Genomic DNA, 56,764 nt, shown 5'->3' on the forward strand with positions numbered 1-56,764 from the left:
AAGGACATCAAGGAACAAGACGTATTCATGGGCGACATGCCCCTGATGACCCAGAACGGTACGTTCATCGTGAACGGCACCGAGCGTGTGATCGTTTCCCAGATGCACCGCTCGCCGGGCGTTTTCTTTGACCACGACAAGGGCAAGACCCACAGCTCGGGCAAGCTGTTGTTCGCCTGCCGCATTATCCCCTACCGCGGGTCGTGGCTCGACTTTGAATTCGACGCCAAGGACCTCGTGTTCTGCCGGATCGACCGTCGCCGCAAGCTGCCGGTCACGACGCTGCTGTATTCGCTGGGCCTTGATCAAGAAGCGATCATGGACGCCTATTACAACACCGTCGATTTCCACCTCGACAAGAAGGCAAATGCCTGGACGACCAAGTTCTTTCCAGAGCGTGTGCGTGGCACGCGCCCGACCTATGACCTGATCGATGCCAAGACCGGCGAAGTCATTGCCAAGGCCGGTGAAAAAGTCACGCCCCGCACCGTCAAGAAACTGATCGAAGACGGCAGCGTCAAGGATCTGCTGGTCCCCTATCAGCACATCGTCGGCAAATTTGTCGCACGTGACATCATCGACGAAGATACCGGTGCCATCTTTGTCGAGGCCGGTGACGAGCTGACACTGGAAATGGACAAGTCGGGCGACGTGATCGGTGGTACGCTCAAGGAATTGGTCGACGCTGGCGTTGATACGATCCCGGTGCTGGACATCGATAACATCAACGTGGGCGCATACATGCGCAACACGATGGCCGCCGACAAGAACATGAACCGCGAAACCGCGCTGATGGATATCTACCGCGTCATGCGCCCCGGCGAGCCGCCGACCGTCGATGCAGCAAGCGCGCTGTTCGACACGTTGTTCTTCGACTCCGAGCGTTATGACCTGTCCGCCGTGGGCCGGGTCAAGATGAACATGCGTCTGGACCTGGATGCCGAAGATACGCAGCGCACCCTGCGCCGCGAAGACATCGTCGCCTGCATCAAGGCGCTGGTCGAACTGCGCGACGGCAAGGGCGACATCGACGACATCGACCACCTAGGCAACCGCCGCGTCCGTTCCGTCGGCGAACTGATGGAAAACCAGTATCGCGTCGGTCTGCTGCGCATGGAGCGCGCGATCAAGGAACGTATGTCCAGCGTCGAGATCGACACGGTCATGCCGCAGGACCTGATCAACGCCAAGCCCGCCGCTGCGGCTGTGCGTGAATTCTTTGGCTCATCCCAGCTGTCGCAGTTCATGGACCAGACCAACCCGCTGTCGGAAGTCACGCACAAGCGTCGTCTGTCAGCACTGGGGCCGGGCGGTCTGACCCGCGAACGTGCCGGTTTCGAGGTGCGCGACGTGCACCCGACGCACTACGGCCGCATGTGCCCGATCGAGACGCCGGAAGGTCCGAACATCGGTCTGATCAACTCGCTGGCCACCTTCGCCCGCGTGAACAAATACGGTTTCATCGAAACACCCTACCGCAAGGTGACGGACGGCAAGGTGACGGACGAAGTTTCATACATGTCCGCGACCGAAGAAATGCGTCACACCGTGGCGCAGGCCAACGCGAACCTGACCGAGGCCGGTGGCTTTGCCAACGAACTGGTTTCGACGCGCAAGAATGGCGATTATACACTGTCGCCGCGAGAAAACGTCGATCTGATCGACGTGTCGCCAAAGCAGCTGGTTTCGGTTGCGGCCTCGCTCATTCCGTTCCTGGAAAACGACGACGCCAACCGCGCGCTGATGGGCTCGAACATGCAACGTCAGGCTGTGCCGCTGTTGCAGGCCGAGGCACCGCTGGTCGGCACCGGCATCGAAGAAGTCGTGGCCCGTGATTCCGGCGCTGCGATCATGGCGAAACGTGCCGGCATCATCGACCAGGTCGATGCGACCCGTATCGTTGTGCGTGCCACCTCCGATCTGGAGCTGGGCGACGCTGGCGTCGACATCTACCGGATGCGCAAGTTCCAGCGTTCGAACCAGAACACCTGCATCAACCAGCGTCCGCTGGTAAAGGTCGGCGACGAGGTCCAGAAGGGTGAGGTCATCGCCGATGGTCCCAGCACCGACATGGGCGAACTGGCACTGGGCAAGAACGTGGTCGTCGCGTTCATGCCGTGGAATGGCTACAACTACGAAGACTCGATCCTGATCTCCGAGCGGATCACCCGCGACGACGTGTTCACCTCGATCCACATCGAGGAATTCGAAGTCGCCGCCCGTGACACGAAGCTTGGGCCAGAGGAAATCACCCGCGACATTCCCAACGTCGGTGAAGAAGCACTGCGCAACCTCGACGAGGCCGGTGTTGTCTACATCGGTGCAGAGGTCGGGCCGGCAGACATTCTGGTCGGCAAGATCACACCCAAGGGTGAAAGCCCGATGACGCCAGAGGAAAAACTGCTGCGCGCCATCTTTGGTGAAAAGGCATCCGACGTGCGTGACACGTCGCTGCGCCTGCCGCCGGGTGATTTCGGCACGGTCGTCGAGGTCCGCGTGTTCAACCGCCACGGTGTGGAAAAGGACGAGCGCGCGCTTCAGATCGAGCGGGAAGAAGTCGAGCGCCTGAGCCGTGACCGTGACGACGAGCTGGCGATCCTTGATCGCAACATCTACGCCCGTCTGCACGACATGATCATCAGCAAGGAAGTCGTCAAAGGTCCCAAGGGCATCAAGTCCGGCACCATTGTCACCGAAGAAACACTGGACGGTCTGTCCCGTGGTCAGTGGTGGCAGCTGGCGCTCAAGGACGAGGGCGATGCCCAGATCGTCGAGGCGCTGAACGAGCAGTACGAGGTGCAAAAGCGCACTCTGGACGCGCGTTTCGAAGACAAGGTCGAAAAGGTCCGTCGTGGTGACGACCTGCCGCCGGGCGTCATGAAGATGGTCAAGGTGTTCGTCGCGGTGAAGCGCAAGCTGCAGCCCGGCGACAAGATGGCCGGTCGTCACGGCAACAAGGGTGTCATTTCCAAGGTGGTGCCGATGGAAGACATGCCGTTCCTTGCGGACGGTACACCTGTCGATTTCTGTCTGAACCCGCTGGGCGTGCCGTCGCGGATGAACGTTGGTCAGATCCTCGAGACGCACATGGGCTGGGCCGCACGCGGTCTGGGTATTCAGGTGGACGAGGCGCTGGACGAATATCGCCGCAACGGTGACATGACCCCAGTCAAGGAAGCCTTGCGGATCGCCTATGGTGACGACGTCTATGACGAAGGTTTCGAGGGCATGGGCGACGACCAGATGCTCGAAGCTGCTGGCAACGTCACGCGCGGCGTTCCGATCGCGACGCCTGTCTTTGACGGTGCAAAAGAGGCCGATGTGAACGACAGCCTCAAGCGGGCCGGGTTCGATACATCCGGTCAGTCGGTGCTGTTCGATGGCCGCACGGGTGAGCAGTTCAGCCGCAAGGTGACGGTGGGTGTGAAATACCTGCTGAAACTGCACCACCTGGTCGACGACAAGATTCACGCCCGTTCCACGGGGCCGTACTCGCTCGTCACGCAGCAGCCGCTGGGTGGTAAGGCGCAGTTCGGTGGTCAGCGCTTTGGTGAGATGGAGGTCTGGGCACTGGAAGCCTACGGCGCTGCATACACCCTGCAAGAGATGTTGACGGTGAAGTCGGATGACGTCGCGGGCCGGACCAAGGTCTACGAGAGCATCGTCAAGGGCGAGGACAACTTCGAGGCCGGCGTGCCCGAGTCGTTCAACGTGCTTGTAAAAGAAGTCCGGGGCCTCGGCCTCAACATGGAACTCCTGGATGCGGAGGACGGGGAATAGGGCTCAGCCCTAGGGGCGGCAACACGCCGCCCTCACCCACCTTACTGCACCCCAATTCAAGGAATTGAAGATGAACCAGGAACTGACAAACAACCCGTTCAACCCGGTTGCCCCGGTCAAGACGTTTGACGAAATCAAGGTGTCGCTGGCATCGCCCGAACGGATCCTGTCGTGGTCCTTTGGCGAGATCAAAAAGCCCGAGACCATCAACTACCGCACGTTCAAGCCAGAACGTGACGGTCTGTTCTGCGCGCGTATCTTTGGCCCGATCAAGGACTACGAATGCCTGTGCGGCAAATACAAGCGCATGAAATATCGCGGCGTCGTCTGCGAGAAGTGCGGCGTGGAAGTCACGCTGCAAAAGGTCCGTCGCGAGCGGATGGGCCATATCGAACTGGCCGCACCCGTTGCCCACATCTGGTTCCTGAAATCGCTGCCATCCCGCATCGGCCTGATGTTGGACATGACGCTGCGCGATCTGGAACGCATCCTGTATTTCGAAAACTACGTCGTGATCGAACCGGGTCTGACCGACCTCACCTACGGTCAGCTGATGACCGAAGAAGAGTTCAACGATGCGCAGGACGCTTATGGTGTTGACGCGTTTCAGGCGAACATCGGTGCAGAAGCGATCCGTGAAATGCTGGCCCAGATCGATCTGGACGCCGAGGCAGAGCAGTTGCGCGCTGATCTGAAAGAGGCAACCGGTGAGTTGAAGCCCAAGAAAATCATCAAGCGTCTGAAGATCGTCGAGAACTTCATCGATTCCGGCAACCGCCCCGAATGGATGGTCATGACCGTCATTCCGGTCATCCCGCCAGAGCTTCGCCCGCTGGTGCCGCTGGACGGTGGTCGTTTCGCAACGTCCGACCTGAACGACCTGTATCGTCGGGTCATCAACCGGAACAACCGTCTGAAGCGTCTGATCGAACTGCGCGCGCCTGACATCATCGTCCGCAACGAAAAGCGGATGCTGCAGGAATCCGTTGACGCATTGTTCGACAACGGTCGTCGTGGCCGCGTCATCACGGGTGCCAACAAGCGTCCGTTGAAATCGCTGTCTGACATGCTCAAGGGCAAGCAGGGTCGCTTCCGTCAGAACCTCTTGGGCAAGCGCGTCGACTTTTCCGGTCGTTCGGTCATCGTGACCGGTCCGGAACTAAAACTGCACCAGTGCGGTCTGCCGAAAAAGATGGCGCTCGAACTGTTCAAGCCGTTCATCTACTCGCGGCTGGAGGCCAAGGGTCTGTCATCCACGGTCAAGCAGGCCAAGAAGTTGGTCGAAAAGGAACGTCCCGAGGTATGGGACATTCTGGACGAGGTCATCCGCGAACACCCCGTCATGCTGAACCGTGCACCCACGCTGCACCGTCTGGGCATTCAGGCGTTCGAACCCGTTCTGATCGAAGGCAAAGCGATCCAGCTTCACCCGCTGGTCTGTTCCGCCTTTAACGCCGACTTTGACGGCGACCAGATGGCCGTTCACGTGCCGCTGAGCCTCGAGGCCCAGCTGGAAGCCCGCGTTCTGATGATGTCCACGAACAACGTGCTGTCACCTGCCAACGGCGCACCGATCATCGTGCCGTCGCAGGATATGATCCTTGGCCTGTATTACACCACGATCATGCGCGAAGGCATGAAGGGTGAAGGCATGTCGTTCAGCGACATCGACGAGGTCGAGCATGCGCTGACCTCTGGCGAGGTGCACCTGCACGCCAAGATCGAAGCCCGCATGGCCCAGATCGACGACGAAGGTAACGAGGTTATCAAGCGGTTTGAAACCACGCCGGGCCGTCTGCGCCTGGGTGCGCTCTTGCCGCTGAACACCAAGGCACCTTTCAGCCTGGTGAACCGTTTGCTGCGCAAGAAAGAAGTGCAGCAGGTCATCGACACGGTCTATCGTTACTGCGGTCAAAAGGAATCCGTCATTTTCTGTGACCAGATCATGACTATGGGTTTCCGCGAGGCGTTCAAGGCCGGTATCTCGTTCGGTAAGGACGACATGGTCGTGCCCGACACCAAGTGGGCGCTGGTCGATGAAACCCGTGACTTGGTCAAGGATTTCGAACAGCAGTACATGGATGGTTTGATCACCCAGGGTGAGAAGTACAACAAGGTTGTCGATGCCTGGTCGAAAGCCAACGACAAGGTTACCGACGCCATGATGACCACGATTTCGACCACCGGTCGGAACGAGGCCGGCGCCGAAAACGAACCGAACTCGGTTTACATGATGGCGCACTCCGGTGCCCGTGGTTCTGTGACCCAGATGAAACAGCTGGGCGGCATGCGCGGCCTGATGGCAAAGCCCTCGGGCGAAATCATCGAGACGCCGATCATCTCGAACTTCAAGGAAGGTCTGACCGTTCTTGAATACTTCAACTCGACCCACGGTGCCCGCAAGGGCCTGTCGGATACCGCGTTGAAAACGGCGAACTCGGGTTACCTGACACGTCGTCTGGTGGACGTTGCTCAGGACTGCATCATCCGCGAGATCGACTGCGGAACAGAGCGTGCAATCACGGCAGAAGCCGCCGTGAACGACGGTGAGGTCGTGTCCTCTCTGGCCGAGCGTGTTCTGGGTCGCGTCAGCGCCGATGACGTTCTGCGTCCCGGCACCGACGAGGTTCTGGTCGAAGCCGGCGAGCTGATCGACGAGCGCAAGGCCGACATGATCGACATGGCCGCCATCGCCAAGATGCGGATCCGGTCGCCATTGACCTGCGAGGCCGAAGACGGCGTTTGCGCAACCTGCTACGGGCGTGACCTTGCCCGTGGTACGCGCGTCAACATCGGCGAGGCTGTCGGCATCATTGCGGCACAGTCCATCGGTGAGCCCGGCACACAGCTAACGATGCGGACCTTCCACATCGGCGGCGTGGCCCAAGGTGGTCAGCAGTCGTTCCTCGAGGCCAGCCAGCCCGGCAAGATCGAGTTCCGCAACGCGGCCTTGCTTGACAACACGGCGGGCGACTCCGTCGTGATGGGCCGAAACATGGTCATCGCGATCGTGGACGAAAACGGCGTGGAACGGGCGACCCACAAGGTCGGCTATGGTTCCAAGGTGTTCGTGACCGAAGGTCAGGACATCCACCGCGGCGACAAGCTGTTCGAATGGGACCCGTTCACACTGCCGATCATCGCCGAAAAGGCCGGTCGCGTGAAATATGTCGACCTGGTCAACGGTATCGCTGTCCGCGAGGACACCGATGACGCAACCGGCATGACGCAGCGCATCGTGTCCGACTGGCGCGCGGCCCCCAAGGGCAACGAGCTGGCACCGAAAATCATCATCGCGGACGCCAACGGCGAACCGGTGATGAAGGATGACGGCAACCCCGTGTCCTATGCCATGTCGGTTGACGCAGTTCTGTCTGTCGAGGACGGTGAGGACATCCAGGCGGGTGACGTGGTTGCACGTATTCCGCGCGAGGGTGCCAAGACCAAGGACATCACCGGTGGTCTGCCGCGTGTGGCCGAACTCTTTGAGGCACGCCGCCCCAAGGATCACGCCATCATTGCGGAAATCGACGGCTATGTCCGGTTCGGCAAGGATTACAAGAACAAGCGCCGCATCGCGATTGAATCCTCCGATGATCCGGATGTGAAGGTCGAGTACATGGTGCCCAAGGGCAAGCACATCCCGGTGGTCGAAGGCGACTTCGTCCAGAAGGGTGACTACATCATGGACGGCAACCCGGCCCCGCACGACATTCTTGCGGTTATGGGTGTCGAGGCGCTAGCCGACTACATGATCGACGAGGTGCAGGACGTCTATCGTCTTCAGGGTGTGAAGATTAACGACAAGCACATTGAAGTCATCGTCCGTCAGATGCTGCAAAAGTGGGAAATTCAGGACAGCGGTGATACCGTTCTTCTGAGAGGCGAGACCGTGGACAAGGCCGAGTTCGACGAAGCCAACGCCAAGGCAATTTCGCGCAACGGCCGTCCGGCAACGGGCGAACCGATCCTGCTGGGCATCACCAAGGCGTCGCTGCAAACCCGCAGCTTCATCTCTGCCGCGTCGTTCCAAGAAACCACGCGCGTGCTGACCGAGGCTTCGGTCATGGGCAAGCGTGACAAGCTGGTCGGTCTGAAAGAGAACGTCATCGTGGGTCGCCTGATCCCGGCCGGCACCGGCGGTGCGACAAGCCGGATGCGCAAGATCGCATCCGACCGTGACAACGTCGTCATCGAGGCGCGCAGGGAAGAGGCCGAACAGGCCGCAGCCCTGGCAGCCCCGGTCCAAGAGCCAATGGCTGACGATGTGGTTGGTGGGGACGAATTCGACACAATCGTGGTCGACACCCCCGAAAGCCGCGACGAATAAAAAACCGTCCTGACGGTGACAAAGGCCCCCGGTGCAAGCCGGGGGCCTTTTGCGTTTGCGGTGATGCCGTTTCATCCTAGGCTGTCCCAAAGCCAAAGGAGGAAGCCGTGACAGATACGCCCCATCACCAACTGGATTACGTGGAATTCACATCACCCGAACCGCAGGCAACGCGGGAATTCATGGCCAATGTCTTTGGCTGGTCGTTTGTGGATTATGGACCTGACTATGCTGACATTCAGGGTGCAGGCATCGGCGGTGGCGTTGAACGCGGCACGCTGCGCGCACCGCTGCCGGTAATCAATTCGAACGATCTCGACGCCAGCCTGGCAGCCGTCAAGGCGGCAGGAGCCCGGATCACGGTCGATACCTTCAGCTTTCCGGGCGGGCGCCGGTTTCAGTTTCTGGCACCCGGTGGCACAGAGATGGCCGTCTGGACCAAGGAGCCTGAATAGCACGGCCAGTCTGGCGGTCCTCAGGCTTGCCTGCTACGGCTTGACCTATGGTTTTGACTGACAACATGCGCGGTGCTGCGCTGATGACGGGTGCGATGTTCGCATTCACCGTGAACGACACCTTTCTTAAGGCGCTTTCGGATCAGTTGCCGTTGTTCCAGACGATTTTCCTTCGGGGAATCGGCGTCATTGCATGCCTGACGATCATGGCCGCACTGATGCGGCAATTGAATTTCAGACAAAGCCGGCGCGATTGGTTCCTGATCGTAATCCGCGGCCTGTCAGAGCTGGCCGCTGCGTATTTCTTTTTGACGGCGTTGTTCAACATGCCCATCGCGGCAGCCAGCGCGATCTTGCAGGCACTCCCGCTGACGGTGAGCCTGGCGGGCGCACTCTTTCTGGGCGAGGCGCTTGGCTGGCGCCGACTGGTTGCGATCCTGATCGGATTTGTCGGTGTGTTGCTGATCGTCAGGCCGGGTGGTGCGGATTTCAATTTCTATTCTGTCTATGCGGTTCTTTCGGTCGCTTGCGTCACGCTGCGTGACCTCGTCGTGCGGCGGATGAACAAGTCGGTGCCATCGCTGCTTGTGTCGCTTGTCGCGGCAATCTGCGTCACCGTGGGTGCGGGTGTCGCCTGCCTCTTTGCCACATGGGTTCCGTTGCAGGGGATGGCGATGGCACAGATTGGCGGTGCCACCATTTTCGTCGTTTTTGGCTACATCTTTTCCGTGGCGGCGATGCGGGTCGGCGATATCAGTTTTGTCGCGCCATTCCGCTATGTCAGCCTGTTGGTCGCATTGATCCTTGGATTTGCCGTCTTCGGAGAGGTGCCGCGCGTCCTGACGCTGGTGGGCGCGGGAATCGTTGTCGCAACCGGTCTGTTCACATTGTTCCGGGAACGGCGGTTGAACCTGCGCCGCCGCACGATTCCCGACCGTATCCGCTAGGATTTGCAGGGCTTCGCGCAGCGGGGGCGCCACTGTTGACACCCCATGCCACGGGCCCTATACGGCGCGCATCCGGGTAGGGGGTAATCCCCCCAAATCCGATATCAAATGTCGTAGTGGTCAAGAACCGGACTAATGCTGTCTTGTTCCTCTGAATACTCACCGCACCGAACCTCCGGTAAGGGTTCGACTGCGGAATTTTTGTGCTTTGCAGACGTGCGGGGCATGCCAAGTCAATCTGCGGGGTCAGACCCCGCTCACATGTGAGAGAATAGGGAAAACCGCCCCATGCCAACGATCCAACAGCTGATCCGCAAACCGCGCCAGCCCAAAATCACCCGCTCCAAGTCCATGCACCTCGAGGGATGCCCGCAAAAGCGTGGCGTCTGCACTCGCGTGTACACCACCACGCCGAAAAAGCCGAACTCCGCCATGCGGAAAGTCGCCAAGGTCCGTCTGACCAACGGCTACGAAGTGATCTCCTACATTCCCGGTGAGAGCCACAACCTGCAAGAGCACTCTGTGGTTCTGATCCGCGGCGGTCGTGTAAAAGACCTTCCCGGTGTGCGTTACCACATCCTGCGCGGTGTTTTGGATACCCAGGGCGTCAAGGATCGTAAGCAGCGTCGTTCCAAGTACGGCGCGAAGCGTCCCAAGTAAGCATTTGGGCCGCCGGGACCGCCCGGCGCTTCGCCCGTCAACGAACAAGAGGAAACACACATGTCACGTCGCCACGCCGCTGAAAAACGCGAAGTTCTGCCCGACGCCAAGTTCGGCGATACCGTTCTGACCAAGTTCATGAACAACCTCATGGTCGACGGCAAGAAAGCCGTCGCAGAGCGCATCGTCTACAACGCTTTCGATCGCGTCGAAGCCAAGTTGAAGAAATCCCCCGTCGAGGTCTTTCACGAGTCCCTCGAACTGATCAAACCCTCTGTCGAGGTGCGTTCGCGCCGCGTCGGCGGTGCCACCTACCAGGTGCCCGTCGAGGTCCGCCCCGAGCGCCGCGAGGCACTGGCCATCCGTTGGTTGATCGCCGCTGCGAAAAAGCGCAACGAGAACACCATGGAAGAGCGCCTTGCAGGCGAGCTGATGGACGCCGTCAACGGTCGTGGTACGGCCGTGAAAAAGCGTGAAGACACCCACAAGATGGCCGACGCGAACAAAGCGTTCAGCCACTACCGCTGGTAATTCAGGAGCACCACTAGAATGGCACGCGACTATAAACTCGAGCGCTACCGCAACTTTGGTATCATGGCGCACATCGACGCAGGCAAGACGACCTGTTCCGAACGCATCCTGTACTACACCGGCAAGTCCCACAACATCGGCGAAGTCCACGACGGCGCCGCGACGATGGACTGGATGGAGCAGGAGCAGGAGCGCGGAATCACGATCACCTCTGCTGCGACCACGACCTTCTGGCAGCGTCAGGAAGACCCGACCGCCGACGGCACGTCCGACACGAAGTATCGGATGAACATCATCGACACACCCGGCCACGTCGACTTCACCATCGAAGTCGAGCGTTCGCTGGCTGTTCTCGACGGCGCGATCTGCGTGCTTGACGCCAACGCCGGTGTCGAACCCCAGACCGAAACCGTGTGGCGTCAGGCTGACCGCTACAAGGTGCCGCGCATCGTGTTCGTGAACAAAATGGACAAGATCGGTGCCGATTTCTACAACTGCGTCGCCATGATCGAAGACAGGACCGGCGCGAAAACCGCACCGATTCAGCTGCCGATCGGCGCAGAGAACGAACTCGAAGGCATCATCGACCTCGTGACCATGGAAGAATGGGTCTACGCAGGCGAAGATCTGGGCGCATCCTGGGTGCGTCAGCCGATCCGCGATAGCTACAAGGAGCGCGCTGATGAGTATCACGCCGCTCTGGTCGAGCAGGCCGTGGAAATGGACGACGAGGTCATGATGGCCTACCTCGACGGCGTCGAGCCCGACGTGGACACGCTGCGCAAGCTGATCCGCAAGGGTACGCTGGCGATGAAGTTCGTGCCCGTGCTGGCCGGTTCCGCGTTCAAGAACAAAGGCGTGCAGCCGCTGCTGAACGCTGTCGTCGACTATCTCCCCAGCCCGCTGGACGTGGTCGATTACATGGGCTTCAAGCCCGGTGACGAAACGGAAACACGTAACATTCCGCGTCGCGCCGATGATGACATGCCTTTCTCGGCACTGGCATTCAAAATCATGAACGACCCCTTCGTCGGTTCCTTGACGTTTACCCGGATCTATTCGGGTCAGCTGAAAAAGGGCGACGCCATGCTCAACTCCACCAAGGGGAACAAAGAGCGTGTCGGTCGTATGATGATGATGCACTCGATCCAGCGTGAAGAGATCGACGAAGCTTTTGCAGGTGACATCATCGCACTGGGTGGCCTGAAGAACACCACCACCGGTGACACGCTGTGTTCGGAAAAGGACCCCGTCGTTCTGGAAACGATGACCTTCCCCGAGCCCGTCATCGAGATCGCGGTGGAGCCCAAGACGAAGGCCGACCAGGAAAAGATGGGCATCGCACTGGCACGTCTGGCTGCCGAGGATCCGTCCTTCCGCGTCGAGACCGATTTCGAATCCGGTCAGACCATCATGCGTGGCATGGGCGAACTTCACCTCGACATTCTGGTCGACCGCATGAAGCGCGAGTTCAAGGTCGAGGCGAACATCGGTGCGCCGCAGGTGGCCTATCGTGAAACCATCGGTCACGCCGTCGAACACACCTACACCCACAAGAAACAGTCGGGTGGTTCGGGTCAGTTCGGTGAGGTCAAGCTGGCCATCATGCCGACAGAGCCGGGCGAAGGTTATTCGTTCGAATCCAAGATCGTCGGCGGTGCCGTGCCCAAGGAATACATTCCGGGCGTCGAAAAGGGTATCCGTTCGGTCATGGACTCCGGTCCGCTGGCAGGCTTCCCGGTCATCGACTTCAAGGTCGAGTTGCTGGACGGCAAGTTCCACGACGTGGACTCCTCGGTCCTGGCATTCGAAATCGCGGCACGGATGTGCATGCGTGAAGGGATGCGCAAGGCAGGGGCCAAGCTGCTCGAGCCGATCATGAAGGTCGAGGTGGTGACGCCCGAGGAATATACCGGTGGCATCATCGGCGACCTCACGTCCCGTCGTGGCATGGTTCAGGGTCAGGACAGCCGCGGCAACGCGAACGTCATCGACGCAATGGTGCCGCTGGCCAACATGTTCGGCTACATCAACACACTGCGCTCCATGTCTTCGGGCCGTGCCCAGTTCACGATGCAGTTTGATCACTACGATCCGGTTCCGCAGAACCTGTCCGAAGAGATCCAGGCGAAATACGCATAACGGCGCGGCGGGTGCCTGCACCCGCCCCCCACACCCCCAAATCCGTTTTTCAAGGAGGCCATCATGGCTAAGGCAAAGTTCGAACGTAACAAACCGCACGTTAACATCGGCACGATTGGTCACGTTGACCACGGCAAGACGACGCTGACGGCAGCGATCACCAAGTACTTTGGTGACTTCCGCGCCTACGACCAGATCGACGGCGCGCCCGAAGAGAAGGCCCGCGGCATCACCATCTCGACCGCGCACGTCGAGTACGAGACCGAAGGCCGTCACTACGCCCACGTCGACTGCCCCGGCCACGCCGACTACGTCAAGAACATGATCACCGGTGCCGCCCAGATGGACGGCGCGATCCTGGTCGTGAACGCAGCCGACGGCCCCATGCCGCAAACGCGCGAGCACATCCTGCTGGGTCGCCAGGTGGGCATCCCCTACATGGTCGTCTACATGAACAAGGTCGACCAGGTTGACGACGAAGAGCTGCTGGAACTGGTCGAAATGGAGATCCGCGAGCTGCTGTCCTCCTACGACTACCCCGGCGACGACATTCCGATCATCCGTGGTTCGGCCCTGCACGCCATGAACGGCACGCAGCCCGAAATCGGCGAAGAGTCGATCAAGGCGCTGATGGCAGCCGTTGACGAGTACATCCCGACACCGGCACGTGCGGTTGACCTGCCGTTCCTGATGCCAATCGAGGACGTGTTCTCGATTTCCGGCCGTGGTACGGTTGTGACCGGCCGTGTGGAACGTGGCGTGATCAACGTCGGCGACAGCATCGAGATCGTGGGTATCCGTGACACCAAGACGACGACCTGCACGGGCGTCGAGATGTTCCGCAAGCTGCTGGACTCCGGCCAGGCTGGCGACAACGTGGGTGTTCTGCTGCGCGGTATCGACCGTGAAGGCGTGGAGCGCGGCCAGGTGCTGTGCAAGCCCAAGTCGGTTGCACCGCACACCAAGTTCGAGGCCGAGGCCTACATCCTGACCAAGGAAGAGGGTGGCCGTCACACGCCGTTCTTTGCGAACTACCGTCCGCAGTTCTACTTCCGCACGACGGACGTGACCGGCACGGTTGTGCTGCCCGAGGGCACCGAAATGGTGATGCCGGGCGACAACCTGAAGTTCAACGTCGAGCTGATCGCACCGATCGCAATGGAAGACGGCCTGCGTTTCGCCATCCGTGAAGGCGGCCGCACCGTCGGCGCTGGCGTGGTGTCCAAGATCGTCGAATAAGCCGCACCGCGGGCATCGCCCGCAGCGACACACATCCGAAAGGCCGCCCCCGAAAGGAGGCGGCCTTTTGCTTGGCGGTGGGTTGCGTCGGAATCGGCATATCACCGCCACGTCATTGCCGTCAGATTGTCAGCACAGCCGCGATACCTTATGCGATGGACATGCGTCCTAGATTGTTTGCCACTGCTGTTGCCTGTTGTTTCCCCACGGTTTCCGCCGTGGCGCATCCGCATGTTTTCGTCACGGCCTCTGTGACTGTCGTCTATGCCGATGGTGTGCCGACGGCTGTCGAACTCAGCTGGCTGTATGATGATTATTTCTCGCTCTTGCTGACGTCCGATCTGGGAATCGATCTGGACGGTGATCTGGTCCTGACCCCAGAAGAAGAAGCGATCTTGGCGCAGGCCGTGACGGAATGGCCCGCCGATTTCAACGGGGACCTCGAGGTCATGCAAAATGACGATGTTGTCACGCTTCTGCCCAAGCAGGATCACCGCATGGTCTTTGAAAACGGTCTTGTACGAGAGGTACATACCCGCCCGCTTGATCCCGGTCTGACGGGTGATCCGCTGACGGTGCGGGTCTATGACCCATATTATTATGTCGCCTACGACTTGTTAGAACCCGTCAACATCACCGGCACGGACCAGTGTTCCAGCGCGGTGACACCGCCCGATCTGCATAACGCCTACGCATTGGTCGAAGAACTGCTTTACGGTCGGCCCGCCAGCGATGTCGGTCCTGACGAGGAATTCCCCGCTGTCGGTGTGGAATTTGCCGCAACCATCACGATCACATGCGAAACGTAGTCTGGATTGCCATCGCGATCGGCGTCCTCGCTGTGGGCTGGGCCGTTTGGGGGCCGCTGGCGGGTGCGATCGGGCAGTGGGCCAGTGCGACACAACGGGATGTCCAGAATGCGATGGCCGCCAGTCTGCGCGCCCTCAGGGGCGGGCAGCCCGGTGCGCTGGCCGGTTTGTGGACGCTGTGTTTCACCTATGGTTTCGTGCATGCTGCAGGCCCTGGACATGGCAAGCTGGTGATCGGTGGTTATGGCCTGGGTGCGCGCGTTCCAGTGGGACGATTGATGGGCCTCGCAGTTGTGTCCTCACTTGCGCAGGCCCTGTCGGCAGTCGTTCTGGTCTACCTCGCAATCTGGGTTTTTGGATGGGGGCGCGAACAGGTCGGCGGCGTCGCGGATGGTGTCATGGCACCGATGAGCTATGCAATGATCGCGGGTGTTGGCCTGTGGCTGTTCCTGCGCGGGGGCCGCAAGGCGCTGGCTTTCCGCAAGCCTGTCGCCGGACACGTCGATCACCACGCCCACCATCATCATGACGGCGTCTGTGCAAGTTGCGGCCATGCGCATGCAGCCGGGATCCGCTCCGTCAGGGATGCGGTCGTGATCGTCGGTGCGATTGCAATCCGTCCGTGCACGGGTGCGCTGTTCTTGTTGATCCTGACCTATGCGCTTGGGCTGGTCTGGGCTGGAATCGTCGGCGTTTTCATCATGGGGATCGGTACCGCCAGCCTGACGGGACTGGTTGCACTGACGGCCGTGGGCCTGCGCGAAAGCGTGTTGTCCCAGGTCGCATCGGGCGCGGCCACCGCCCGGATTCTGGTGGCAGTCGAGATCCTGGTCGGTGGCGTCATTGCACTGCTGGCGATGCAACTTTTGCTCGGCAGTCTGTAGGCGGTCGATAATCCGCCGAAAATACCGTGTTCGCCGGAAAACGGGGTAGACTCCCCCCAAGCGACGCCCTATAGCGACCAAATCCAAACGGGGTGCGCTGTGCGCGCCCCTTTCCGTTGGATCATAAGACGCGACGAGGGTGCCGGATGAGCCTGCATCTTCCTCTCCGTTAGAGCCCTGCAAATAGGGGTGATGTCACATGGCAGCCAGCCAGAACATCCGCATTCGCCTGAAGGCGTTTGACTACCGCGTCCTCGACGCCTCCACCGCAGAGATCGTTTCCACTGCAAAGCGCACCGGCGCGTCCGTGCGTGGCCCGATCCCGCTGCCGAACAAGATTGAAAAATTCACCGTTCTGCGCGGTCCGCACATCGACAAGAAGTCGCGCGACCAGTTCGAGATCCGCACGCACAAGCGCTTGCTGGACATCGTCGATCCGACGCCGCAGACCGTTGACGCCCTGATGAAGCTCGACCTCGCCGCTGGCGTCGACGTGCAGATCAGCGTGTAAGGGGGAGTGATCAATATGCTCCGCACAGGACTTATCGCAAAAAAGATGGGCATGACCCGTCTGTTCATGGAAGACGGCCGCCAGATTCCGGTGACCGTTCTGCAACTTGACAAGCTTCAGGTCGTGTCTCAGCGCACCGCCGACAAGCATGGCTACACTGCTGTCCAGCTGGGCGCAGGCACAGCCAAGGTCAAGCGCGTTTCCCAAGCCATGCGTGGCCACTTTGCCGCTGCAAACGTCGAGCCCAAGCGCAAGGTCGCCGAATTCCGCGTTGCCGAAGAAAACATGATCAACGTCGGCGAAGAGCTGACCGCGAACCATTATTTCGAAGGCCAGTACGTCGACGTCTGTGGCACATCCATCGGTAAAGGTTTTGCCGGCGCGATGAAGCGTCACAACTTTGGCGGTCTGCGTGCCTCGCACGGTGTGTCCGTGTCGCACCGTTCACATGGTTCGGTCGGTCAGTGTCAGGACCCGGGCAAGATCTTCAAGGGCAAGAAAATGGCCGGTCACATGGGCTCTGCCCGCGTGACGACCCAGAACCTGCAGGTCATCCGTACCGACGCCGACCGTGGCCTGATCATGGTCAAGGGTGCCGTTCCCGGTTCCAAGGGCGGTTGGGTCACGATCAAGGATGCGGTGAAAAAGCCGACACCCGAGAACGTCATCTATCCCGCCGGTCTGAAGTCGCTGGACGACGAAGCCAAGCGTCTGGCCGAAGAAGCAGCAGCAGAAGCCGCAGCCGCTGAAGCCGCCGCAGCAGAAGCAGCAGCAAAAGCCGAACAGGAAGCTCTGGAAGCTGCCGAGGCCGAACTTGCTGCAGATGCGCCGACGACGGACGAAACCAACGCTGCTGAAGGTGGTGACAACAATGAAAGCTGATGCAATCAAACTTGACGGCGCATCCGCAGGGTCCGTGGACCTGGACGACGCCATCTTTGGTCTGGAGCCCCGCAAGGACATCCTGCACCGTGTCGTGCGCTGGCAGCGTAACAAGGCGCAGGCTGGTACGCACTCCACTCTGGGTCGGTCCGAAGTGTCCTACTCGACCAAGAAGATCTATCGCCAAAAAGGCACCGGTGGCGCACGTCACGGGTCCAAGGGCGCGCCGATCTTCCGTCACGGTGGTGTCTACAAGGGCCCGGTGCCCCGTAGCCACGGTCACGAGCTGACCAAGAAGTTCCGCAAGCTGGGTCTGCGCCACGCGCTGTCCGCCAAGCAGGCGGCCGGTGAGCTGGTCATCATCGACGCTCTGGCAATCGAGAACGCCAAAACGTCCACTCTGTCCAAGCACGTCTCCGAGCGTGGCTGGAAGCGTGCGCTGATCATCGACGGTGCCGAGGTCAACGCCGACTTCAGCCGTGCGGCACAGAACCTCGCCAACATTGACGTGCTGCCCAGCCAGGGTGCTAACGTCTATGACATCCTGAAAAGCGATACGCTGGTCATCACCAAGGCCGGTATCGAAGCACTGGAGGCCCGTTTGAAATGAGCGCCAAGGCAGAACACTACGACGTGATCCGCAAGCCGATCATCACGGAAAAGGCCACGCTGGCATCCGAAAACAACGGTGTTGTTTTCGAGGTCGCCATTGACGCCAACAAGCCGCAGATCAAACAGGCCGTCGAAGCCCTGTTCGGTGTAAAGGTCAAGGCCGTCAACACGACGATCACCAAGGGCAAAGTGAAACGCTTCCGCGGTTCGCTGGGCACCCGAAAGGACGTCAAGAAGGCCTACGTGACGCTCGAAGAAGGCAACACGATCGACGTCAGCACCGGTCTGTGATCAGACCCTCGCTACAAAACGAAAGCCCCCGCAGCGATGCGGGGGCTTTTTGCATTTCAGGGCGTTCTCGCTGACCTTTTCGGTCAGTCTTTGCCTCAGCCTTCGGGCTGTGACACCAGCGTGATCATCGTGACGCCGTCCTCGACCGTGCTGACGTTCACGAGGGTCGCACCAACTGCGCTCACGCCCATGAACTGTGTGCCGCTGCCGGGGATTTCGGTTGCGGTAACATCGATGCCGCGCCCGGAAATGACGTCCTGCACCAGCGGCGTGACCTGCGCGACCGGCAATTCGACAAAGATGAACGGGTTGGACATGCTGAATCCGGGCAGATCATCGTCCAGCGCGCCAGTGTCGCGCATCGCGGATTCCAGCGCATCGCCCAGCGTGCCGGGCGCCGTCGCCGGGGCTGCGGGTTCGGTCACGTCATCAACGCGGTCAAGAAAGAGCACGGTCACCTCGTAGCGGTCTGCATAGAGGTTGATCGTTTCCATGCGGACGCCATCCTGAAATTCGGTCAGATCTTCTGCACCGATATCGGGAAAGAGCTGGGCGAGAAACACAAGCGCCTGTGGATCATCGGGTGCCCCCTCGAGGTGGACGACCTCGACCCCGTCAACGCTGGATGTGTAGGTTTCAGGCAGATCAGGCGCGCCCAGAATATTTTCAGGCGACAGCGGAATCTCGACCAGATCATTCGGCCCCCACAGCGACAGGACGCGGTCGCGTACCTCGGGCCAGTCCGGGATTTCCAGAACGGTCTCGCTCTCGATCGTGCGCCATTCACCGTTTTCAGAGGTATCGACAATCTGACCCACGGCAGGCCCAGCCCCCATGATCGCGGCGCAAAGTGTGACTGTTTTCAAATTCTGCATCAGGGCATGTCCTCGAGTGCGGTTGTTGCATCAATATAAAGCTTGTGTGCCGCCAGCCAAAGCGGCGCGTTATCGATATAGGACGGGGTGACCAGCGATACGGTCGTCCCGTTTTCGCCGACCGTCATATAGGCGATGTATCGGCTTTCATCGGGGCGGGTCATGATCATGGACAGGCGGTTGAATTCGCGGGTCGTGTCCTGCGGAGTGTATCCCTCTGCGACCAGTTGATCGACAAAGTCCTGCCGCGGGTCGTCCTGTCCGGCAGTGTCGGCGACACGCAGCACGACGCTGCTGTCATCCAGCGATCCGGCGTTGCGCACGATCAGGTCGCCGTCGGAGCCATTGTCGACGGTCAAGGCGCGATCGACCATCACGCTGAAATCGCCGAATGTCGCTGGCTGTGTCGGCGTCAATTGCCCCCATGGCGCATCATTGCCCAAGTAAGTCATGCTGCCCGCGATCAGATCGGAAAACGCGTTGGCACTGCTATCTGCGGGGCTGACCAGATAGCCATTGTTCCCTACGATGGCAAAGTAACGGGTCAGGCGTTGGCCCGGTGCCATTGGGTCCGAAATGACCTGACGGCCAACCTCGAGGCCCTGCTGATTGGCGAACATCTGGTTTTCGAACATATCGACGCGGTCAAACTTGCTCTGCACCAGCAGCCAGTCGATGTGGAACAGGTCAAAGGTAATGTCGACACGGTCGATGTAGACCCGCCGCCCTTGCCATTCCAGCGTCAGCACATGGGTAGGTTCTGTCAGCAATCCTTGCGGATTGGCGGGGGGGCCGTCGGCACCCACCACGACCAGACCATCCATCGGGAACAGAAAGACGAAGTTGGGTTCGAGCTGGACCAGATCGTATTCGAGCGAATCGAGGTCGACGGTTTGCGCAACAGCTGCGGTGGCCCCGGCCAGCGCAACCAGTGCGGCACCCCCCCAACCCAGAATACGCCGTCTGTTCGTCAGCATCTTCATCTTGCGTCGCTCACCTCCTTGAATGGCGCGGTGCAACCCCAGCGCGCATCACGAACCTTGCCCCGGACTTGGTATCATGTCGACTACCCTCGTGGCGATTTCTTGTGTGTTCGGCTGGAAACGGCAATGCTGTCGGTGCAGAACGATGACGGCATGGTGGCTGTCTGGACGGCAGTGATCATTGCCCTGCGATGTGCCCGAGAGAGGATCCCCAGGTGTCACAGCTGACAAAAGCCCCGCAGATGGACCTGCACCCGATGGGACAGGACGGAATTCTGGTGCGGTTCGGCGATGGGTTCGAGGTCGCCACGCAACCCGCGCTGACCGCTGCCAGGGTGATTGAGCACGCCAGGATCGAAGGCGTGGTCGAGATTGCGACCGCGCTTGCCTCTGTGCTGGTGCGTTTCGCGCCGGACCGGATTTCGCGGGCACAACTGGCAGACCGTCTGCGTGAGATGCTGTTGCAGCCATCCGTTGACGCGGATGATGGGCCGGGGCGCCTTTGGACGATTCCGGCCGTTTTCGACGGCCCGCAATTGGCTGATGTGGCGCGCCACGCCGGTCTGACGGAAACGGCAGCGATAACCGCATTGACCGATGCGCGGCTCTCGGTGCTGGCCATCGGCTTTGCCCCTGGGCAGCCCTATCTGGGGCATCTGCCGGATGCATGGGACATGCCGCGCCAGACCGACCTCACGCCGGAGGTGCCGGCGGGTGCGCTGGTGACGGCCTTGCGTCAGCTTGTGCTGTTTGCCAATCCCAGTCCGACCGGGTGGCGCTGGATTGGTCGCTGTGCCTTTGTCCCGTTCCAGCCTGACCGCCCCGATCCCTTTGCATTGCAGGCGGGCGACTGCGTGCAGTTTGCTGCGACCGATGCCGGAACCATCGACCAATTACGTCGGAACCAGCCCGATGGGCTGGGCGGTGCCACATGCGCGACGCTGACATGACGATCCTGCACATCGACCAGGCTGGCCCGCTGATGACGGTGCAGGACATGGGCCGGCCGGGGCGCATCGGTGTCGGGTTGTCGCCGGGTGGCGCAATGGACCGCGCTGCCTTGATCGAGGGGGCCGCGCTGCTGGGGCTGAGCGAGGTTGTTGCCGGCATCGAGATGGCCGGGTTGGGTGGCACATTCCGCACCGATGCGCCCATGCGCTTTGCACTGACAGGGGCGCGGATGGATGCGCAGATCGATGGCCAGCCGCTGCGCTGGAATGCATCGCACCTGCTGCATCCCGGACAGGACCTGCGGATCGGCGGTGTGCAGGCCGGGGCCTACGGCTATCTGGTTCCGGCGGGTGGCGTCAGGGGCGAGGGCGTGCTGGACAGCCGGTCAGCGCATCTGTCGGTCGGTCTGGGCGCACCTCTTGCGGCAGGTGATACGCTGGTGATCGGGCAGGACCCGAAGCGCGACCGCCCGCTGCAGATCATTGTGCCCGACGATCGCCTGTCGGGCGGATTGCTGCGGATCATGCCCGGCCCGCAAACGCAGATGTTCGATCCGGCCACGCGCCAGCGTCTGACGCAGATCACCTTTGGGCGCGGTGCCCGCAGCAGTCGCACGGGATCCCCTCTTGACTACGACGGACACCGCCTTGGGCCATCAGGGTCGCGGGGGCCGGTGTCGGATTTTATCCGGGTGGGTGATGTGCAGATCACCGGTGACGGGACGCCGTTTGTGATGCTGGCCGAATGCCAGACCGTCGGCGGCTATCCCCGCATCGGCACGGTGATCGCAGACGACCTCTCGCGTGTCGCACAGGCAGCCAGCGGCGCGCCCCTGCGGTTTGAATGGATGACCATCGCACAGGCCGATGCGGCCTATCGCAGCGTCGGACAACACCTGCGCGAGGCCGCGGCGCAGGTCAGGCCGCTGGTGCGTGACCCCGCTGACATTCCCGACCTGCTGTCATATCAACTGATCGACGGCGTGACCGCCGGTGACCCATAGGAGCTAACGACATGACCCGTTCCGTCGATCTGAACGCCGATATGGGCGAAGGTTTCGGCCCCTGGCCGATGGGCAATGACGCGGCCCTGCTGGACATCGTCAGTTCCGCCAACATTGCCTGCGGATTTCACGCGGGCGATCCGGTCACCATGGGGCGGACGATGGATCTTGCACTGGCGGCAGGTGTCGCCATCGGCGCACACCCCGGCTTTGCCGACCTGCAAGGGTTCGGCCGTCGCCGCATCCCGCTGTCGGGACCGGAATTGACCCATATGATCCAATATCAGCTGGGGGCGGCGATGGCACTTGCACAGGTGCGCGGTGCGCGTCTGGCGCATTTCAAACTGCATGGCGCGCTGTCCAACATGGCGTCAGAGGATTTCGAAATGGCCATGACTTGCTACCGTGCAGCGCTGGCCGTGCAGCCTGATCTGACCCTCGTGGTCATGCCGCAAACGGCGCTGGAACAGGCCGCCCGCGATCTGGGAGCTGCGACGGCGTCCGAAGTCTTTGCCGATCGCAGTTATAACGATGACGGCACGCTGACCGACCGCAGCCAGCGGGGGGCCATGATCCACGACCCGCAGGTGGCCGCCGACCGGATCGTGGCGATGTTGCGCGACGGCGGTATCACCACGACGGGAGGCAAGCTGTTGCGTGTGCCCATCGATACGATCTGCGTGCACGGCGACGGTGACGCAGCGCTGGCAATTGCACGGCGGCTGGCGGAGTCACTGGATGCCGCAGGTTACAAGATCGCAGCCCCATGACTGCGTTGTCGGACGTTACATTTTATCCGTTCTGGCTGGATGACGGACAGGCGCCTGACAGCTGTCGGAACCTGATCGGATCGGCGGAAACCGATCTGCTGATCGTCGGCGGAGGATTCACCGGTCTGTGGGCTGCGATTATCGCCAAACAGCGTGACCCCCAACGCGACGTGATGGTGATCGAGGCAGGCAAGGTCGCGCATGGGGCGTCCGGGCGACCCGGTGGGATTGTGTCCACATCCGTCATTCACGGGCTGGGCAATGCCAAACGGGTTTTTCCGAATGACATGAATGTGCTGGAACGTCTGGGCATCGAAAACCTGGACGCCTGGCGCGATACCATCGAAGCCTATGGCATTGACGCTGACCTTGAATGGGGTGGCGAAATGACGGTGGCTGTCGATCCTGCGCATCTGCCGGACCTGAAAGAGGAATACGCCCTGCATCAGCAGCACGGCCACGACGCGGTGATGCTGGACCGTGCTGCGACACAGGTGCAGGTCGCGTCACCATTGTTCGAGGGTGCGATCTGGTCGCGGCAGCGGACCGGAACGGTGCAGCCTGCCAAACTGGCCTGGGGACTCAAGGCGATTGCACTGACGCTGGGTGTGCGGTTTCATGAACATACGCCGATGCTGTCGGTTACGGATCTGGGGGCGCAACTGCGCATTACCACCCATGACGGACGCATCGACGCGCGGCGGGTGCTGTTTGCCACCAATGCCTGGGGCGCGGGGCACAAGAACATCAAACGCTATGTCGTGGCCATGCGTGACCGGGTTTTGGCAACGGAACCGCTGACGCCGGAACAGATGGATCGCATCGGCTGGTCCAACCGGCAGGGGATCTACGACACCCGCACACAGCTGAACTACATGCGGCTGACCCGCGATAACCGGATCGTCTATGGCGGGCGGATCGGATACTATTTCAACGACGCGACCGACCCGGCTGGCGACCGCCAACCGCAGGTCTACGAACGCCTGGCGGGCTATTTCGCGCAGACCTTTCCGCAACTGGGCGACGTGAAATTTTCGCACGCGTGGTCCGGCCCGATTGACCTGACCACCCGCATGGCCGTGCATCTGCAACCCTACTACGGCGGCAAGGGCATCTATGCGGGCGGCTATTCGGGGTTCGGTGTCACCGGGTCACGTTTCGGCGCGCGGCTGGGGCTAGAGGCGCTGGACCGGACCGGATCGCCCGATCTGGACCTTGCGCTGGCCAGCACCCTTCCGGGGCGCATCCCGCGCGAACCGTTCCGCTGGCTGGGGGCCGCGCTGACGATGCACGCGCTGAACGAGGTCGACACCAAGGGCGGTTGGCGCAAGGCCTGGCTCAACCTTGTCCATCGCCTTGGTTTTCCGCTTTAGATCAGCTCGACCGCGATGGCGGTGCCTTCGCCGCCGCCAATGCAGATGGATGCCACCCCGCGCGACAGACCCCGCGCGCGCAAGGCCCCCAGCAGGGTTACGATGATCCGCGCGCCCGATGCGCCGATGGGATGCCCCAGCGCGCAGGCCCCGCCGTGGACATTGACCCTGTCGTGGGGGATGTCGCGGTCCTTCATGGCGGCCATGGGTACCACGGCAAAAGCCTCGTTGATCTCGAACAGATCGACGTTCGCGTAGGTCCAGCCGATGCGGTCGAACAACCGGTCCATCGCGTGAATGGGTGCTGTGGTGAACCAGCCCGGTGCCGCAGCAAAGGCTGCCTGACCCACGATCCGCGCGATCGGTTGATGCGCCTTGGCCGCGGTCGCACCGCCGATGATCAGTGCTGCCGCACCATCGTTGATGGACGATGACGACGCCGCCGTGATGGTGCCGTCCTTTTTGAACGCTGTGCGCAGGCCGGGGATTTTCGCGGGGTCGATCCGGCGCGGACCTTCGTCACTGTCGATGACCTGATCGCCCTTGCGGGTCTTGACCGTCACAGGGGACACCTCCCAGTCGAATGCGCCTGTTGCCGCCGCCTGCTGCGCGCGCGAGACGCTGGCGATGGCAAAATCGTCCTGCTGCTTGCGGGAAAAATCGTAATGCGCGGCGCAATCCTCGCCAAATGTGCCCATCGCCCGGCGGGTGCCGTCCGGGGCGATGTCATAGGCGTCCTCCAGCCCGTCCAGCATCATGTGATCCAGCGTCTGTCCATGGCCAATGCGGTAGCCGCCCCGCGCCTTGGGTAGCAGGTATGGGGCGTTGGACATGCTTTCCATGCCGCCCGCGACGACCAGTTCCGCATGGCCCAAGACAACGGCGTCCTGCGCAAACATCGCGGCGCGCATGCCTGAACCACAGACCTTTGACACGGTGGTGCAGGGTGTGCGCTGCGGGATGCCTGCATGGATCGCGGCCTGCCGCGCGGGGGCCTGTCCCAGTCCAGCTGGCAGGACATTGCCCATGAAAACCTCGTCGATCTGATCGGCAGCAATGCCCGACTGCGACAGTGCTGCAGTGATCGCCGTGGCACCCAGTTGCGTGGCCTCGACCCCGGCCAATTCGCCCATGAATGCGCCCATCGGCGTGCGTGCGGCACCAAAGATATAGGTCTCGGTCATGCTGTTCCCCCCTTGCAGATGGTGCGATCGTGCCGCGCTGCGCTACGCGTTGCAACCGTCAGCATTCGGGCAGGTTGACCGCGATGCCGCCGGTCGAGGTTTCCTTGTACTTGGCGTCCATTTCGCGCCCGGTTTCCAGCATCACCTGCACGCAGTTATCCAGCGGCATGAAATGCGCGCCGTCGCCGCGCAGGGCGAGGCTGGCCGCACTGACGGCCTTGATCGCGCCCAGCGCGTTGCGTTCGATGCAAGGCACCTGCACCAACCCCGCGGCCGGGTCGCAGGTCATCCCAAGGTGGTGTTCCAGCGCAATCTCGGCCGCGTTTTCGATCTGCGCGTTGGTCCCGCCAAGGGCCGCGCATAACCCGGCGGCAGCCATGGCGGCGGCTGACCCCACCTCGCCCTGACAGCCGACCTCTGCGCCTGAAATGCTGGCGTTATGCTTGATCAACCCGCCAATGGCGGCCGCCGTCAGCAGCAGATCGCGCAGGCCCTGTGACGTGGCCCCGACGCAATGGTCGCGGTAATATCGCCCCACCGCAGGTACTACACCGGCGGCCCCGTTCGTGGGGGATGTCACGACCTTGCCACCGGCGGCGTTTTCCTCGTTCACGGCCATGGCGTAGACGCTCATCCAGTCGTTGGCGACATGCGGCTGGGCTTGGTTCGTGCCACGTTCTGCCAGCAGTTTGTCATGGATCGCGCGGGCCCTGCGGCGCACGTTCAACCCGCCGGGCAAAATGCCGTCGGTGGCCAGCCCACGGTCGATGCAGTCGTCCATCGCGGCCCAGATTGCGTCGATTTTTGCGTCGACGGCGCCCCCGTGGATCAGCGCCTCGTTGGCGCGTTTCATCTGGGCGATGCTCTTGCCCGAAACCTCGCCCATCGCCAGCATCTCGCGCGCGGTGGCAAAGGCATAGGGGTAGGCGTGTTCAGGTGTGCGGGCTGTCGTGCCGCCGTCGCGTTCGGCCCGCAGTTCGGCCTCTGTCATCACGAAACCGCCGCCGACGGAATAATAGGTCTGGGTGTAATAGGGGCGTCCGCCGGTATCGAACGCGCGGAACACCAGCGCATTGGCGTGCAGATCCAGCGCAGGGCCATAGTCGAAAATTACGTCCTTGTCGGGGTCGAACCGGAGCGGCGGCAGGCCGTCGGCCAGAATCGTTTTTGTCGCATGCAGATCTGCATCCAGTGCTTCGGCAATGTCCGCATCGAATGTTGCCGGTTCCATCCCCAGCAGTCCCAGTCGTACGGCGCGGTCGGTCGCGTGGCCCTTGCCGGTAAACGCCAGGCTGCCGTGCAGCGTGACGGTGACAGTGCCCAGATCGCCCGCGCCGGGGATGCGTTCCGCACCACCACGCAGGTCCGCCAGGAACAGCGCTGCTGCGGTCATCGGCCCCATCGTGTGGGACGACGACGGGCCGACCCCGATTTTGAATACGTCGGTGATGGACAGGAACATATGCAGCCCTTTCGCGGCGAATTACCCCCTTATCGCGTGCTCTGATCTGCCACGATAGGCCAAGATCGCCGCTCGGCCCGCCGGATGCGTCACGGCGCGTTATGGGTGGCGCAGGCGGCGGGCGCTGCTAGGGTGGCGGCAATTCAATCGTGGGAGGATGTGATGGATATTCAGGGAATCGGAGTCATCGTGGCTGGGGGTGCCTCGGGGCTGGGGGCTGCGACTGCGCGGCGGCTGGCGACAGCAGGCGCGCAGGTCACGATCATCGACATGAATGCCGCCCTTGGTCAGACGCTGGCGGCCGAGATTGGCGGAACCTTTGCCCAGGCTGACGTAACAGATGATGCAGCCGTGACGCAGGCAATTGACGCGGCCTTTGCCGGGCCGACACCGCCGCGCCTGTGCGTGAACTGCGCGGGCATCGGCCCACCGGCCAAGATCGTGAACCGCGATGGCACGCCCCTGCCGCTGGCAGAATTCACCCGGATCGTGACCATCAACCTGATCGGCACCTTCAACGTGATGTCCAAATTCGCGGCCCAACTGCAAAAACTGGATCCCTTGGGCGAGGAGCGTGGCGCGATCATCAACACGGCATCCGTCGCGGCATTCGACGGTCAGATCGGCCAGCCTGCCTATGCCGCGTCCAAGGGCGGGGTCGCGGCCCTGACCCTGCCTGCCGCGCGCGAAATGGCGCGGTTCGGCATCCGGGTCATGACCATCGCACCGGGTCTGTTCCTGACCCCCCTGATGGAAAGCCTGCCACAAGAGGCGCAGGACAGTCTGGGCGCGCAGGTCCCGTTCCCGAACCGTCTGGGTGATCCGGACGAATACGCGCGGCTGGTGCAGTCGATTGCTGAAAACCCGATGCTGAACGGCGAGGTGATCCGTCTGGACGGCGCGATCCGCATGGCCCCGAAATGACCGAATCCGCCACAGAAATCGCCGCCCGCGTCGAGGCATTCGTCCGCAAAACCGTCGCACCCTTTGAAAAAGACCCACGCCGCGACGACCACAATTGCCCGACCGAGGACGTGATCGCGGATCTGCGTGTTCTGGCCCGCAAGGCAGACGTCATGACGCCGCATATCCGCGCGGATGGCAGCCACCTGACGCACCGCGAAACGGCGCAGGTGTTGATCGCATCGGGTCTGTCACCGCTGGGGCCTCTGGCCTGCAACACAGCCGCCCCGGACGAGGGCAATATCTATCTGCTGGGCAAGGTCGGGTCAGAGGACCTCAAACGCCGCTTTCTCGACCCGCTGGTGGCTGGCACGGCGCGGTCCGCATTCTTCATGTCAGAGCCGTGGGAGGACGGCGGGTCCGGATCAGACCCGTCGATGATGCAGACGACCTGCAAACCCGACGGCAACCATTGGGTCGTGAACGGGCGCAAATGCTGGATCACGGGTGCGGCACAGGCGCAAATCGGGATCGTCATGGCCAAGGCCGAACAGGGGGCCTGCATGTTCCTCGTGGACTTGCCGAACCCCGCGATCCGCATCGTGCACCAGCCCAAAACGATCGACAACAGCCTGCCGGGCGGGCACTGCACCGTCGAAATCGAAAACCTGCGCATCCCCGCAGATCAGATGTTGGGCGAGCCGGGCGAGGGGTTCAAATACGCACAGGTGCGTCTGGCACCCGCGCGCCTGACCCATTGCATGCGCTGGCTGGGGGCCTGCATCCGCTGCAACGAGATTGCGACGGACTACGCAAATCGCAGGCAGGCCTTTGGCAAACATCTGATCGACCACGAGGGCGTGGGGTTCATGCTGGCCGACAATCTGATCGATCTGCAACAGGCGCGCCTGATGATCGACTGGACCGCCGATGCGCTGGACCGTGGCGAACGGGCCGGCCGCGAAAGTTCGATGACCAAGGTCGCCGTCAGCGAGGCGCTGATGCGCGTGGCCGACCGCTGTGTGCAGGTCATGGGTGGCACGGGTGTCAGTGATGCGACCATCGTGGAACAGGTGTTCCGCGAAATCCGGGCGTTCCGCATCTACGACGGCCCGTCAGAGGTGCACCGTTGGTCGCTGGCCAAGGGGATCAAGCGGCACTGGGAAAAGTCGCAGGGCGCCTGACGCCGCAAGCCTTGCCCACAGCCTGCGTTTCGGTATCGTCTACCCTCAGGGAGGACGACCATGGATTTTGCACTGACCGATGAACAATCGGCCATTTACGATATGGCCCATGCCTTTGGGCAGGACCGCATCGCACCGCATGCCCGCGACTGGGAGGCCGCGGGCACCATCCCCAAGGATCTCTGGCCAGAGGTCGGCGAACTTGGGTTTGGCGGGCTGTATGCGCGCGAGGAATCGGGCGGTGCGGGCCTGTCGCGGCTGGACGCGACACTGGTGTTCGAGGCGCTGTCGATGGCCTGCCCGTCGGTTGCCAGTTTCCTGTCGATCCACAACATGTGCGCTGCGATGATCGACAGCTTTGCGGACGATGCGACACGGGCGGCGCTGCTGCCTGACCTGATCGCGATGAAACGCTTTGCCAGCTATTGTCTGACCGAACCCGGGTCCGGATCGGATGCCGCTGCGATGAAAACCAAGGCTGTCCAGACCGGCAACGGCTGGGCGCTGACGGGGACCAAGGCGTTCATTTCCGGCGGTGGCTATTCCGATCTGTATATCGTGATGGCCCGCAGCGGCGACGCAGGTCCGCGCGGTATCAGCGCCTATCTGGTCGACGACGGCGCGCAGGGTTTGTCCTTTGGCGGTCTCGAGGATAAGATGGGCTGGCGGTCGCAACCGACCCGCCAAGTGCAACTGGACGATTGCCCCGCCACCTTGCTGGGCGAGGAAGGGCGCGGTTTCGCATATGCGATGAAGGGACTGGACGGTGGCCGCCTGAATATCGCCGCCAGCGCGCTGGGCGGCGCACAGGCCGCGATGGATGCCACGATCGCCTATATGCGCGAACGCAAGGCATTCGGTCAGGCGCTGACGGATTTTCAGGCGCTTCAGTTTCGGCTGGCCGAGATGGAAATCGAATTGCAGGCCGCGCGCACCTTTCTGCGGCAGGCTGCGTGGAAACTGGATACCGGCGCGCCCGATGCCACGATGTTCTGCGCGATGGCGAAAAAACACGTGACCGAGGCCGCATCACGCGTCGCGGACCAGTGCCTGCAATTGCATGGCGGTTATGGATACCTTGCTGACTACGGGATCGAAAAGATCGTGCGTGACTTGCGCGTGCATCAGATCCTCGAAGGTACGAACGAAATCATGCGCCTGATCGTGGCACGGCAACTCTTGGCCCAGACATGAGCGAGATCGACATTCGCCATACCGGCACAGCCGGACGGATCACGCTGAACCGACCCGATGCGCTGAACGCGTTGACCGCGGGCATGAGCGTGGCAATCGAGGACGCGCTGAACCGCTGGGCCAGCGACCCGGCGATCAAGCTGGTCGTGATCGATGCCACCGGAGACAAGGCATTCTGTGCAGGCGGCGATATTGCCGACCTCTACGCGCAAGGCACGGCTGGGCAATTCGGCTTTGGTCAGGATTTCTGGCGGCAGGAATACCGGATGAACGCGCAGGTTGCGGGCTATGGGAAACCGATCGTGACGCTTTTGCAGGGATTCACGATGGGCGGCGGCGTTGGTGTCGGCTGCCACGCCAGTCACCGGATCGTCTGCGAAAACAGCCAGATCGCCATGCCGGAATGCAGCATCGGATTGGTGCCCGACGTGGGCGGCTCGCACTTGCTGGGCCGCGCACCGGGGCATCTGGGCGAATACCTCGGCCTGACCGCCGCGCGGATGGGACCGGGCGACGCGATCCACGCAGGCTTTGCCGATCATTACGTGCCGCGCGACCGCTGGGCTGACATGATCCACACGCTGGAACGGACCGGTGATGTGGCGGCGGTTCATCAGGTCACAGACACCGAGCCACCATCGCAAATGGCCAAGGACGCGGTCGAGATCGACACGCTTTTTGCCCATGACGCGCTTGGCAGTATCGTCGTGGCCTGTGGCGCGGCAGAGGGCGCTGTTGCAGAAGCCGCGACCAAGGCGCTGTCGCGCAATGCGCCGCTTGCCATGGCCTGCGCCTTGCGTCTGATCCGCGCGGCACGCACCGGGACCGGATTGACAGAAGCCTTGCGCCACGAGTTTCGCTATACCTTTCGCGCGCAGCAGCAGGGCGACTTTCTCGAAGGAGTCCGTGCCGCGATCATCGACCGCGACCGCAATCCGGCGTGGAGGCACAGCACGGCAGCAGAGGTCACCAAGGCACAGATCGACGCAATGCTCGCCCCCTTGGGCGATGACGCGCTGGTGCTATGAACAAAGGAGCGAATATGAAAATCGCATTTATTGGTTTGGGCAATATGGGCGGTCCGATGGCGGCCAACCTGATGGCGGCAGGCCATGACGTGACAGGTTTCGATCTGACCGCACGTCCTGACGGCCTGCGGATGGCAGACAGTGCTGCCGCGGCCTGTGCTGGTGCGGATGTGGCGATCACAATGCTGCCCAACGGCACAATCCTGCGCCAGGTCGCGGCAGAGGTTATCCCGGCCCTGACGGCGGGTGCGGTGCTCTTGGATTGTTCGACCGTCGATGTGGACAGCGCCCGCGCTGTCGCGGCCGATGCGCAGGCCGCAGGTCTGGGGGCGCTGGACGCGCCGGTCTCCGGCGGCATAGGCGGCGCGCAGGGTGGCACGCTAACCTTCATGGTCGGCGGTGACGCCGATGCCTTTGCCCGCGCCAAACCGCTGTTCGACATCATGGGGCAAAAGGCCGTGCATTGCGGCCCGTCAGGCAACGGGCAGGCGGCCAAGATCTGCAACAACATGATCCTCGGCGTCACGATGATCGCCACCTGCGAGGCCTTTGCCCTCGCGGACAAGCTGGGGCTGGACCGTCAGGCGATGTTCGACGTGGTCAGCACGTCCTCGGGATCGTCGTGGTCCATGAACGCCTATTGCCCGGCACCCGGCGTTGGTCCGACTTCGCCTGCCGACAATGACTACACACCCGGTTTCGCCGCAGACCTGATGCTCAAGGACTTGCGTCTGTCGCAGCAGGCGGCCGAGGGTGCGGACGCCGATACGCCATTGGGGCAGGCCGCGACCGATCTCTATCGCCGCTTTGTCGAGGATGAGGACGGTGCCGGCCGTGACTTTTCCGCGATGCTGCCGCGCTTTTCCGGACGGGGCCGCGCATGAGCGGTCTGTGGTATGACCAGTTCAGCGTGGGGCAGGTGATCACCCATGCCATCCGACGCACGGTGACAGAGGCTGACAACATCACCTTTACCACAGCCACGATGAATCCCGCGGCACTGCATCTGGATTATGCCGCTGCCGCTGAAACAGAGTTTGGTCAACCGCTGGTCAATTCACTGTTCACGCTGGGCCTCGTAGTGGGCATCTCGGTGCATGAAACCACACTGGGCACCACGGTCGGCAATCTGGGGTTCGAGCGCACGACCTTTCCGTCGCCGGTGTTCTACGGCGACACAATCCGGGTCGAAACCGAGGTGTTGGCCATGCGCGAAAGCAAGTCGCGCCCGACCCAGGGCATCGTCACCTTTGTGCATCGAGGCCTGAACCAGCGCGACCAGCTGGTCTGCGAGGCGACCCGCAACGCGCTGATGCGCAAGGCACCCGCATGAGGATGCGGTCCTGGCTGTTCGTGCCTGCCGATTCCGAACGCAAGTTTGCCAAGGCACAGGACATCGGCGCCGATGTGCTGATCCTCGACCTCGAGGATTCGGTTGCCGCCGATCACAAGGCTGCGGCGCGCGACGGTCTGTCCGGATGGATTACCCCGGACCCCCGTGATTGGGCGTTCTTTGTGCGTATCAATCCGCTGGACAGTGGGCTGACGCAGGATGATCTGCGGGCCGTGATCCGCCCCGGGCTCGATGGTATCGTTCTGCCAAAGGCCAATGGCGGTGCCGACGTTGCCCGTCTCGCGGACATGATTGCCCCACTGGAACAGGCGGCAGGCATGTCGGCAAACAGCGTCAAGATCATGGTGATCGCGACGGAAACGCCTGCGGCTGTCTTCGCGCTGGGCAGCTATGCCCCGGCACATCCGCGCCTCGTTGCCATGACCTGGGGGGCAGAGGATCTGGCGGCCGAGCTTGGCGCGACCAGCAACCGTGACGCGCATGGCATCTTGACCACGCCCTACCGGTTGGTGCGCGATCTGTGCCTTCTGGGCGCGGCTCATGCAGGCGTTGCCGCGATCGAGACATTGCACGCTGATTTTCGCGACACCGATGGTTTTCAGCAAACGGGCCGCGCCGCCCGCCGCGACGGATTTGTCGGACGGTTGGCGATACATCCCGCACAGGTCGACGCGATCCACGCCGATTTCACGCCGACCGACGCACAGATCGCACTGGCACGCCGCGTCGTGCAGGCCTTTGCAGATCAGCCTGACGTGGGCACCATCGGCATCGACGGCAAGATGTATGACATGCCGCATCTGAAACAGGCAAAACGCTTGCTGGCAGGCCTGCCTTCTTCTGGTTGAAAATATCCTGGGGGGTACGGGGGCAAGGCCCCCGTGATCATCCGCCCAGGGCGCGCAGAATGGCGCGGTCCGGAAAACAGGTCGGCGCCTGACCCGTCGCCTGTTGCCACTGCCCGATGCTGCGGCGCGTGCGGAATCCAGCCAGCCCATCAGCGCCGCCGGTATCCAGCCCCATCCGCATCAGGCTGGTCTGCATGGCGGCGACCTGGCCGCGTGTCAGCGTGTCGATGCTGTCCCAGCCGGCGGTGAACGGACCGACACCATAGGCGATCTTGTCCCCGACGTGGCCTACGAACAGCGCATAGAGGTCGCTTTCGTTGTATTCCTTCAGCACATAGAAATTCGGTGTGACAATGAACGCCGGACCACCGCGTCCGGCGGGCATCAGCAGGTATCCGACTTGTCCGCGTTCATGCGCCGGAAAGGCGCGATTGCCGACGCGCGTGACGCCGGCTGCCTCCCAGTCCGCGATGCGGCGGCCCTGATCCGGGCCTTCCAGTGCGCAGGACAGATTGCCGGGCAGCGTCACCTCGAACCCCCAGTCGCGGCCTGCCACCCAGCCATGCTGTGCGAGATAGGTGCCGATGCTGGCGATGGTATCAGCCTCTGATCCCCAGATATCGGCGCGGCCGTCACCATTGCCATCCGCTGCATAGCGCAGAAAATTCGATGGCATGAATTGCGGCTGGCCCAATGCGCCGGCCCAACTGGATTTCATTGCGCGCGGTGACACGTGGCCCGCCTGCATGATCTGCATGGCAGCGACAAGTTCCGCGGTGAAATAATCGGCGCGGGTGCTCATGAACGCCTTGGTTCCCAGAACGCGAACGGCGTCATGCGGGATCGCGGCGCGGCCATAGGCGCTCTCGCGGCCCCAGATGGCGAGGATGATATGCGCGGGCACGCCCGTTGCACGGGTCGTCGCTGCCAGTGCTGCGGCATGGCGCTGCGCCATCTGTCTCCCGGTGCTGGCCGTCCCGTTGACCGTGCTGGGCGCGAAATAGCGGGCAGGCGCGCGAAATTCAGCCTGACGCGGCACACCGCGCGGCGCGGGGGCGGAACCGGGGGCGACCAGATCAGGCAGGTCCCAGTCCAGCGTCACACCGTTCAGAGCCGCATCAAAGACCGTCCGCGAGACACCCGCCCGGCTGACCTGCGGCCAGAGTGTCGTTTCCTGCCAGCTACGAAACTGTGTCTCGATCTGTGCGCGTGACTGGGCAAGGGCTGGCACGGCCAAGAGGATCAGGATCACTGCGCAGAAACGAAACATGGGATTTTCCTGTATGGTTGTTTGCCAGCCTAGCTGCGCTTGGACCATGGGACCAGCGGCGAACCTGCCATTTTGCCATGTGTGCGGGATCTAGCCGGGGCCAGGGTGATCCGACAGGAACGCAGACAGGGCGGCAGCATCCGGCATCGCAGGCGCGCAACCGGGTTTCGCCACCACGATCGCAGCACAGGCCGATCCGCGCAGGACAGCGTCGCGCAGGTCGTACCCATCGGCGAGCGAGGCAAGCAAACCGGCCATGAAACTGTCACCCGCGCCGGTGGGTTTCAGCGCATCGACCCGGTAGATGCCGGTCCTGTCCTCTCCCGTGGGTGTGATGGTGACGGCACCGTTTTCACCCATTTTATAGATGGCGATCTGCGCGCGCCCGGCAACGAGACTGCGGGCCATGTCCAGACCCCTTGCCTTGTCCCCGGCCATGAACCCGAATTCGTCGTCATTGCCGACGATCACGTCAGACATGGCCCCAGCGCGCGACAACACGTCGGATGCGTCTTGGGCCGACGACCAGCTGTAGGGGCGATAGTCCACGTCAAAGATGATGGGCAGGCCAGCGGCCTGCGCCAATGCGAAGGCGCGGAATGCAGCGTTGCGGGATGGTTCGGCGGCGAAAACCGTTCCCGCGGTGACAAGCGCGGAATAGGCGGACCAATCGACGGCTTCGACATCTGCAACTGTCATCTGAAAGTCGGCCGCGTTGTTGCGATAGATGACATTGCGATGGTTTTCGGTACGCGACTCGTAAATCGCCAGAGAGGTGCGCGGCTCTCCTGCCACCTTTTTCACGTAGGATGAATCAACCCCGTAGTCGCGCAGTTTCCGCAGGCAGAAGCTGCCAACCGCATCATCCGATACGCAGGTCACCAGTGCCGCCTTTGCCCCCAGCTTGACCAGGCCTGCTGCAATATTGGCGGATGACCCGCCCATGTCAGCCTGGAATTCCGCAGCATCCTCGGTCGCGACGCCGGGGGCGGTAAAGAGGTCCATGCCGACCCGACCAACCACCACAAACCGTTTTGCACGGATACCGTCCAGAATATTCACGTTGAGGCTCCTCTCGATCATGTGGCTTTGATCTTGTCGAATTTACGCGCCGTGGCCAAGGTTGGCATGTGCAGACAAGGAGGGTCGAAGATGCAACCGTGGCCATGGGGATGACCGTAGATGCCATTACAGTCGGGGGCGATCACATCGTTCTGTTGGGTGTAAAAGGTGGTCCGGCGATCCGTCCGGGGTCACAGATGCCGACCGCGCAACTGGTCGTGCTGGGCGGTCAGCGGATCGTGGTGGATGCCGGTTTGGGTGTGACACGCGCGCTTTGCGATCAAGGAGTTCATCTGGCGACGCTGCAAACCATCGTCATCACGCATCTGCATTCGGATCACTACCTCGAACTGGGACCGCTCCTGCACACCGCCTGGACGGCGGGTCTGAAAACACCGGTGACGGTCTACGGGCCGGCGGGGCTCGGTCGCTATTGGCAGGCGTTTCTGGATGCGATGCGGGATGATATCGCACTGCGTATCGTGGATGAGGGTCGCATCGACCTCGCAGGTCTGGTCCAGATCCGCGTGCTGGACGCGGCGCGTGATGTCGACTTGGGCGATGTCTGCATGCGCGTGATGCGCAATGATCATCCGCCACTGGTCGACAGTTTCGCGCTGCGATTTGATGGCGGGGGTGGCACCCTATGCCTGTCCGGCGACACGGCCTATCTGCCTGCGCTCGCAGAATTTGCGAGGGGTGTCGATCTGCTGGTCCACGAGGCGATGCTTCCCTCTGGTGTCGATGCCTTGGTCGCGGCAACGGGCAACGGGGATGATCGGTTGCGACAACATCTGTTGCGCAGCCACACGGCAGCGGATGACGTGGGACGGATCGCGCAGGATGCGGGGGTGGGCTGTCTGGCGCTGACACATTTCGTGCCAGACGGTCTGGCCGGGTTCACCGATGACGACTGGATCGCATTGACCCGCAAGACATGGGGAGGGCCGCTGATCATCGGCAAGGACGGGCTGCGGGTCGGCCTGAAACGCCCGAATACAACACTGTCAGAACAGGGAAATGGTGGAGCCTAGGGGGATCGAACCCCTGACCTCTTGCATGCCATGCAAGCGCTCTCCCAGCTGAGCTAAGGCCCCATTGGCGGCTGTCTATGCAGCCCCCGTGGCGAGATCAAGAGCTAAAATCACGCCACGGGTCAGGTATTTTATTCGTCGTCCGGCTTGGACACGTCAGCGATGTCGTCGAGGCTGACGGTATCGTCGTCGTCATCGTCCTCGAGCACATCATCGCCCAAATCCACGTCATCATCGTCCTCGTCATCATCGAGAACCAGATCGTCATCCTCGTCGCTTTCCTTGACCTTGGCGGATTGCGCGTCGGCGGCATCGGCGACCATCGTGCGAGTCTTTGATGTATCGATCGTGACCACATTACCCGTGTAGGGGCTGATGATCGGATCCTTGTTGAGATCGTAGAATCGCTTGCCTGTTTCGGGGCACAGGCGCTTGGTGCCCCACTCTTCCTTCGGCATGGGTATTCCTTCGGTTGCATGGCTGGCCTTGCGGCGGTTCCCGGTCCACTGCCATAAGGGCGGGACGGTGTCGAGAGCCGACGCATACAGCTGTAATCAAAGGATGCATATGGGCCGCGCCCTGCGAATTGGCAACCCCCCGATTGAGGTCGACCTGCGGCGGTCCGCGCGGGCGCGTCGTCTGTCGCTGCGCGTGTCGCGGCTGGATGGCAAGGTGACGCTGACCATGCCGCCACGTGCGCCGGAACGTCAGGCATTGGATTTCCTGACCGAACGCGAAGATTGGTTGCGCGGGCATCTGGACGACATTCGCCCCGCCGTAACGGCAGGACCGGGCGTGGCGATGCCCTATATGGGGCGTGACATCGTGGTGCGGGTCGCTGATGTGCGGCGCGTGACGGTCGATGACGACGCATTGCTGCTGCCTCCCGGCGCAGATGCGCCTGCGATTCGGGCCTATCTCAAGGCACGTGCCCGCGACCGGCTGGCGAGCGCGTCCGACCATTACGCGGGTCTGATCGGTCGCAGCTATACCAAGCTGACGCTGCGCGATACGCGGTCGCGTTGGGGATCCTGCACCAGCACGGGCGGATTGATGTATTCTTGGCGGCTGATCATGGCCCCCCCCGCCGTGCTGAATTACGTGGCCGCGCATGAGGTGGCGCATCTGGAACAGATGAACCATTCAGACGCGTTCTGGGCCATCGTGGCGCGACTGGACCCTGGTTATGCAGCCCACCGCCGCTGGTTGCGCGATCACGGAGACCGGCTGCACGCAGTCCGGTTTGACGCGGGATGATCCCGGTGCGTCCAGCCGCTGGGTCGGGGGCTGCCCACGACCGGGTGTTCCGCGCATTGCGGGCGCAGATCCTGCACGGGCACATCGACCCCGGCATAACGCTGACCTTGCGCGGTATCGCACGGGATCATGATGTATCCATGACCCCCGCACGCGAGGCTGTCAGGCGTCTGGTATCCGAGGGTGCTCTTTCGATGTCGGCGACCGGGCGCGTGACGACCCCCGCCCTGACAAACGAGCGAATCGAAGAACTGGCCACCCTGCGTGCCTTGCTGGAACCAGAGCTGGCGTCACGTGCGTTGCCACGGGCACATTTTGCGTTGATCGACCGGCTGGAGGCCATCAACGCGGGCGTCAGCCAGATGGTCGCGCGGCATGATGCCTCCGGCTATATCCGCATGAACCTCGAATTTCACCGCACGCTGTATTTGCGGGCTCAGGCACCGGCGATCCTTGCGATGACGGAAACGGTCTGGCTGCAATTGGGTCCGACGATGCGGGCGTTGTATGGCCGTCTGAACCGCACGTCACCGCCGGTCGATCACCGTCACATCATCGCGGCCTTGCGCGCGGGTGACGAGCCGGGTCTGCGGCTGGCCGTTCGGTCCGATGTGACCAAGGGCTTGCGCCTGCTCAAGGCGTAGCAGGGGGGCTGTCTGCCCCCCGGCGCGGGACGCGCCTCCCCCCGAGGATATTTGGAAAACAGCGATTGTGTGCGTTGACGCAAATTTAACTGTGTTTACGCAGACTGAAGGGGCGGTACAGGCAGGGATGCCGATGACCGCAAACAGCGCGGCCCCCGGATATTGTCCGGGGGCCGACAGGTGTTTCAGGCGTGGATGGCACCATCGCCACAGGCGAGTGCTGCCTCGCGCACGGCTTCCGAATAGGTCGGGTGGGCGTGGCAGGTACGGGCCAGATCCTCGGCTGCGGCGCCGAATTCCATGGCGACACAGATTTCGTGAATCAGATCACCTGCCATCGGGCCAATGATATGTGCGCCAAGGATGCGGTCCGTTTCCTTGTCCGCCAGGATTTTCACGAAACCGTCGCCTGCGTGGTTCGCCTTGGCCCGTGCGTTGCCCAGAAACGGAAATTTGCCGACCTTGTAGGCGCGCCCGGCTTTTTTCAGGGTTTCCTCGGTTTCGCCGACACTCCCGACCTCGGGGTGGGTGTAGATCACGCCGGGGATCACGCTGTAGTTTACATGCGGCTTTTGACCGGCCAGCATTTCGGCAACTGCCATGCCTTCGTCTTCGGCCTTGTGGGCCAGCATCGGGCCCTTGATCGCATCACCGATGGCGTAAATGCCGTCGACGTTTGTCTTGTAGCTGCCGTCGACCTCGATCTGGCCGCGATCCGACAGGGCGACACCCAGATCCGACAGTCCCAGACCGTCGGTAAAGGGGCGTCTGCCTGTCGCCAGCAGCACCGTGTCCGCGGTGATTTCAGCTTCTGCGTCGTCCTTGCGCATCTTGTAGCTGACGGTCGCTTTCTTGTTCTTGACGCTGACGCCCTGGACGGCGGCACCCAACACGAACTTGATCCCCTGCTTGGTCAGCAGTTTCTGGAACTGGCGGGCGACCTCTGCATCTTGGCCGGGGGTGATGGCGTCGAGGTATTCAACGACCGTCACTTCGGATCCCAGACGCGCATAGACGCTGCCCAGCTCGAGGCCGATCACGCCACCACCGATCACGACCAGCGACTTGGGGATTTTCTTCAGCTTCAGGGCGCCGGTCGAGGTCACGACCGTTTCCTCGTCAACGTCGACACCCTTGAGCGGGGCAGGCTCTGACCCGGTGGCAATGATGATGTGCTTGGCCTCGTGGACCTCGTCACCGACCTTGACCTTGCCGGCCTCAGGAATGCTGCCCCAGCCCTTGAGCCAGTCGACCTTGTTTTTCTTGAACAGAAACTCGATACCGCCGGTGTTCTGGCCCACGGTTTTGTCCTTGTAGGCCAGCATGGCATCCCAATCGACGGACGGGGTTTTGCCCTTGAGTCCCATATCGGCAAAGTTGTGCTCTGCCTCGTGCAGCATGTGGGTCGCGTGCAGCAGTGCCTTGGACGGGATGCAACCGACGTTCAGGCAGGTGCCGCCCAGCGTGTCGCGGCCTTCGACGCAGGCCGTTTTCAGACCGAGCTGCGCACAGCGAATGGCCGAGACATAGCCGCCGGGGCCGGAACCGATGATGATGACGTCATAGCTGGCCATGGGGGCCTCCGTAGGTTGTGGGGTTTGCGTCTAGACGACGAAAACAGACAGTAGCATGAGGATCGTGGCCAGAAAGCCGATCATCCAGATGATCGACCGCCACGGCGTCCAGCCAAAGAAATAGGCGGGGACATAGGCGATGCGCGCAACAAGATAGGTCCAGGCGCAGATTGCCGAAAATCCGGTGGCGCGGTCGGCGAGAGTGACGACGACCACCGCGAGCGTGAACAGAATCAGCCCCTCGAAATGGTTGTTGAGGGCGCGAAACAGGCGGCCTGTTTTCGGGCTGACCTGTTCCAGCAAGGGCGCACCAAGGCGCTGCGGATCGCGTGGCCCCATCAACTTGCCCGCTGGCAGTTCAAGGTTTGCACGGATTGAAACAGTTGCGAATTGCAACGCCTGTAACAGGCCCGCGAGGGCGAGAACGGTCAATTCAGGTGTCATAGAGCCGCAACATAGAGCCAGGCAGTGGAAAGCATACCGGCGGTCCAGACGATTGTCCGAACACCAGGCCAGCCCGCAACGTAAATGAAAGGATAGATCACCCGCGCGATCAGAAAGATCTGCGCGGACAGCAAGGCCGAACCGGTCGCGTCGAGGTTCAACAAGGCCGCCGGGGCAAACAGCGCAAAGGCGACAATGGTATTATCTTTGGCCCGGTCCAGCCGCGCGGCACGTCCCGACAGCGGTCCCACATTATCGCGGGGCCCCAGCATTGCGCCAACCCCCTTTTGCGCGATGCCCCAGGTGGCTTGGGCGTTCAACAAGACCAAGACCCACAGACCGCTCAGGATCAGGATCGTCTGAATATCCGACACCGGCGTCCCCTTATGCTGTTTTCAAAAAGCGACCGGACACTTGCGTGCCGGTCTGCTGTTCCGTTTGCAGCCAGTCTTGCGTGCGGCCACGATCATTGACATCGAACAGACACAAGACCGTTTCTGCGTCATCCGCGTCGCGCCACATCTGCATCAGGGTCAGCCCTGCATTCATCCGCTTTTCCGTATCGGCATCAAAAGCGGTTTTGAAAGATGCGAAGTCGCCGGTTTTAGTCGTCGTCAACAGTTGCATGAGCGTGACTTTCAATCTGGTGCAGAGCGGTACGAGTCCCGCCTACAGGTCCATCAGCAGGCGACGGGGATCCTCGAGCGCCTCTTTGACGCGGACGAGGAAGGTCACAGCGCCCTTGCCGTCGACGATGCGGTGGTCATAGGACAGGGCCAGATACATCATCGGACGGATCACGACCTGACCGTTGATCGCCATCGGGCGGTCCTGGATCTTATGCATGCCGAGGATGCCGGACTGCGGGGGGTTCAGGATGGGCGAGGACATGAGCGACCCGTACACACCGCCGTTGGAGATGGTGAATGTGCCGCCCTGCATTTCGGCCATCGACAATTTGCCGTCGCGCGCCTTTGCACCCTTTTCGGCAATCGCCTTTTCGATGGCTGCAAAGGACATCTGGTCGGCGTCGTTGATGACCGGCACGACGAGGCCGGTGGGCGTGCCTGCCGCGATGCCCATGTTGACGTAGTTCTTGTAGACGACGTGGTCGCCGTCGATCTCGGCGTTGACCTCGGGCACCTCATGCAGCGCGTGCACGCAGGCTTTGGTAAAGAAGGACATGAAACCCAGCTTTACCCCGTGTTTCTTGAGGAACAGATCCTTGTATTCGTTGCGCAGATCCATGACCGCCGTCATGTCGACCTCGTTGTAGGTCGTCAGCATGGCCGCGGTGTTCTGCGCCTCTTTCAGGCGGCGGGCGATCGTCTGGCGCAGGCGGGTCATTTTGACCCGTTCCTCGCGGTCGGCCTGACCAGAACTGCGCGGCGCTGCGGGTGCGGCCTTGGGCGCATCCTTGGGTTTGGACAGCGCGTCCAGCACGTCGCCTTTCATCACGCGGCCGTCCTTGCCGGTGCCTTTGACATCATCTGACGACAGGTTGTTCTCAGCCATCAGCTTCTTTGCCGATGGTGCGTCCTCGGTGTCGCTACGGTTGCTGTCGGTTTTGGCAGCGTCGTTCTTGTAGCTATCATCGACCTGATCAACCTTTTCCGGGGCCTTTTCGGCCTTGGCGTCAGCTTTCGGGGCATCCGACTTGGTGCTGGCGGCTTCACCTTCGCTGATCTGGGCTAGCAGGGCGTCAACACCGACGGTGTCGCCTTCGGCGGCAACGATTTCAGAAAGGGTTCCGGCGACGGGCGAGGGGACCTCGACCGTGACCTTGTCGGTTTCCAGCTCGCACAGCATCTCGTCGACAGCCACGGCATCGCCGGGTTGCTTGAACCACGTGGCGACAGTCGCTTCGGTGACGGATTCGCCAAGGGTTGGGACGCGGACTTCGGTGCTCATTACTTGGCTCCTTTGATGTTCAGGGCTTCGGCGACAAGCGCCGCCTGTGTCGATTTGTGTTGGCTGGCCAGACCCGTGGCCGGGCTGGCGGATGTGGCGCGGCCCACGTAGGTCGGGCGCGTATGTTTGGCGTTGATGCGCGTCAGGCACCAGTCGAGGTTGGGTTCCATAAAGGTCCATGCCCCCTGGTTCTTGGGTTCTTCCTGGCACCAGATCATTTCGGCATCCTTGAACCGTTCCAGTTCCTTGACCGCCGATTGCGCGGGGAAGGGATAGAACTGTTCGAACCGCAGCAGATAGACGTCGTCGATCCCGGCTTCGTCGCGTGCCTCGAGCAGATCATAGTAGACCTTGCCGGAACACATCACGACGCGCTTGATCTTGTCGTCTGCCACCAGTTGCGTGTCGGAATGACCCTTTTCGGCGTCATCCCACAAGACGCGGTGGAACGACGATCCTGTCGTGAAATCCTCGGCGTCGGACACGGCCATTTTGTGCCGCAGCAGCGATTTCGGCGTCATCAGCATCAGCGGCTTACGGAAACTACGGTGAATCTGTCGGCGCAGCAGGTGGAAATAGTTCGCAGGCGTCGTGCAGTTTGCGACGATCCAGTTGTCGTTGCCGCACATTTGCAGGAACCGTTCCAGACGCGCGCTGGAATGTTCCGGTCCTTGGCCTTCGTAACCGTGCGGCATCAGGCAGACGAGCCCCGACATCCGCAGCCACTTGGCCTCGCCGGAACTGATGAATTGGTCGAACATGATCTGTGCGCCGTTGGCGAAATCACCGAACTGTGCCTCCCACAGGGTCAGCGTGTTCGGTTCGGCCAGCGAATACCCGTATTCGAAACCAAGCACGGCATATTCCGACAGCATGGAATCGATGACTTCGTAGTTGGCCTGACCGTCACGGATATTGTTGAGGGGGTAATAGCGGTCTTCGGTATTTTGATCGATCAACGCGGAATGGCGCTGGCTGAACGTGCCGCGCGTGCTGTCCTGACCGGCCAGGCGCACGGGGTAACCTTCGGTCAGCAACGAACCGAAGGCCAGCGCCTCGCCGGTGGCCCAGTCGAACCCTTTGCCGGTCTCGAACATTTCGGCCTTTGCCTTGAGCAGACGGTCGATCGTCTTGTGCGTGGCAAATCCATCGGGTGCCTTGATCAGGGCATCGCCGATTTCCGCCATTGTTTCCGGCGCGATTGCAGTCTGACCGCGCTGATAGTTGTCCTTGTCACGCGCCAGACCCGACCAGCGGCCGTCCAGCCAGTCGGCCTTGTTGGGCTTGTATTCCTTGCCGGCCTCGAACTCTTCGTTCAGCGTGGCCTGGAATGCAGCCTTCATCTCGTCGATCTCGCCCTCGGGGATCAGGCCGTCCTTGACCAGCCGGTCCGTGTAGAGCGTCAGCGTCGTCTTTTGCTTCTTGATTTTCTTGTACATCACTGGGTTGGTGAACATCGGCTCGTCGCCTTCGTTGTGACCGAACCGGCGGTAGCAGATGATGTCCAGCACTACGTCTTTGTGGAATTTCTGACGGAATTCGGTTGCGACGCGGGCGGCATGGACCACGGCCTCGGGGTCATCCCCATTGACGTGGAAAATCGGGGCCTCGACCATCAGCGCGATGTCGGTGGGATAGGGTGAGGTGCGCGAGAAATGCGGTGACGTCGTGAAACCGATCTGGTTGTTCACGACGATATGCATGGTGCCGCCCGTGCGGTGACCGCGAATGCCTGACAGCTGGAAACCCTCGGCCACGACACCCTGTCCGGCAAAAGCCGCGTCACCATGCAGCAGCACGGCCATGACCTTGGTCCGTTCGGTGTCATTTTTTTCGTCCTGCTTGGCGCGGACCTTGCCCAGCACGACGGGGTTCACGGCCTCCAGGTGGCTGGGGTTTGCGGTCAACGACAGGTGAACCGAATTCCCGTCGAATTCACGGTCGCTGGATGCGCCGAGGTGATATTTCACGTCGCCAGAGCCTTCGACCTCTTCGGGTTTGAAGCTGCCGCCCTGGAATTCGTTGAAAATCGCGCGGTAGGGCTTGCTCATGACGTTGGCGAGGACGGACAGGCGGCCGCGGTGCGGCATGCCGATGACGATTTCCTCCAGGCCCAGCTGACCGCCACGCTTGATGATCTGTTCCATCGCGGGGATCAGGGATTCACCGCCGTCCAGACCGAACCGCTTGGTGCCCATGTATTTGACGTGCAGGAATTTTTCGAACCCCTCGGCCTCGACCAGCTTGTTCAGGATCGCCTTGCGGCCGTTCTGGGTAAAGGTGATTTCCTTACCCAGACCTTCGATCCGTTCCTTCAGCCATGCGGCCTCGTCCGGGTTCGAGATATGCATGTACTGCAGCGCAAAGGTGCCGCAATAGGTGCGTTTCACGATTGCCATGATCTCGTTCATGGTGGCCACCTCGAGGCCAAGAACGTTGTCGATGAAGATCGGGCGATCCATGTCAGCCTTGGTAAAGCCGTAGGATTCGGGATCGAGTTCGGGATGCGGCGTCTGCTCACGCATGCCAAGTGGGTCCAGATCGGCGATCAGGTGGCCACGGATACGGTATGCGCGGATCAGCATCAGGGCGCGCAAGCTGTCCAGCACGGCATTGCGCACCTGTGCCTCGGACAGGCCCACACCCTTTTCAGCGGCCTTTGCCTCGATCTTTTTGGCGGCGGCGGCTGGCTCCTGTGCCCACTGACCATCAAGTGCGGCCGTCAGGTCATCGTTCGGCACCGGCGGCCAGTCCATGCGGTTCCAGCTTGCGCCGGCGGCCTCGGCCTTGGCATCGGCGGGAGAGTCGCCAAGTGACTTGAAAAACGCGTGCCAGCTTTCGTCGACCGCCGCCGGATTGTCGGCATAGCGTGCGTACAGCTGTTCGACATATTCGGCATTGTGACCCTGCAAGAAGCTGGACCCGTGGAAAACGTCGTTGGGGGACTGGTCGTTCATCTGATCACCTGACGGTCGGACGGGCGAGCCCGCCACAGTTGGATGGGCAGGCCCGCTGGCCTGCCCGGCAAAATTTAGTTCTTGTCGATTGCGGCCAAGACGGCCTCACCCAGCGTGGCGGGGCTGTCGGCAACCACGATGCCAGCGGATTTCATCGCTTCGATCTTGGACTCCGCATCACCCTTGCCGCCCGCGACGATGGCACCGGCATGGCCCATGCGACGACCCGGAGGTGCGGTGCGCCCGGCGATAAAACCGGCGGTGGGTTTCCAGCGACCGGCCTTGCGCTCGTCTGCAAGGAACTGTGCGGCTTCCTCTTCGGCGGAACCGCCGATTTCACCGATCATGATGATCGAATGGGTTTCGGGATCCGCCAGGAACATTTCCAGCACGTCGATGTGCTCGGTGCCCTTGATGGGGTCACCGCCGATGCCCACTGCTGTGGACTGGCCAAGGCCGCTGTCGGATGTCTGTTTCACTGCTTCGTATGTAAGTGTACCCGAGCGCGACACAACACCGACGGACCCACGTTTGTGGATGTGACCGGGCATGATGCCGATCTTGCAGGCGTCAGGCGTGATCACGCCGGGGCAGTTCGGTCCGATCAGACGGGATTTCGACCCTTCCAGCGCCTTTTTCACACGCATCATGTCCAGCACCGGGATGCCTTCGGTGATGCAGATGATCAGTTCCATTTCGGCGTCGATCGCCTCGAGGATGGAATCGGCCGCAAAGGGCGGCGGGACGTAGATCACCGATGCGTTGGCTTCGGTGCGGGCCCGCGCCTCGTGCACGGAATCGAACACGGGCAGGTCCAGATGTGTCTGGCCGCCTTTGCCGGGGGTGACGCCGCCGACCATCTTGGTGCCGTAGGCGATGGCCTGTTCGGTGTGGAACGTCCCCTGAGAGCCGGTCAGGCCCTGGCAGATCACGCGGGTGTTTTCGTCTACGAGAATGGCCATTTTTTACCTCTTTAGCATGACGAAGGCTTCGCCATCAGTTCTGTCGTGTTGAAAGTTAGTTGAACGCCGTCGCGGCCGGGATCTGTCCGTCCGTCATATCGGCTGGGGTTTCGGACGGTGATCGCATTGCGGTCAACGGCGCTGCGATGGTGACTTGCGTCGGCGCGGTCATGTCAGTTGTGGCCGCAAACCCTCCGGTGTCGCCGGATGGTGCGGCCGCCTGCGGCCCGGTCCGAACATCAAGGCCCGCACCGCTGCACGCCGACAAAAGTGCAATCGCACATATCGGGGCAAGGATTTTCGTCATGGTCGTCCTTTCGGGGTAGGTCATGGCGTCACTGTTTCGGGCATGGTCGCGAACAGCCTGTCGAGCTGCGGGAACCAGCGATTGCGGACTGCGGCATTGCCGGGACCGATCTGGGCCAGCAGCGTTTCACGCTGTGCATCGGTCAGGCGCAAGCGCCCACCATCGCCCAGATCGCAGGCGATCAGGCCGCGCCGCAACACGCGCATGATCGCGAAACCCGGACGGCTGTTGCCCAATCCACGTGACACGGCGTTCAGCCTGCGCATCCAGCGGCTGCCACGCGCTGACAAGGTTGCATTGCGTGTCGGGGCTTCTTGGGTGTCGGGCAGTGTGACACCCAAGGCCGCGCAGAAATCCTGACCCAGGTCAGCGCCCCGCAGCCGGGCGCGATCAAACAGGCGTACGGTGACGGCATCAGCACCCACCGCCCGTTCCCAGCGCGTCAGGAACGCGGCGTAATCGGGCACCTTTTGCCGTGCCAGATAATCGTCGAACCTCTCTGCGCTGCCGTTTTTCAACTGCTGCGAATAGTTCGACAAAATCCAGCTGTCCTGCGCCCGCAGGTAGACGATGACCCGCACTGTCGTGAACCGTGCCTTGAGCCATTTGGCAAAGGTCTCGATGAACTTCTGCCCTCGCATCGGCCAGCCCAGCATCTCGCAAGAGATCAGCAATTGCTTGTCGGGGTGGTCGGCGATCACCTTGTCCAGATCGGCCTCGAGCTGGTGTGTGACACGCGCATAGTCATCTTGCCCGCGCAAGTTGAACAGGGCACGGATACCCTGATCCTTGATCGCAACGCCGACCTGATGATGGGCCGCAACCAGAAATTCCGCATGGCTGAGTTGGGACGAGAAATTGCGATAGACGACGCCCTGGCGTTCCAATGCCGCGCGATTGCTGCGCAGCATCGACTGGATCGCGGACGATCCAGTCTTGGGGATGCCGATGTGGGCGACAACGTCCATCGTTATTGCCTCAGCCCTTGACCGCTTTGACGATCTTTTGCGCGCCGTCCTTGAGATCGTCGGCAGCAATCACGTCGAGGCCGGAGTTGTTGATGATCTCCTTGCCCTTTTCGACGTTGGTGCCTTCAAGACGGACGACCAGCGGGACCTTGAGGCCCACTTCCTTGACTGCGGATACAACGCCCTCTGCGATCACGTCGCAGCGCATGATGCCGCCAAAGATGTTGACAAGGATACCTTTGACGTTGGGGTCAGAGGTGATGATCTTGAAGGCCTCGGTGACCTTTTCCTTGGTCGCGCCGCCGCCTACGTCGAGAAAGTTCGCAGGCTCTGCGCCATACAGCTTGATGATGTCCATCGTCGCCATCGCAAGGCCCGCGCCGTTCACCATGCAGCCGATCTCACCGTCCAGCGCGATGTAGTTCAGGTCGTATTTGCTGGCGGCCAGTTCCTTGGGGTCTTCTTCGGTTTCGTCGCGCAACGCGGCGATGTCCGCGTGGCGGTATACGGCGTTCCCGTCAAAGCTGACCTTGGCATCCAGCACCTTCAGATCGCCCTTGTCGGTCACGATCAGCGGGTTGATTTCCAGCATTTCCATGTCTTTTTCGACGAATGCCTTGTACAGTTGGCCCATCAACTGAACGCATTGCTTGACCTGACCACCGGTCAGTCCAAGCGCGAATGCAACGCGACGGCCGTGGAACGGCTGATAGCCGGTTGCAGGATCGACGGTGAAATTCAGGATCTTGTCGGGGGTGTTCTCGGCCACTTCTTCGATGTCCATGCCACCTTCGGTGGAGCAGACGAACCCGATGCGGCTGGTCTGGCGGTCAACCAGCAGCGCAAGGTAAAGTTCGGTCTCGATGCCAGAGCCGTCCTCGATGTAGATGCGGTTCACGACCTTGCCTGCAGGGCCGGTCTGGTGGGTGACCAGCGTGCGGCCCAGCATTTTCTTGGCCTGTTCGGCGGCTTCTTCGACGGATTTGGCAAGACGCACGCCGCCGGCATCACCGGCATCGGATTCCTTGAATTTACCCTTGCCGCGACCACCTGCGTGGATCTGCGCCTTGACGACCCACAGCGGTCCGTCCAGTTCGCCTGCGGCGGTTTTCGCCTCTTCGGCGCGGGTGACGGCGCGGCCGTCGCTGACCGGGGCACCGTATTGGCGCAGCAGGGCCTTGGCCTGGTATTCGTGGATATTCATGGCGCGTCCTTCGTGTGGATCAGTTTGCAGCGGGATTGCATATTTCGGGGTTGAAAAAAAGAACACTTGCCGGGATGCAGCGGAAAACCGACATTTGTGATCACAGTAATATCGCGTGTGATCACAAGACGCATTTTGTTCACGGTGATCCGTCCTGAAACGACAAAGGGCGCCCTACAGGGCGCCCTTTCTCAACTGTGCATTCGTCCGTGATCAGGCGAGCGAAGGATCGATTTCCTTGCAGGCGGACACGAGGCCTTTCACCGCGTCGACCGATTTGTCGAACATCGCCTGCTCGTCCTTGTTCATCTTGATTTCCACCACACGCTCGACGCCGCCGGCACCGATCACGGTCGGCACGCCGACGTAGAACCCGTCGAGGCCGTAGGCACCATCCACATGCGCCGCACAGGGCAGAACGCGCTTTTGGTCCTTGAGGAACGATTCGGCCATTTCGATGGCGGATGTGGCGGGCGCGTAGAACGCGGAACCGGTTTTCAGCAGGCCGACGATTTCCGCGCCGCCGTCACGGGTGCGCTGCACGATGGCGTCCAGCTTGTCCTGGGTGGTCCAGCCCATGTCGACCAGATCGGGCAGGGGAATGCCGGCAACGGTGGAATAGCGGGTCAGCGGCACCATCGTGTCGCCGTGGCCACCCAGCACGAATGCAGTCACATCGCGCATCGAGACCTTGAATTCCTCGGCGAGGAAGTGGCGAAAGCGGGCGCTGTCCAGCACACCGGCCATGCCGCAGACCTTGTTGTGGGGCAGGCCGCTGAATTCGCGCAGCGCCCAGACCATCGCATCCAGCGGGTTGGTGATGCAGATGACGAATGCGTCGGGCGCGTGTTCCTTGATGCCTTCGCCCACGGCCTTCATGACCTTGAGGTTGATGCCCAGCAGGTCGTCGCGGCTCATGCCCGGCTTGCGCGGTACGCCGGCGGTGACGATGCAGACATCTGCGCCAGCGATATCGGCATAATCATTTGTGCCCTTGAAGGAACCGTCGAATTTGCCCGAGGGACCGGATTCGGCGATATCCAGCGCCTTGCCCTGCGGTGCGCCCTCGGCGATGTCGAACAGGACGACGTCGCCCAGTTCCTTAACCGCTGCGAGGTGGGCGAGTGTGCCGCCGATCTGTCCGGCGCCGATCAGTGCAATCTTGGGTCTGGCCATGGAATGGTTCCTGTCTAGCAAGTTAAACTTGGGCGTTGGGTTAGTCCTTTGATGGTCAGCCTGCAAGTGCGACGGTCATGGTCAATGCGTGGTTTCGTCGCTAACAGTTTGAAAATTCCCTATGTGAAAGCGCTTCATGACCCCGCTCGACCCGATGTTTTATGTCGTTGCAGTGCCCGCCGTGCTGTTCGCCGGAATTTCCAAGGCAGGGTTCGGATCGGGTGCCGCCTTTATTTCGGCAGCCGTGTTGGCACTGCTGGTCGATCCGGGCGTGGCGCTGGGCGTGATGTTGCCCTTGCTGATGTTGATTGATGCTGCGTCGCTGCGCCCCTACTGGCGCAAGTGGGATGGTCCGTCGGCGTGGGGGCTGATTGTCGGGGCCGTGCCAGGTGTGGCGCTGGGTGCACTGGTCTATTCATTCGTGAACGCGGACAGTTTCCGTATCCTGATCGGGGTAATCTGCCTGGCCTTTGTGGCCTATCAATGGGCCCGTTCTGCTGGGGTGCTGAACTTCCCGAATTTCGCGTTTTCGCGGGGGTGGGCTTGGGTGGCGGGATCGGTCGCGGGTTTTACCAGTTTCGTCAGTCACGCAGGCGGGCCGCCGGTGGCGGTGTTCACGCTGGGTATGGGCATGGACAAGACGCGATATCAGGCGACCAGCGTGATCGTGTTCTGGGCCATCAATCTGATGAAGTTCGTGCCCTATGGATTTCTGGGCATTTTTACCGCGCAAAGCCTGCTGGCCGACCTGATCCTGGCCCCTGTTGCACTGCTTGGGGCGTGGCTGGGTGTGAAGGCGCATTATTTCGTATCCGAAAGACTGTTTTTCGCCTTCACTTATGTCGCGCTGACAGTGACAGGTATCAGACTGATCTGGCTTTCGCTGACCTGACGACACGAAAAAGGCCGCCCCCAAAAGGGAGCGGCCCGCGTTCCGGCAGAAAAAGAGATTACATCTCGGCTTCGTACTCGGGCAGTTCTTCCAGCTGCTCTTCGGTCTGCGGGATCGACGCGCGGATATCGTCGCCATCGGTTTCCTGCATGATGGTCACGTCGGCAAAATCGACCGCGACGGCCTTTTCGCCCAGACCAAGGAATCCGCCGACTTCGATGATGACCTGCTGGATCATGCCGTCGTCGCTGAGGATCAAGTCACTGATCTCGCCGATTTCCTCGTCGTTGGTGCCAAAGACGGCTGCATCTGTCAGCTGCTCGGCTGTGACGTCCGCGTTCATCAGCTGCGTGTAGCCGTCCAGCGGCGACATGGCTGTCATGTCATCTGCTGTCTCTTCCATGGTCGCATCGACGTTGTCAGCGGTGTCTTCCATGGTCTGTTCGGCTTCATCCATGGTCTCGTCCATGGTTTCGCCTGCGGCATCCATCGTTTCGCCGGCTGCGTCCATGGTTTCTTCCGCTGCGTCCTCAACGGGCTCTGCGGTGTCCATTTCGGTGGTCGAATCGGTGTCCATCATCGTGTCGCCGGACTGCATCTCGTCAGTCATGGTGCCTTCGGCGGCCGGTTCCATAGTGTCTGTTTCTGTCTCGTGGCTGGCTGCGAATGCACCGTTGGACACGACAAGAGCGATAGCGGTAGTTGCGAGAAACTTTTTCATTTTCAGTACCTTGCTTTAGTTTAACTTGGCGGTCGGTTGCTCCATCCGCCTCTGGTCACTCAACTGCGCAGGGCCGATTTGGTTGCGTCGATCGGTCACAATATTTTCGCTGCGCGCCGACTTCCGCCGGTTCTGGCCCATGGCATGTGCGGGAACCGGCGCAGTTCCATGGGCCGAAAAACGACTTGAACAATTCGTCTGGATTTGGCCTTGTGCGCGCAACATTGTTACATGGAGGTCGCATGCGCCATCGCCCCACCCGTTCCGCACTTTATATACCCGGGTCCAAGCCGCGCGCGCTGGACAAGGCGCGTGACCTGACCTGCGACGTGATCCTGTTCGACCTCGAGGATGCAGTCTCACCCGACGCCAAGATCGCCGCGCGCGACACGCTGCGCGCCGCATTGGAACAGGGCGGATACGGCGCACGGATGACACTGGTGCGGATCAATGGCTTTGACACCGAATGGGGGCAGGATGATGCCCGCGCCGCAGCCGCCATGCCCTGCGATGGTGTCCTGATCCCCAAGGTCGACGGCCCTGCCGATCTGGATGCGGTTGCGGATGTTGTCGGTGATGTGCCGCTTTGGGCGATGATGGAAACACCTTTGGGTGTCTTGAATGCGCAAACGATCTGCGCGCATCCCCGGCTGGCCGGGATCGTGATGGGTACCAATGATCTGGCCAAGGATCTGGGCGCGCAAACCCGCGATGGCATGCGCACGGCGCTGCAACATTGCCTGCTGGCTGCGCGTGCCGCGGGCATCACCGCGATTGACGGTGTGTTCAACGCGTTCAAGGATGACGACGGACTGCAGGCAGAATGCACCGACGGTCGCGCCATGGGGTTCGATGGCAAATCCCTGATCCATCCTGCGCAGCTGGACATCGCCAACCGGATCTTTGGTCCGTCAGAGGCTGATATTGATCTGGCCCGGCGTCAGATCGCTGCATTTGACGCGGCTGCTGCCGCTGGACAGGGCGTCGCCGTCGTTGATGGTCGCATCGTAGAGAACTTGCATATCGTCACCGCGCGGGCGACCTTGGCCAAGGCAGAGGCCATCACCGCATTGGAGACGACATGACATTACTTATTCTGGGCCTGCTGCTGTGGGTTGCGGCGCATACGTGGAAACGGATCAGCCCGGGAACACGGGCAGATATGGGCGACCGTGGGCGTCTGTTTGCGGCCCTGGCGATCATCGCATCCGTCGTCTTGATGGTGATCGGCTACCGGGCTGCCGACGGCGCGGTCTATTGGGGGCGGGCTGGCTGGTCCACCGGCGTGAACAACCTGCTGATGCTGGTGGCATTCTATATCTATGCAGTCGGCGCGCCCAAACCCGGCAAGCCGCGGGTCTGGCTGGGTCGCAAGATCCGCCATCCGCAGCTGATCGGTTTTTCGATCTGGGCTGTGGCGCATCTGCTGGTGAACGGTGATGTGCCGTCATTCGTGTTGTTCGGCGGGTTGCTGGTCTGGGCGCTGGCCGAAATCGCTCTGATCAACAGGGCCGAACCGGAATGGATCCCGCCACCGCACCGCAGCGCGCGCAAGGAATTCATTCCCATCGTCGCCGCCATCGTCATCTATGCGATCGTTGCGGCAATCCACATCCTGCTTGGCTACAACCCGTTCGGATAAGACATGACAAAACTTTATCGCCTGCTGACCGAAGACGACACATCCGCGTTCTGCCACAAGGTGTCCGATGCCCTGTCCAAGGGATGGGAACTATACGGAACGCCGACCTATGCCTTTGATCATGCCAACGGCGTGATGCGCTGTGGCCAGGCCGTGACCAAGGACATCCCCGCCGATTACGACCCCGACATGAAGCTGGGCCAGCAATGACCAAAACCAACGCCGGGCGGTTTTTCGAGGATTATCGCGTGGGTGACGTCATCACCCATGCGGTGCCGCGCACCATCAAGATGGGTGAACGCGCGTTGTACCACGCGCTTTATCCCGCCCGGCACGCGCTGCATTCGGCCGATACATTCGCGCAATCCTGCGGTCTGCCGTTCAGCCCGCTGGACGATCTGGTCACCTTTCACACCGTCTTTGGCAAGACGGTGCCGGATGTGTCGCTGAATGCGGTTGCCAACCTCGGTTATGCCGAAGGTCGCTGGCTGACACCGCTCTGGCCCGGTGACACGATCACTGCGACGTCAGAGGTCATCGGGGTCAAGCAAAACTCCAACGGCAAAAGCGGCGTCGTCTGGGTCCGCACCACGGGGCGCAATCAGCATGGCGAGGACCTGCTATCCTACGTCCGCTGGGTCATGGTGCGCAAACGCGGTGACGGGCCTGCGCCGGAAACCGTGATCCCGAAACTGACGGACGCTGTGGCTGCCGATGAACTGGTGATCCCGGCCGGACTGGATTTCAGCGCCTATGATTTTGATCTGGCAGGCGAGCCGCATCGCCTGCGCGATTATGCGATAGGCGAGGTGATCGACCACGTCGATGGTGTCACGATCGAAGAGGCCGAACACATGCTGGCCACGCGCCTGTGGCAGAACACGGCCAAGGTGCATTTCGACGCCACCAACCGCCCGGATGGGAAGCGTCTGATCTATGGTGGGCATGTCATCAGCCTGGCCCGTGCGCTGTCGTTCAATGGATTGGCCAACGCGCAGATGATCGTCGCGCTGAACGGTGGTGCCCATGCGAACCCTTGCTTTGCCGGCGATACCGTTCGTGCGTGGTCCGAGGTGCTGGACGTTGCCGACACTGCGGCCCCCGGTGTCGGGGCCATCCGCCTGCGTCTGGTCGCCACAAAAGGTGCGGCAGGTGCGTTGCGCGATGCCGAGGGCAAATACCTGACCGACGTCTTGCTGGATCTGGATTACTGGGCGCTGATGCCCGTCTGACTGACCGGGATCACGGGCGACTCGGTTGTCTGAAATTGTTCCGTTTCCGCAAGGTCACATCAACGCAGGATCTGTTGTGTTCACGCTTTTAAATTTTGTGATCACGAAACGCGGGATTTCGGCTGACGCGTCAATTTCACGCGTGATTCCGGGGATGATTCCCGTGACTTCCTGTATGGAATGGTGCACATAACGGACAAATGCGCCGCTCGCCCCGGCGCCCAAGGGAACCGAAGGGAAATCTTATGGCCGATGCCAAGCAGGGCAACCGCCCGCTTTCACCGCATTTGACGATCTATCGTCCGCAGTGGACGTCGATGACGTCGATCTTTACCCGTATCACAGGCAACGCATTGCTTGTCGCCAGCCTGATGATCGTCTGGTGGTTCATTGCAGCCGCGTCCGGCCCGGATGCATTCGCGACGGCCGACGGTTTCATGACCAGCTGGTTCGGCGATCTGGTCATGTTCCTGTCGATGGCGGCGCTGTGGTATCACACGCTGGCCGGTGTGCGTCACCTGATCTGGGACCAGGGTTATCTGCTGGAGATCGACAAGGCCGAAACCGCCGGTCAGGCCATGGTGCTGATTGCAGTGCTTTTGACCATTTTCACCGTCATCGTGCTGTAAGGGGGCGAACAATGGCATATTTGACCGACCGTAAACGCGCCACCGGCATGGGTTCCGCCAAATCCGGCACCCAGCATCATTGGTTCATGACGGTATCGTCCGTCGCGTTGCTCATCCTGATTCCGTGTTTCGTATTCACGTTTGGCGCCACCTACGGCGCACCCTACGCGGACGTGGTCGCCTATTATCAGCGCCCGTTCCCGTCCGTGATCGCTGCACTGACCATCGCGGTCAGTTTTCTTCACTTTCGCGGTGGTGTGCAGACGCTGATCGAAGATTACATTCATGGCGCACTGAAAACACCGCTGATCATTGCGATGATCTGCCTTTGCTATGCTGCTGCTGCCGTCGGTGTTTTCGCCGTCGTCCGCCTTGCACTTTGAACCGGAGCTGACCAATGGCTGCTTACGATTACGAAACCCACAACTTTGATGCCATCGTCATTGGGGCTGGTGGGTCTGGCCTGCGTGCGACGCTGGGGCTGGCTGAACAGGGCCTGAAAACGGCCTGTATTTCCAAGGTGTTTCCGACGCGGTCGCACACCGTCGCGGCCCAGGGTGGCATTGCCGCGTCCCTGTCCAACATGGGCCCCGACCACTGGCAGTGGCACATGTATGACACCGTCAAGGGATCCGACTGGCTGGGCGATACCGACGCGATGGAATACCTCGCGCGTGAGGCACCCAAGGCTGTTTACGAGCTGGAGCACTACGGCGTGCCGTTTTCGCGCACCGAAAAGGGGGAAATCTACCAACGCCCCTTTGGCGGTCACACGACTGAATTTGGTGAAGGCCCGCCGGTGCAGCGCACCTGTGCTGCTGCCGACCGCACCGGGCACGCGATCCTGCACACGCTCTATGGTCAATCGCTCAAGCAAAAGGCCGAGTTCTATATCGAGTATTTCGCGACCGATCTGATCATGTCCGAAGATGGTGTGTGTCAGGGCGTGGTTGCGTGGAAACTTGACGACGGCACGATGCATGTCTTCAACGCCAAAACCACGGTTCTGGCGACGGGCGGTTACGGCCGTGCCTATTTCAGCGCGACATCAGCCCATACCTGCACCGGTGACGGTGGCGGCATGGTTGCCCGTCAGGGTCTGCCGCTGCAGGACATGGAATTCGTGCAGTTCCACCCCACCGGTATTTACGGCGCGGGCTGTCTGATCACCGAAGGCGCGCGTGGCGAAGGCGGTTACCTGACCAACTCCGAAGGTGAGCGTTTCATGGAACGCTATGCGCCGACCTACAAGGACCTTGCGTCCCGTGACGTGGTCAGCCGCTGCATGACGATGGAAATCCGCGAAGGCCGCGGTGTCGGTCCGAAGAAGGACCACATTCACCTGAACCTGAACCACCTGCCGCCCGAAACGCTGGATCTGCGTCTGCCGGGTATCACGGAATCGGCACGCATCTTTGCCGGCGTCGACCTGACAAAGGAACCGATCCCGGTGCAGCCGACCGTGCATTACAACATGGGCGGTATCCCCACGAACTACTGGGGCGAGGTGCTGCACCCGACCGAGGAAAACCCCGATGCCATCGTGCCGGGCCTGATGGCCGTGGGCGAGGCAGGCTGTGCGTCGGTCCACGGTGCGAACCGCCTTGGGTCCAACAGCCTGATCGACCTCGTCGTGTTTGGCCGTGCAGCCGCCATTCGCGCCGGCAAGGTCGTCGATCCCAACACGCCGAAT

55 protein-coding genes and 1 tRNA gene (2 of these 56 cut by a window edge) are annotated in these 56,764 nt (G+C 61.6%); 36 read left to right on the forward strand and 20 right to left on the reverse strand.

Annotation, left to right across the window (positions count from 1 at the left end; all coding sequences use genetic code 11):
- The 14 genes from rpoB to BMX27_RS02915 form a co-directional block, all read left to right on the forward strand.
- On the forward strand, nt 1-3,780 hold the 3' portion of the coding sequence (gene rpoB, locus BMX27_RS02850; RefSeq protein WP_090158368.1) for a DNA-directed RNA polymerase subunit beta. 360 nt of this gene lie to the left of the window's left edge; the window shows 3,780 of its 4,140 coding nt (coding positions 361-4,140); its start codon lies off the left edge, out of view; its stop codon occupies nt 3,778-3,780.
- Nucleotides 3,781-3,850: 70 nt separating this feature from the next.
- Nucleotides 3,851-8,110 (forward strand): DNA-directed RNA polymerase subunit beta', encoded by a 4,260-nt coding sequence (gene rpoC / locus BMX27_RS02855; protein ID WP_090158369.1) that lies wholly within the window; start codon nt 3,851-3,853, stop codon nt 8,108-8,110.
- A gap of 107 nt (nt 8,111-8,217) precedes the next feature.
- Nucleotides 8,218-8,565, forward strand: a complete 348-nt coding sequence (locus BMX27_RS02860) for a VOC family protein (RefSeq protein WP_177172631.1) — start codon at nt 8,218-8,220, stop codon at nt 8,563-8,565.
- Between the two features lie 47 nt (nt 8,566-8,612).
- Nucleotides 8,613-9,512, forward strand: a complete 900-nt coding sequence (locus tag BMX27_RS02865) for a DMT family transporter (protein WP_090158370.1) — start codon at nt 8,613-8,615, stop codon at nt 9,510-9,512.
- Between the two features lie 288 nt (nt 9,513-9,800).
- Nucleotides 9,801-10,172, forward strand: a complete 372-nt coding sequence (gene rpsL, locus BMX27_RS02870) for a 30S ribosomal protein S12 (protein WP_090158371.1) — start codon at nt 9,801-9,803, stop codon at nt 10,170-10,172.
- A 60-nt stretch (nt 10,173-10,232) separates the two neighbouring features.
- Nucleotides 10,233-10,703, forward strand: a complete 471-nt coding sequence (gene rpsG / locus BMX27_RS02875) for a 30S ribosomal protein S7 (protein WP_090158372.1) — start codon at nt 10,233-10,235, stop codon at nt 10,701-10,703.
- Nucleotides 10,704-10,721: 18 nt separating this feature from the next.
- Entirely contained in the window at nt 10,722-12,845 is a 2,124-nt protein-coding gene (gene fusA, locus BMX27_RS02880; protein WP_056039546.1) for an elongation factor G, read from the forward strand.
- Nucleotides 12,846-12,908: 63 nt separating this feature from the next.
- Complete coding sequence (tuf, locus tag BMX27_RS02885) at nt 12,909-14,084, forward strand: elongation factor Tu (RefSeq protein WP_090158362.1); 1,176 nt, start codon at nt 12,909-12,911, stop codon at nt 14,082-14,084.
- Between the two features lie 218 nt (nt 14,085-14,302).
- Nucleotides 14,303-14,893 (forward strand): DUF1007 family protein, encoded by a 591-nt coding sequence (locus tag BMX27_RS02890; protein ID WP_256212373.1) that lies wholly within the window; start codon nt 14,303-14,305, stop codon nt 14,891-14,893.
- Nucleotides 14,881-15,777, forward strand: a complete 897-nt coding sequence (locus BMX27_RS02895) for a nickel/cobalt transporter (RefSeq protein WP_090158373.1) — start codon at nt 14,881-14,883, stop codon at nt 15,775-15,777. Before BMX27_RS02890 ends, BMX27_RS02895 begins: the two co-directional genes overlap by 13 nt.
- A 199-nt stretch (nt 15,778-15,976) precedes the next feature.
- Complete coding sequence (gene rpsJ, locus BMX27_RS02900; RefSeq protein ID WP_056032218.1) at nt 15,977-16,288, forward strand: 30S ribosomal protein S10; 312 nt, start codon at nt 15,977-15,979, stop codon at nt 16,286-16,288.
- Between the two features lie 15 nt (nt 16,289-16,303).
- Nucleotides 16,304-17,170: a 50S ribosomal protein L3 gene (gene rplC / locus BMX27_RS02905; protein WP_056032220.1), complete on the forward strand. Its 867-nt coding sequence runs from the start codon at nt 16,304-16,306 to the stop codon at nt 17,168-17,170.
- The gene (rplD, locus tag BMX27_RS02910; protein ID WP_056032224.1) at nt 17,160-17,780 is read left to right on the forward strand and encodes a 50S ribosomal protein L4; all 621 of its coding nucleotides are present in this window, start codon (nt 17,160-17,162) and stop codon (nt 17,778-17,780) included. Before rplC ends, rplD begins: the two co-directional genes overlap by 11 nt.
- Complete coding sequence (locus BMX27_RS02915; protein ID WP_056032227.1) at nt 17,777-18,073, forward strand: 50S ribosomal protein L23; 297 nt, start codon at nt 17,777-17,779, stop codon at nt 18,071-18,073. Before rplD ends, BMX27_RS02915 begins: the two co-directional genes overlap by 4 nt.
- Before the next feature lie 95 nt (nt 18,074-18,168).
- On the opposite strand, the gene BMX27_RS02920 is transcribed toward BMX27_RS02915, so the two are convergent.
- Nucleotides 18,169-18,948 carry a hypothetical protein gene (locus BMX27_RS02920; protein WP_090158374.1) on the reverse strand — a complete coding sequence of 260 codons (780 nt, stop codon included), beginning with the start codon at nt 18,946-18,948 and terminating at the stop codon, nt 18,169-18,171.
- Nucleotides 18,948-19,925, reverse strand: a complete 978-nt coding sequence (locus BMX27_RS02925; protein WP_143056774.1) for a hypothetical protein — start codon at nt 19,923-19,925, stop codon at nt 18,948-18,950. The genes BMX27_RS02920 and BMX27_RS02925 overlap by 1 nt, the downstream gene beginning before the upstream one ends.
- Nucleotides 19,926-20,146: 221 nt before the next feature.
- Here BMX27_RS02925 and BMX27_RS02930 point away from each other — a divergent pair, with 221 nt between their 5' ends.
- The 4 genes from BMX27_RS02930 to BMX27_RS02945 are packed head-to-tail and all read left to right on the forward strand — an operon-like array spanning nt 20,147 to nt 24,028.
- Entirely contained in the window at nt 20,147-20,881 is a 735-nt protein-coding gene (locus tag BMX27_RS02930) for a 5-oxoprolinase subunit B family protein (RefSeq protein ID WP_256212374.1), read from the forward strand.
- Nucleotides 20,863-21,885 carry a 5-oxoprolinase subunit C family protein gene (locus BMX27_RS02935; RefSeq protein ID WP_256212375.1) on the forward strand — a complete coding sequence of 341 codons (1,023 nt, stop codon included), beginning with the start codon at nt 20,863-20,865 and terminating at the stop codon, nt 21,883-21,885. Before BMX27_RS02930 ends, BMX27_RS02935 begins: the two co-directional genes overlap by 19 nt.
- Nucleotides 21,886-21,896: 11 nt before the next feature.
- Entirely contained in the window at nt 21,897-22,655 is a 759-nt protein-coding gene (locus tag BMX27_RS02940) for a LamB/YcsF family protein (RefSeq protein ID WP_090158377.1), read from the forward strand.
- The gene (locus BMX27_RS02945; RefSeq protein ID WP_090158378.1) at nt 22,652-24,028 is read left to right on the forward strand and encodes an NAD(P)/FAD-dependent oxidoreductase; all 1,377 of its coding nucleotides are present in this window, start codon (nt 22,652-22,654) and stop codon (nt 24,026-24,028) included. The genes BMX27_RS02940 and BMX27_RS02945 overlap by 4 nt, the downstream gene beginning before the upstream one ends.
- On the opposite strand, the gene BMX27_RS02950 is transcribed toward BMX27_RS02945, so the two are convergent.
- Nucleotides 24,025-25,212, reverse strand: coding sequence for an acetyl-CoA C-acyltransferase (locus BMX27_RS02950; RefSeq protein WP_090158379.1), 1,188 nt, complete (start codon nt 25,210-25,212; stop codon nt 24,025-24,027). The genes BMX27_RS02945 and BMX27_RS02950 overlap by 4 nt on opposite strands.
- Before the next feature lie 58 nt (nt 25,213-25,270).
- Nucleotides 25,271-26,674 (reverse strand): L-serine ammonia-lyase, encoded by a 1,404-nt coding sequence (locus BMX27_RS02955; protein ID WP_090158380.1) that lies wholly within the window; start codon nt 26,672-26,674, stop codon nt 25,271-25,273.
- 162 nt (nt 26,675-26,836) lie between these two features.
- On the opposite strand from BMX27_RS02955, the gene BMX27_RS02960 reads away from it, so the two are divergent.
- Genes BMX27_RS02960 through BMX27_RS02990 form a run of 7 tightly spaced genes read left to right on the forward strand, consistent with a single transcriptional unit; the run spans nt 26,837 to nt 33,185 of the window.
- On the forward strand, nt 26,837-27,598 hold the full coding sequence (locus tag BMX27_RS02960; RefSeq protein WP_090158381.1) for an SDR family NAD(P)-dependent oxidoreductase: 762 nt from the start codon (nt 26,837-26,839) through the stop codon (nt 27,596-27,598).
- A complete protein-coding gene (locus tag BMX27_RS02965; RefSeq protein ID WP_090158382.1) occupies nt 27,595-28,761 on the forward strand; it encodes an acyl-CoA dehydrogenase family protein in 1,167 nt (388 codons plus the stop codon). Before BMX27_RS02960 ends, BMX27_RS02965 begins: the two co-directional genes overlap by 4 nt.
- 60 nt (nt 28,762-28,821) lie before the next feature.
- The gene (locus BMX27_RS02970) at nt 28,822-29,955 is read left to right on the forward strand and encodes an acyl-CoA dehydrogenase family protein (protein WP_090158383.1); all 1,134 of its coding nucleotides are present in this window, start codon (nt 28,822-28,824) and stop codon (nt 29,953-29,955) included.
- On the forward strand, nt 29,952-30,983 hold the full coding sequence (locus BMX27_RS02975) for an enoyl-CoA hydratase/isomerase family protein (protein ID WP_090158384.1): 1,032 nt from the start codon (nt 29,952-29,954) through the stop codon (nt 30,981-30,983). The genes BMX27_RS02970 and BMX27_RS02975 overlap by 4 nt, the downstream gene beginning before the upstream one ends.
- A gap of 14 nt (nt 30,984-30,997) precedes the next feature.
- The gene (gene mmsB, locus BMX27_RS02980) at nt 30,998-31,867 is read left to right on the forward strand and encodes a 3-hydroxyisobutyrate dehydrogenase (protein WP_090158385.1); all 870 of its coding nucleotides are present in this window, start codon (nt 30,998-31,000) and stop codon (nt 31,865-31,867) included.
- Nucleotides 31,864-32,316, forward strand: coding sequence for a MaoC family dehydratase (locus BMX27_RS02985; protein ID WP_090158386.1), 453 nt, complete (start codon nt 31,864-31,866; stop codon nt 32,314-32,316). The genes mmsB and BMX27_RS02985 overlap by 4 nt, the downstream gene beginning before the upstream one ends.
- Entirely contained in the window at nt 32,313-33,185 is an 873-nt protein-coding gene (locus BMX27_RS02990) for an HpcH/HpaI aldolase/citrate lyase family protein (RefSeq protein ID WP_090158387.1), read from the forward strand. The genes BMX27_RS02985 and BMX27_RS02990 overlap by 4 nt, the downstream gene beginning before the upstream one ends.
- A gap of 37 nt (nt 33,186-33,222) precedes the next feature.
- Here the strand turns inward: BMX27_RS02990 and BMX27_RS02995 are convergent, their stop codons facing one another.
- Together BMX27_RS02995 and iolC are read right to left on the reverse strand one after the other, a co-directional pair.
- Nucleotides 33,223-34,455 carry a lytic murein transglycosylase gene (locus BMX27_RS02995; protein ID WP_090158388.1) on the reverse strand — a complete coding sequence of 411 codons (1,233 nt, stop codon included), beginning with the start codon at nt 34,453-34,455 and terminating at the stop codon, nt 33,223-33,225.
- Between the two features lie 90 nt (nt 34,456-34,545).
- Nucleotides 34,546-35,517: a 5-dehydro-2-deoxygluconokinase gene (iolC, locus tag BMX27_RS03000; RefSeq protein ID WP_090158389.1), complete on the reverse strand. Its 972-nt coding sequence runs from the start codon at nt 35,515-35,517 to the stop codon at nt 34,546-34,548.
- Between the two features lie 104 nt (nt 35,518-35,621).
- Here iolC and BMX27_RS03005 point away from each other — a divergent pair, with 104 nt between their 5' ends.
- Complete coding sequence (locus BMX27_RS03005; RefSeq protein WP_256212376.1) at nt 35,622-36,551, forward strand: MBL fold metallo-hydrolase; 930 nt, start codon at nt 35,622-35,624, stop codon at nt 36,549-36,551.
- Here the strand turns inward: BMX27_RS03005 and BMX27_RS03010 are convergent.
- Both BMX27_RS03010 and BMX27_RS03015 read right to left on the reverse strand, forming a co-directional pair.
- A tRNA-Ala gene (locus tag BMX27_RS03010) sits at nt 36,539-36,614 on the reverse strand. The two genes, BMX27_RS03005 and BMX27_RS03010, sit on opposite strands and share 13 nt — an antisense overlap.
- Before the next feature lie 68 nt (nt 36,615-36,682).
- Nucleotides 36,683-37,009 carry a TIGR02300 family protein gene (locus BMX27_RS03015; protein ID WP_090158390.1) on the reverse strand — a complete coding sequence of 109 codons (327 nt, stop codon included), beginning with the start codon at nt 37,007-37,009 and terminating at the stop codon, nt 36,683-36,685.
- Between the two features lie 109 nt (nt 37,010-37,118).
- Here BMX27_RS03015 and BMX27_RS03020 point away from each other — a divergent pair, with 109 nt between their 5' ends.
- Nucleotides 37,119-37,808: a M48 family metallopeptidase gene (locus BMX27_RS03020; protein WP_090158391.1), complete on the forward strand. Its 690-nt coding sequence runs from the start codon at nt 37,119-37,121 to the stop codon at nt 37,806-37,808.
- Nucleotides 37,805-38,452, forward strand: a complete 648-nt coding sequence (locus BMX27_RS03025) for a GntR family transcriptional regulator (RefSeq protein ID WP_090158392.1) — start codon at nt 37,805-37,807, stop codon at nt 38,450-38,452. Before BMX27_RS03020 ends, BMX27_RS03025 begins: the two co-directional genes overlap by 4 nt.
- A gap of 185 nt (nt 38,453-38,637) precedes the next feature.
- On the opposite strand, the gene lpdA is transcribed toward BMX27_RS03025, so the two are convergent.
- The 11 genes from lpdA to mdh all read right to left on the reverse strand — a co-directional run bounded on the left by lpdA (nt 38,638) and on the right by mdh (nt 49,955).
- On the reverse strand, nt 38,638-40,026 hold the full coding sequence (lpdA, locus tag BMX27_RS03030; protein ID WP_090158393.1) for a dihydrolipoyl dehydrogenase: 1,389 nt from the start codon (nt 40,024-40,026) through the stop codon (nt 38,638-38,640).
- A gap of 30 nt (nt 40,027-40,056) precedes the next feature.
- Nucleotides 40,057-40,470, reverse strand: a complete 414-nt coding sequence (locus tag BMX27_RS03035; RefSeq protein WP_090158394.1) for an MAPEG family protein — start codon at nt 40,468-40,470, stop codon at nt 40,057-40,059.
- The gene (locus tag BMX27_RS03040; RefSeq protein ID WP_090158395.1) at nt 40,467-40,844 is read right to left on the reverse strand and encodes an MAPEG family protein; all 378 of its coding nucleotides are present in this window, start codon (nt 40,842-40,844) and stop codon (nt 40,467-40,469) included. Before BMX27_RS03040 ends, BMX27_RS03035 begins: the two co-directional genes overlap by 4 nt.
- 10 nt (nt 40,845-40,854) lie before the next feature.
- Entirely contained in the window at nt 40,855-41,097 is a 243-nt protein-coding gene (locus tag BMX27_RS03045) for a hypothetical protein (protein WP_090158396.1), read from the reverse strand.
- Between the two features lie 42 nt (nt 41,098-41,139).
- Entirely contained in the window at nt 41,140-42,381 is a 1,242-nt protein-coding gene (gene odhB, locus BMX27_RS03050; protein ID WP_090158397.1) for a 2-oxoglutarate dehydrogenase complex dihydrolipoyllysine-residue succinyltransferase, read from the reverse strand.
- Nucleotides 42,381-45,338: a 2-oxoglutarate dehydrogenase E1 component gene (locus BMX27_RS03055; RefSeq protein ID WP_090158398.1), complete on the reverse strand. Its 2,958-nt coding sequence runs from the start codon at nt 45,336-45,338 to the stop codon at nt 42,381-42,383. Before BMX27_RS03055 ends, odhB begins: the two co-directional genes overlap by 1 nt.
- Nucleotides 45,339-45,412: 74 nt before the next feature.
- Complete coding sequence (sucD, locus tag BMX27_RS03060; RefSeq protein ID WP_056032290.1) at nt 45,413-46,300, reverse strand: succinate--CoA ligase subunit alpha; 888 nt, start codon at nt 46,298-46,300, stop codon at nt 45,413-45,415.
- 55 nt (nt 46,301-46,355) lie between these two features.
- The gene (locus BMX27_RS03065) at nt 46,356-46,607 is read right to left on the reverse strand and encodes a hypothetical protein (protein ID WP_090158399.1); all 252 of its coding nucleotides are present in this window, start codon (nt 46,605-46,607) and stop codon (nt 46,356-46,358) included.
- A 20-nt stretch (nt 46,608-46,627) separates the two neighbouring features.
- The gene (locus tag BMX27_RS03070) at nt 46,628-47,575 is read right to left on the reverse strand and encodes a hypothetical protein (protein ID WP_090158400.1); all 948 of its coding nucleotides are present in this window, start codon (nt 47,573-47,575) and stop codon (nt 46,628-46,630) included.
- A 10-nt stretch (nt 47,576-47,585) separates the two neighbouring features.
- Nucleotides 47,586-48,779, reverse strand: coding sequence for an ADP-forming succinate--CoA ligase subunit beta (gene sucC, locus BMX27_RS03075; protein WP_090158401.1), 1,194 nt, complete (start codon nt 48,777-48,779; stop codon nt 47,586-47,588).
- A gap of 213 nt (nt 48,780-48,992) precedes the next feature.
- On the reverse strand, nt 48,993-49,955 hold the full coding sequence (mdh, locus tag BMX27_RS03080) for a malate dehydrogenase (RefSeq protein ID WP_090158402.1): 963 nt from the start codon (nt 49,953-49,955) through the stop codon (nt 48,993-48,995).
- A gap of 136 nt (nt 49,956-50,091) precedes the next feature.
- On the opposite strand from mdh, the gene BMX27_RS03085 reads away from it, so the two are divergent.
- Nucleotides 50,092-50,847 (forward strand): sulfite exporter TauE/SafE family protein, encoded by a 756-nt coding sequence (locus tag BMX27_RS03085; RefSeq protein WP_090158403.1) that lies wholly within the window; start codon nt 50,092-50,094, stop codon nt 50,845-50,847.
- Nucleotides 50,848-50,905: 58 nt separating this feature from the next.
- On the opposite strand, the gene BMX27_RS03090 is transcribed toward BMX27_RS03085, so the two are convergent.
- Entirely contained in the window at nt 50,906-51,568 is a 663-nt protein-coding gene (locus BMX27_RS03090) for a PRC-barrel domain-containing protein (RefSeq protein WP_090158404.1), read from the reverse strand.
- Nucleotides 51,569-51,810: 242 nt separating this feature from the next.
- Between BMX27_RS03090 and BMX27_RS03095 the strand changes: the two genes are divergently transcribed.
- The 7 genes from BMX27_RS03095 to sdhA all read left to right on the forward strand — a co-directional run.
- On the forward strand, nt 51,811-52,653 hold the full coding sequence (locus BMX27_RS03095; protein ID WP_090158405.1) for an HpcH/HpaI aldolase/citrate lyase family protein: 843 nt from the start codon (nt 51,811-51,813) through the stop codon (nt 52,651-52,653).
- On the forward strand, nt 52,650-53,210 hold the full coding sequence (locus BMX27_RS03100; RefSeq protein ID WP_090158406.1) for an NnrU family protein: 561 nt from the start codon (nt 52,650-52,652) through the stop codon (nt 53,208-53,210). The genes BMX27_RS03095 and BMX27_RS03100 overlap by 4 nt, the downstream gene beginning before the upstream one ends.
- Nucleotides 53,211-53,213: 3 nt before the next feature.
- Entirely contained in the window at nt 53,214-53,420 is a 207-nt protein-coding gene (locus BMX27_RS03105; protein WP_090158407.1) for a DUF1737 domain-containing protein, read from the forward strand.
- On the forward strand, nt 53,417-54,442 hold the full coding sequence (locus BMX27_RS03110; RefSeq protein ID WP_090158408.1) for a MaoC family dehydratase: 1,026 nt from the start codon (nt 53,417-53,419) through the stop codon (nt 54,440-54,442). The genes BMX27_RS03105 and BMX27_RS03110 overlap by 4 nt, the downstream gene beginning before the upstream one ends.
- 245 nt (nt 54,443-54,687) lie before the next feature.
- Nucleotides 54,688-55,071, forward strand: a complete 384-nt coding sequence (sdhC, locus tag BMX27_RS03115; protein WP_090158409.1) for a succinate dehydrogenase, cytochrome b556 subunit — start codon at nt 54,688-54,690, stop codon at nt 55,069-55,071.
- 11 nt (nt 55,072-55,082) lie between these two features.
- Entirely contained in the window at nt 55,083-55,454 is a 372-nt protein-coding gene (sdhD, locus tag BMX27_RS03120; protein WP_090158410.1) for a succinate dehydrogenase, hydrophobic membrane anchor protein, read from the forward strand.
- A gap of 14 nt (nt 55,455-55,468) precedes the next feature.
- On the forward strand, nt 55,469-56,764 hold the 5' portion of the coding sequence (gene sdhA / locus BMX27_RS03125; RefSeq protein ID WP_090158411.1) for a succinate dehydrogenase flavoprotein subunit. 510 nt of this gene lie beyond the right edge of the window; 1,296 of the gene's 1,806 nt are visible here — the first part of the coding sequence; the start codon lies at nt 55,469-55,471; its stop codon lies beyond the right edge, outside the window.

The organism is Loktanella sp. DSM 29012 (assembly GCF_900110705.1).
Classification (GTDB): domain Bacteria; phylum Pseudomonadota; class Alphaproteobacteria; order Rhodobacterales; family Rhodobacteraceae; genus Loktanella; species Loktanella gaetbuli.

Excerpts from the sequence above, each read along its gene's own strand:
- rpoC (WP_090158369.1), top strand. The coding sequence starts at position 3,851 with ATGAACCAGGAACTGACAAACAACCCGTTCAACCCGGTTGCCCCGGTC.
- BMX27_RS03035 (WP_090158394.1), bottom strand. The coding sequence starts at position 40,470 with ATGACACCTGAATTGACCGTTCTCGCCCTCGCGGGCCTGTTACAGGCG.
- sucC (WP_090158401.1), bottom strand. The coding sequence starts at position 48,779 with ATGAATATCCACGAATACCAGGCCAAGGCCCTGCTGCGCCAATACGGT.
- BMX27_RS02975 (WP_090158384.1), top strand. The coding sequence starts at position 29,952 with ATGAGCGAGATCGACATTCGCCATACCGGCACAGCCGGACGGATCACG.
- BMX27_RS02965 (WP_090158382.1), top strand. The coding sequence starts at position 27,595 with ATGACCGAATCCGCCACAGAAATCGCCGCCCGCGTCGAGGCATTCGTC.
- BMX27_RS02940 (WP_090158377.1), top strand. The coding sequence starts at position 21,897 with ATGACCCGTTCCGTCGATCTGAACGCCGATATGGGCGAAGGTTTCGGC.
- BMX27_RS02915 (WP_056032227.1), top strand. The coding sequence starts at position 17,777 with ATGAGCGCCAAGGCAGAACACTACGACGTGATCCGCAAGCCGATCATC.
- BMX27_RS02995 (WP_090158388.1), bottom strand. The coding sequence starts at position 34,455 with ATGTTTCGTTTCTGCGCAGTGATCCTGATCCTCTTGGCCGTGCCAGCC.
- BMX27_RS02990 (WP_090158387.1), top strand. The coding sequence starts at position 32,313 with ATGAGGATGCGGTCCTGGCTGTTCGTGCCTGCCGATTCCGAACGCAAG.
- BMX27_RS03020 (WP_090158391.1), top strand. The coding sequence starts at position 37,119 with ATGGGCCGCGCCCTGCGAATTGGCAACCCCCCGATTGAGGTCGACCTG.
- BMX27_RS03110 (WP_090158408.1), top strand. The coding sequence starts at position 53,417 with ATGACCAAAACCAACGCCGGGCGGTTTTTCGAGGATTATCGCGTGGGT.
- BMX27_RS03025 (WP_090158392.1), top strand. The coding sequence starts at position 37,805 with ATGATCCCGGTGCGTCCAGCCGCTGGGTCGGGGGCTGCCCACGACCGG.
- sdhC (WP_090158409.1), top strand. The coding sequence starts at position 54,688 with ATGGCCGATGCCAAGCAGGGCAACCGCCCGCTTTCACCGCATTTGACG.
- BMX27_RS02945 (WP_090158378.1), top strand. The coding sequence starts at position 22,652 with ATGACTGCGTTGTCGGACGTTACATTTTATCCGTTCTGGCTGGATGAC.
- BMX27_RS03045 (WP_090158396.1), bottom strand. The coding sequence starts at position 41,097 with ATGCAACTGTTGACGACGACTAAAACCGGCGACTTCGCATCTTTCAAA.
- mdh (WP_090158402.1), bottom strand. The coding sequence starts at position 49,955 with ATGGCCAGACCCAAGATTGCACTGATCGGCGCCGGACAGATCGGCGGC.
- rpsL (WP_090158371.1), top strand. The coding sequence starts at position 9,801 with ATGCCAACGATCCAACAGCTGATCCGCAAACCGCGCCAGCCCAAAATC.
- BMX27_RS02950 (WP_090158379.1), bottom strand. The coding sequence starts at position 25,212 with ATGACCGAGACCTATATCTTTGGTGCCGCACGCACGCCGATGGGCGCA.
- fusA (WP_056039546.1), top strand. The coding sequence starts at position 10,722 with ATGGCACGCGACTATAAACTCGAGCGCTACCGCAACTTTGGTATCATG.
- tuf (WP_090158362.1), top strand. The coding sequence starts at position 12,909 with ATGGCTAAGGCAAAGTTCGAACGTAACAAACCGCACGTTAACATCGGC.
- BMX27_RS02865 (WP_090158370.1), top strand. The coding sequence starts at position 8,613 with ATGGTTTTGACTGACAACATGCGCGGTGCTGCGCTGATGACGGGTGCG.
- BMX27_RS02960 (WP_090158381.1), top strand. The coding sequence starts at position 26,837 with ATGGATATTCAGGGAATCGGAGTCATCGTGGCTGGGGGTGCCTCGGGG.
- BMX27_RS02895 (WP_090158373.1), top strand. The coding sequence starts at position 14,881 with ATGCGAAACGTAGTCTGGATTGCCATCGCGATCGGCGTCCTCGCTGTG.
- BMX27_RS03065 (WP_090158399.1), bottom strand. The coding sequence starts at position 46,607 with ATGACGAAAATCCTTGCCCCGATATGTGCGATTGCACTTTTGTCGGCG.
- BMX27_RS02925 (WP_143056774.1), bottom strand. The coding sequence starts at position 19,925 with ATGCTGACGAACAGACGGCGTATTCTGGGTTGGGGGGGTGCCGCACTG.
- sucD (WP_056032290.1), bottom strand. The coding sequence starts at position 46,300 with ATGGCCATTCTCGTAGACGAAAACACCCGCGTGATCTGCCAGGGCCTG.
- BMX27_RS02920 (WP_090158374.1), bottom strand. The coding sequence starts at position 18,948 with ATGCAGAATTTGAAAACAGTCACACTTTGCGCCGCGATCATGGGGGCT.
- BMX27_RS02935 (WP_256212375.1), top strand. The coding sequence starts at position 20,863 with ATGCGCGACGCTGACATGACGATCCTGCACATCGACCAGGCTGGCCCG.
- BMX27_RS03085 (WP_090158403.1), top strand. The coding sequence starts at position 50,092 with ATGACCCCGCTCGACCCGATGTTTTATGTCGTTGCAGTGCCCGCCGTG.
- lpdA (WP_090158393.1), bottom strand. The coding sequence starts at position 40,026 with ATGGCCAGCTATGACGTCATCATCATCGGTTCCGGCCCCGGCGGCTAT.
- rpsG (WP_090158372.1), top strand. The coding sequence starts at position 10,233 with ATGTCACGTCGCCACGCCGCTGAAAAACGCGAAGTTCTGCCCGACGCC.
- BMX27_RS03070 (WP_090158400.1), bottom strand. The coding sequence starts at position 47,575 with ATGGACGTTGTCGCCCACATCGGCATCCCCAAGACTGGATCGTCCGCG.
- BMX27_RS03090 (WP_090158404.1), bottom strand. The coding sequence starts at position 51,568 with ATGAAAAAGTTTCTCGCAACTACCGCTATCGCTCTTGTCGTGTCCAAC.
- BMX27_RS03005 (WP_256212376.1), top strand. The coding sequence starts at position 35,622 with ATGGGGATGACCGTAGATGCCATTACAGTCGGGGGCGATCACATCGTT.
- BMX27_RS03095 (WP_090158405.1), top strand. The coding sequence starts at position 51,811 with ATGCGCCATCGCCCCACCCGTTCCGCACTTTATATACCCGGGTCCAAG.
- BMX27_RS02985 (WP_090158386.1), top strand. The coding sequence starts at position 31,864 with ATGAGCGGTCTGTGGTATGACCAGTTCAGCGTGGGGCAGGTGATCACC.
- BMX27_RS03100 (WP_090158406.1), top strand. The coding sequence starts at position 52,650 with ATGACATTACTTATTCTGGGCCTGCTGCTGTGGGTTGCGGCGCATACG.
- rpsJ (WP_056032218.1), top strand. The coding sequence starts at position 15,977 with ATGGCAGCCAGCCAGAACATCCGCATTCGCCTGAAGGCGTTTGACTAC.
- rplD (WP_056032224.1), top strand. The coding sequence starts at position 17,160 with ATGAAAGCTGATGCAATCAAACTTGACGGCGCATCCGCAGGGTCCGTG.
- sdhD (WP_090158410.1), top strand. The coding sequence starts at position 55,083 with ATGGCATATTTGACCGACCGTAAACGCGCCACCGGCATGGGTTCCGCC.
- BMX27_RS03055 (WP_090158398.1), bottom strand. The coding sequence starts at position 45,338 with ATGAACGACCAGTCCCCCAACGACGTTTTCCACGGGTCCAGCTTCTTG.
- BMX27_RS03105 (WP_090158407.1), top strand. The coding sequence starts at position 53,214 with ATGACAAAACTTTATCGCCTGCTGACCGAAGACGACACATCCGCGTTC.
- rplC (WP_056032220.1), top strand. The coding sequence starts at position 16,304 with ATGCTCCGCACAGGACTTATCGCAAAAAAGATGGGCATGACCCGTCTG.
- BMX27_RS02970 (WP_090158383.1), top strand. The coding sequence starts at position 28,822 with ATGGATTTTGCACTGACCGATGAACAATCGGCCATTTACGATATGGCC.
- BMX27_RS02955 (WP_090158380.1), bottom strand. The coding sequence starts at position 26,674 with ATGTTCCTGTCCATCACCGACGTATTCAAAATCGGGGTCGGCCCGTCG.
- odhB (WP_090158397.1), bottom strand. The coding sequence starts at position 42,381 with ATGAGCACCGAAGTCCGCGTCCCAACCCTTGGCGAATCCGTCACCGAA.
- BMX27_RS03015 (WP_090158390.1), bottom strand. The coding sequence starts at position 37,009 with ATGCCGAAGGAAGAGTGGGGCACCAAGCGCCTGTGCCCCGAAACAGGC.
- mmsB (WP_090158385.1), top strand. The coding sequence starts at position 30,998 with ATGAAAATCGCATTTATTGGTTTGGGCAATATGGGCGGTCCGATGGCG.